The sequence below is a fragment of the Pseudomonas fluvialis genome, assembly GCF_002835605.1.
In the GTDB taxonomy this organism is placed as follows: domain Bacteria; phylum Pseudomonadota; class Gammaproteobacteria; order Pseudomonadales; family Pseudomonadaceae; genus Aquipseudomonas; species Aquipseudomonas fluvialis.
This window is the reverse complement of record NZ_PIYS01000001.1, coordinates 4,478-59,028: the sequence shown is the minus strand read 5'-3', so window position 1 is coordinate 59,028 and position 54,551 is coordinate 4,478. Positions and strand designations below refer to the sequence as shown.

Genomic DNA, 54,551 nt, shown 5'->3' with positions numbered 1-54,551 from the left:
CGCCTCAGGAGAGCAGGGTGCTGCAAGACATCGAGCTCACCCTGCGGGGTGGTGAGTTGTGCGCGCTGATCGGCCCGTCCGGCTCTGGCAAGAGTACCTTGCTGAACCAGATCGGCCTGCTCGATCAGCCGAGCAGTGGTGAGCTGTACCTGCTGGGCCAGGCCACCTCGCGGCTGGATGACGCACAGCGCACGCGACTGCGTAACCAGGCCCTGGGTTTCGTGTTCCAGTTTCACCACCTGATCAGTGCCTTCAGTGTGCTGGACAACGTGTTGATGCCCTTGATGATCCGTAGCGGCCGGCCCAGCGCCGAGCAGCGCCAGCTGGCGCACGAGCTGCTGGGTGAAGTCGGTCTTGGTGCGTTTGCCGACAAGCCGGCGGGGCAACTGTCGGGCGGTCAGCAGCAACGGGTAGCCATCGCCCGTGCCCTGGTCACCCGACCGCCGCTGCTGCTGGCCGACGAGCCGACCGGCAATCTGGACAGCCGCAGCGCAGAGGGAGTGTTCAGTCTTTTCGAGCGAATCAACCAGCAGTTTGACTGTGCCATCCTGCTGGTCACCCATGACCCGCGCCTGGCAGCGCGCTGCGCGCGGCAGGTGGTCCTGGTGGATGGGCGCATCCAGCCCTGAATGTCGAGTTCAGGCAGCCTGGCGTAGCAAGGCCTGGGCCTGCTCTGCGCTGAGCGGGTTGCCCAGATGCAAGCGCACCTGATGGGCACCGGCTGACAACCCCAGCTCGCGCAGCAGGCGCTCTTCCACCTCGCTCAGCCCGCCCTCGCACAGGGCCATGGGATGCAGCAGTAGCCGTGGGCTGCGCTTTACCCAGCCCTTGCCGGGCAACTGACCCAGCGCTTCACGCAGGCAGCGGCTGGCCTGGCTGAACTGGCCGACCAGCAGGCGCGAGCTGGTGAAGCCCGGGTTGGCTTGTACCTGCAGCTGTGGATAGGGCGGCTCCAGCAGTGTCAGCTGAAAAGCGTCGGGCATGATTTGTACATAAAAGTCGCAGGCAAACAGTTGGCGCAACACGGTGCAGGTCCTTTTGCGAAATGGGCAGGTGCTATTGCAACACAGGGCAGGCCCGGACAGCGGGTAAAATCTGCGACAATCGCCACCCTTTGTTCAGCCGATCCACGCCATGACCCACGCCACGCCCGACTTCGAGACCCTGCAGCACAACCTTGGCCAGGCCTTGCTGGTGGATCGGCATCGTTTGCGCCGCCAGCTGCATGAGCTGCGCAAGGGACCGCTCGATGAGGCCCGGCTGGCGCAGTGGCTGGAGCGTTTGCAGGCGTCCTGCGCGCGGGTCGAGGCGCGCCGGCAGAGCATTCCGGCGATCCGCTACGACGATGCCCTGCCGATCGCCGCCAAGCGCGACGAGATCAAGGCTGCGCTGGAGAAACATCAGGTGCTGGTGATTGCCGGCGAGACCGGCTCGGGCAAGACCACCCAGTTGCCGAAGATCTGCCTGGAGCTGGGCCGTGGCGTGCATGGCCTGATCGGCCACACCCAGCCCCGCCGTCTGGCCGCGCGCAGCGTGGCCACCCGCGTGGCCGAGGAGATCGGCAGCCCGCTGGGCGAGCTGGTCGGTTACCAGGTACGCTTCGAGGACCATTCCGGCGACGCCAGCCTGGTCAAACTGATGACCGACGGCATCCTGCTGGCGGAGACCCAGCACGATCGCTACCTGGAGAAGTACGACACGATCATTGTCGATGAGGCGCATGAGCGCAGCCTCAACATCGACTTCCTGCTCGGCTACCTGAAGACCCTGCTGCCGCGCCGTCCGGACCTCAAGCTGATCATCACCTCGGCGACCATCGATCTGCAGCGCTTCAGCAAGCACTTCAACGATGCGCCGATCATCGAGGTGTCCGGCCGCACCTACCCGGTGGAGACCTGGTATCGCCCGCTGGCCGCCGAGGTGGACGAGGAGGGCGAGCGCCTGCTCGACGATCTGACCGTCGACCAGGGCATCCTCGCCGCGCTGGACGAGATTGCTGCCCATGAGCGCGCCGAGGGCAAGCGTCCTGGCGACGTGCTGGTGTTCCTGCCCGGCGAGCGCGAGATTCGCGAGGCCGCCGAGGTGCTGCGCAAGGCCAACCTGCGCCTGACCGAGGTGCTGCCGTTGTACGCGCGGCTGACCCCGGCCGAGCAGCAGAAGATCTTCGCGCCGATGGGCGCGCGCAAGATCGTACTGGCCACCAACGTCGCGGAAACCTCGCTGACCGTGCCGGGCATCCGCTATGTAATCGACTCTGGCACCGCGCGCATCAGCCGCTACAGCTACCGCGCCAAGGTGCAGCGCCTGCCCATCGAGGCCATTTCCCAGGCCAGTGCCAACCAGCGCAAGGGCCGTTGCGGCCGGGTCGAGCCGGGCATCTGCATCCGCCTGTACAGCGAGGAGGACTTCCTCGCCCGCCCCGAATTCACTGATCCGGAAATCCTCCGTACCAACCTGGCGGCGGTGATCCTGCAGATGCTCCATCTGCGCCTGGGCAGCATCGAAGACTTCCCCTTTATCGAGTCGCCGGATGGCAAGGCCATCAGCGACGGCTTCAACCTGCTGCAGGAACTCTCGGCGGTGAATCGCGAGGGCCAGCTCACGCCGTTGGGGCGCCAACTGGCGCGCCTGCCCATCGACCCGCGGCTGGGGCGCATGGTGCTGGAGGCGGCCAAGCTCGGCAGCCTGGAGGAGATTCTCATCGTCGCTTCGGCGCTGTCGGTGCAGGACCCGCGCGAGCGGCCGATGGACCGCCAGCAGGCCGCCGACCAGGCGCATGCGCAGTGGAAGGATGTGGACTCGGACTTCGCCGCGCTGATCAACCTGTGGCGCGGCTTCGAGGAGAAGCGCCAGGAGCTGGGCAGCAACCCGCTGCGCAACTGGTGCAAGAAGAACTTCCTCAATTACCTGCGTCTGCGCGAATGGCGCGACGCCCATCGCCAACTGGTGCTGATCGCCCGCGAGCTGCAGTTGTCGGCGAGCAAAGTGGAAGGCAAGCGCGAGCGCCAGGCTCAGAGCGAGGCGAAGGCCAAGCCGACTACCGACAGCAAGGTCAACGCCATCACCCGCGAGCAGGCCGAGGCCAGCGAGGCGGCGCAACGCGCCAAGAGCTACGCCGCGGTGCACAAGGCGATCCTCTCCGGTCTGCTCAGCCAGATTGGCCAGAAGAGCGAGGATGGCGACTACCTCGGCGCGCGCCAGCGGCGCTTCTGGATTCACCCCTCGTCGGTGATCGGGCGCAAGAAGCCGGCCTGGGTGATGACCGCCGAGCTGGTGGAAACCACCAAGCTGTTCGCGCGCATGGTGGCGAGGATCGAGCCGGACTGGATCGAGCCGCTGGCCGGCCACCTGATCAAGAAGAACCACTTCGAGCCGCACTGGGAGAAGCGCCGTGGCCAGGTGGTGGCCTTTGAACAGGTCACCCTGTACGGCCTGATCGTGGTCGGCCGCCGTCCGGTGCATTTCGGCCCGGTTGACCCGGTCGCCTCGCGCGAGCTGTTTATCCGCGAGGGTTTGGTGCGCGGCGAGATCAACAGCCGCGCCAGGTGCCTGACGGCCAATCGCGCGCTGCTCGAGCGCCTCGACGAGCTGGAGGCCAAGGCGCGCCGCCGCGACATCCTCGCCGATGAGGAAACCCTCTACGCCTATTATGAGGCGCGTATCCCGGCGGAGATCCACCAGGCCGCGACCTTCGAGCACTGGTACAAGAGCGAAGGCGCGAAGAACCCGCAGCTGCTGATCATGCGCGAGGAAGACGTGCTGGCGCGCGACGCCAAGGAAGTGACCGCCGCGCAGTACCCGGACATTCTCCCCCTGGGCGAGCTGCAACTGCCGCTCGCCTACCACTTCGAGCCCAACCACCCGCGCGACGGGGTGACCCTGCGCGTACCGGCGCCGCTGTTGCCGCAATTACCCGCAGAGCGGCTGGAGTGGCTGGTGCCGGGCCTGATCGAGGCCAAGGCCATCGCCCTGGTGCGCGGCCTGCCCAAGGCGCTGCGCAAGAACTTCGTGCCGGTGCCGGACTTCGTCGGCGCGGCACTCTCCAAGATGGTCTTCGGCCAGGGCAGCCTGGCCGAGTCGCTGGGTCGCGAACTGACCCGCATGACTGGTGCCCGCGTGCCCGAAGAGGCGTGGGTCGAGGCGGCAGCGCAGCTGGAAAATCATCTGAAGATGAACATCGAGGTGGTCGATGCGCGCGGCAAGTTCCTTGGCGAAGGTCGCGATCTGGCCGAGCTTTGCGCACGTTTCGCCGAGGCCAGCCAGGCCGCACTGGCCATGCCGCAGCAGAAGCAGGAACAGAAGCCGGTCGAGGCCAAGGCCTTTGCCCAGGTCGCCGAGAAGACCCAGCAGAAGATCGCCGGCCTGTCCATGACGGTGTTCCCGGCGCTAGTGGAAGAGGGCGGTGTGGTCAAGGAAGGGCGCTTCCCGACCCAGGCCGAGGCCGACTACCAGCACCGCCGCGCGCTGCAGAAACTGCTGCTGCAACAGCTGGCCGAGCCGGCCAAGTACCTGCGCGGCAAGCTGCCGGGGCTCACCGAGCTGGGCCTGCTGTACCGCGAAATGGGCCGCCCCGAGGCGCTGGTCGAGGACATCCTGCTGGCCAGCCTCGATGCCTGCATCCTCGACGGCGAGGCGACATTGCCGCGCGACGGCGCCGCTCTGGCGCAGCTGGCCGAGCGCAAGCGTGGCGACTGGACCAGTCACGCCGAGCGCATCGCCAGGCTCACCCTGGACATCCTCAAGCTTGCCCACGGCCTGCAGAAGCGCTTCAAAGGCAAGATCGACCTGGCCCAGGCCATGGCGCTCAACGACATCAAGCAGCAACTGGCCAATCTGGTCTACCCCGGCTTCGTGCGCGAGACACCGGGTGAGTGGCTGAAGGAGATTCCGCGCTACCTCAAGGCCGTCGAGCAGCGTCTGGACAAGGTGGGGGGGCAGGTGCAGCGCGACCGGGTGTGGACCGGCGAGCTGAGTACTGCCTGGGAGCAATACCAGGCGCGCGTCGCCAAGCATGCCCAGGAAGGCAAGCGCGACCCGCAGCTGACCCTGTATCGCTGGATGCTCGAGGAGTATCGCGTGTCGCTGTTCGCCCAGCAGCTGGGCACCAGGATGGCCGTGTCGGACAAACGCCTGGCCAAGCAGTGGTCTGTGGTGGAGAGCTAAGGCCAGGCTGCCGCTCTGGTTATTTATTCATGCAGCCCATTGCGCCGCCAGGCTTGGCCCTAGGAATAGGGGGCACCTTTTCGCTACGGTTAGTCTGCTACTGCCAGGTACGTCAATCCGAGCACAGGTGTATTGCTCGTCTTGCCGGCTGTTTGTGGCGCGCAGTATAACCAGCAGGCAGCGCGGGCCAGCCTGCTGTCATTGATTGTTCAGACCTTGCAGGAAAACCATGTTCGAAATCCAACCGATGAACCCCGAGCATTATCGCCAGCAAACCCGGCGTAGCACGCTGCTGGTCGTGCTGATTTTTGTGGTATTGGGCATGCTCTGTGCGACAGCGAGTAACCGGCTGTTCGGCACTCCGGGAGGGGACAACTTTCAGTGGAATTTGCTGGGTGTGCTGGCAGGTCTGGTGCTGACCATCGCCTTGGTGCGCCAGCAACTCTGGTCGCGTCCGGTGATGGCCGCCGCTGTCTATGGTTGGCAGCTCAAGCGCCACCTGATGCAGGTGACCAACCGCATGCACCGGGTGCAGGCAGGTGTCGCCGCCGGCGATGCAACCGCCATGAAGGTGCTGCGTTTCTACCATCTGGGCGTTACCCAGATGCACCAACTGGACGGGAACAGCAGTGAGTTGAGCCAGATGGTGCGGGAAATCGACAGCCACTGTGAGGCCATGCAGCAACGCGGCTTGGACACCGAGCAGCGTTGCCTCGATCCGCGTTGGCTGGAGTCGCTTTAGTAGCCTGTTGGACGCGCTCAGTGAGGAATCGCTGTGCGCGCCTCCCGCCGAGGGTCACTTGTGCGCCAGGTCTTTTATATACAAGGCTTCGACCTTCTCCCGCGCCCAGGGGGTTTTACGCAGGAATTTCAGGCTGGAAGCCAGGCTGGGTTCATGCTGGAAGCAGCGAATGGCGATCAGCTGGCCGAGGCGCTCCCAGCCATGTCGCTCGACCAGTGCTTGCAGGATGGTCTTCAGGGGCAGGCCGTGCAGTGGATCATTGCTCATCGTGCGTTTCTCATGTCCGGGCGGGCACTTTAGCGCCCGCCTAAAGGTTGCGCGAGTGCGGCACGCTCAGCCGGGCACCTGCAGGCCGCGCTGTACCGCCGGGCGCGCGAGAAAAGCGTCGAGTACGCGGCGTACGTTGGCGAAGCGGGCGAAGTCGACCAGTTCGCCAGCGCCATAAAAGCCCAGCAGGGTATTCACCCAGGGCAGTACGGCAATATCGGCAATGCTGTAGGTGTCGCCCATCAGCCATCGGCGTTGCTGCAGGCGTTGCTCCAGTACGCCGAGCAGGCGCACCACCTCGGCAACGTAGCGGTCGCGCGGACGTTTGTCGGGATATTGGCTGCCGGCAAACTTATGGAAGAAACCCAGCTGGCCAAACATTGGCCCGACGCCGCCGACTTGCCACATCAGCCACTGGATGCATTCGTAGCGTTGCTGGGCCTGGCTGGGTAACAGTTGTCCGCTTTTCTCGGCCAGGTAGAGCAGGATTGCGCCGGACTCGAAGAGTGCCAGTGGTTGTCCCTCAGGCCCGTTGGGGTCGAGGATGGCTGGAATCTTGTTGTTGGGGTTGAGTGACAGGAACTCGCTGCTGAACTGAGCGTTGTCCTCGAAGCTGACCCGGTGCGCTTCGTAAGGCAGGGCGATTTCTTCCAGCATGATCGATACCTTGACCCCGTTGGGGGTGGGTAGCGAATACAGCTGCAGGTACTGTGGTTGGCTCGGTGGCCATTTGCAGGTGACGGGGAACGCGTCGAGCGGATTCATGGGATCTCCTGGCTGGGGCGTGAGCTGGCTGTTCGGCGGGCTGGCGAGCCGGTATGGTGCACCTCTCACAACCTGTGCCGAGGGAGAGCACCATGAGCCTGCATGGCCAATACGACCCACAGAATGTCTTTGCCAAGATCATCCGTGGCGAACTGCCCTGTTACAAGATCTACGAGGATGAGCAGGTACTGGCCTTCCTCGACCTGTTCCCGCAATCCTACGGGCATACCCTGGTGATTCCCAAACAGGTCGCGGCACGCAACCTGCTGGAGGTCGATGGTGCTACCTTGGCTCAGCTGATGGTCGTGGTGCAGCGCCTGAGCAAACTGCTGGTGGAGGAGCTGCAGCCCGACGGCGTGCAGATCGCACAGTTCAACGGTGCCCCGGCCGGGCAGACGGTCTTCCACCTGCACCTGCACATCATCCCGCGCTTTGCCGGCGACTCGCTGGGTATCCATGCCAGCCAGCAGGCCGATGCCGAGCAACTCAAGGCATTGCAGGCGCGCTTGCAGAAACGCCTCGGGCAATAAGCCTGCTGTGGCCAAGGCGGCGTTTTGCTTGCTTTGGCTCAAGTTTTCACCAGGGGGCTGCTGGCACTATGCCGCTGTGCAGCCTGTGTCAGGCCCCCCTAGCCATTCAAGTGGCCAGCAGGCTGGCCGATAGTGCGTCTATCGCCTGGCGATGTTCAGGATGCACCGTCTCCACCTGCGGACTACTGGCATGAAGCTGAAGATCACTCCTACACGCAACGAAATTCGTCTTGGCGATGATGAGTTCATCGTCAGCAAAACCGATACCAAGGGACGCATTACCTACGCCAATCGCACCTTCATGAAGATCTCCGGCTTTGCCGAGCCTGAGCTGCTGGGCGTACAGCACAATATCGTGCGTCATCCGGATATGCCGCGTGGGGTTTTCCAGTTGCTGTGGAGCACCCTGCAGGGCGGCCAGGAGTTCTTCGGTTATGTGAAGAATCTGTGCAAGGACGGCAGTTTCTACTGGGTGCTGGCCAATATCACCCCGGATCTGGACAGCGCTGGCCAGTTGCGTGGCTACTATTCGGTGCGTCGCAAGCCTAAGGCCAGTGCGCTGGCGGTCCTCGAACCCATCTATCGGCGCATGCTGGAGCTGGAGCGCGAGGCTGGCCCGCGTGAAGCGATTGCCCGCTCACAAGCCTACCTGCAGGAGTTGTTGCAGCAACAAGGCACGGACTACACCGGGTTTGTCCTGGCGCTCACCCAGGAGGTGCGCTCATGAGTTTCTCGTCACCGCAAACCTACGGCGTCAGCGCGGGTTCACCGTTCCTCTGCGCGCGCATCAAGCTGCTGGCCGGCAGCCTGGTGGCTATTTCCCTGGCGGGTCCCTTGTGGTCCATCCTGTTTGCCGAAGGCAGCCTGTGGTGGTTGCTGCAGCCCGTGCTGACCCTGTTGCCGGTTGTAGTCATGCTGCGTGCCGGGGGGCGTGTGCTGCGCACCCTGCAGACGGTCTACGACACGATGAGCCAGGCCAATGCGGGCGCCTTTCATTTGCGCGTGACCAATACCCAGCACCTGGGCGAGGTTGGTAAGGTGGCCTGGGAGGTCAACGACTTCCTCGACAAGGTCGAGTCTTACTTCAAGGAGGTCGACTCCTGTTTCAGTCATGTGGCGCGAGGCAACTTCCAGCGCCAGGCGCTGACTGACGGCATGCCCGGTCAGTTGCGTGTGTCGCTGGAAAACATCAACTACTCGATCGGCGAGATGAGCAAGAACTCGCGGCTGGTCGCCGACAACCAGCTGCATTCGGCGTTGCACTCACTCAATGTGCAGAACCTGATTCGTAACCTGCGAGATGCCCAGGAGGATTTGCTGCACATTGGCGAGCGCATGGGCCAGGTCGAGCAGATTGCCAATGACAATGGCAGCGCGGCTCTGCACAGTCAGCAGGGCGTGCAGCAAATGGTGGAGGCGCTGGACAATATTTCACGCACCATCAACCAGGTTGCGGAGGTGGTCAACCAGCTGGGCAACGACAGCCAGCAGGTGCAGGCGTCGTTGTCGATCATTACCGAGATCGCTGACCAGACCAACCTGCTGGCACTCAATGCAGCCATCGAGGCGGCGCGTGCCGGCGACCAGGGACGGGGCTTCGCGGTCGTTGCCGATGAGGTCAAGGCCCTGTCGCGGCGTACCAAGGATGCGGCGGTGGAGGTCACCAGCACCATTGGCAATTTCAGCCGGCGCGTCAGCGACATGGTGGTGCAAGCCGCCGATTCCAACAGCTTGGCGCAGGAAGTCAGTCGCATGGCGGTGGGCTTCCGCGATCAGTTCGATACCTTTGCCAGTGGTTCGCGGCAAACCATGGCGGCAGTGAGCATGGCCAAGGACCAGGCGCTCAACACCCTGGTCAAGGTCGACCACATCATCTACAAGCAGAACGGCTATATCGCTTTGGACAGCTCGGCGCAGTTCACCGGTGCGCTGGAGGCGGTGGCCATGGATCACCAGCACTGTCGCCTTGGTCAGTGGTACTACCAGGGCGAAGGGCAGGCCAGTTGCAGCCATACCCGCGGCTTCCGTGCCCTTGAAGCACCACATGTCCAGGTACACCGTGCGGTACAGGCCGCCGTGGCATTGCGTGATGCCGACTGGATCCACCAGCCGGCGATCAAGCAACGCATCATCGATGCAATGCGTGAAGCCGAGGAACAGAGCTACGCGATGATCCAGCATATGGATGCCATGTTGCAGGAGAAGCATGCCTCGCTCGGCTAACCCTCAGCGCATGCGGAAGGCTTCCTGGTGAAACTGTGCCAGCGGCATGCCGGCCTGACGCAGGCCTCGCCGCAGGTGTTCGGCCAGCCCCTGCGGGCCGCAGAACCACAGGTGTGGCCAGCCTTGCGGGTGCTCGCTGAGCAGGGTAGAGCCATCTAGCGGTCCCTGGAGGTCACTGTAATGGACCTGCAGGCGGATGCTTGGCAAGCCGCTGCACAACTGCGCCAAACGCTGACCGAACAGGTCTTCCGCTGGGTTGCGTACGCAGTAATGCAGCGTGGCCTGGGGCGCACGTTCGGGCTGCCCCTGAAGCGCTTCCAGCCAGGCCAGGAAGGGTGTTACGCCAATTCCGGCGGCAATCCAGTGCTGGTTGGGCAACTGTGCCGATGGCAGCGTGAAGGCACCGTAGGGGCCCTCGACCTGCACGGCCTGGCCTACCTGCAGGGTGTGTTGCAGGTGTCGGGTGTGGTCACCCAGGGCCTTGATGGCAACGCGCACACAGGCATTTCCCGTATCAGCAGCACTGAGGGTGAAGGGGTGTGCGCCCTCGGCGCCACCGAAGTCAATGAAAGCGAACTGTCCGGGCTGGTGCCGCCAGTGGCCTTGCAACTGGCAGGTGATCTCCAGCACATCATCAGCCAGGGCGCGCATGGCGACGATCTGCCCGGTATGGCGTCGTGACTGGCCGATGCGTCGAGTCAGCGAATACAGCGCGCAGATACTGCCGAGCAGTGCACTGGCGGCGATCAGCAGGCCCAGCGGCTGGCGCCAGTAGTTATCCGGTGCCAGTACCACGCCATGGAAGGCGAACAGCAGGAACAGCGGTGCCAGCAGGCGATGTGCGTAACGCCACAGGTGGTAGGGGAAGCGCTGCCAGAGGGTTAGCACCAACAGCAGGCCGAGCAGCCAGATCGACCATTCGCCCAGGTCCTTGGCCGAGTCGCGCCAGGCTTCGAAGAGTCGTTCGACCTTGGGGCCCTTGCCTGGGTGGGGAACCAGCATGTCCAGTAGTGGGCCGGCCAGCTCCAGTAGATAGTGCGCAAAGCCCAGGCCGATGGCCCAGTAGCCGGCCAGGCGATGCATGCGATACAGCCGATCCAGACCGCCCATGCGTTGCTCCAGCCAGGCCGGGCGCATGGCTAGCAGCATCAGCCAGGCCATCAGGGTAAACGACAGCACGCCGCTGAACAGAATGGCTTCGCGACGCCACCACCAGACATCCAGCCAGGCAGCGCCAGGCCCCATGCCCAGGCTATACAGCCAGGCGGCCAGTAGCAGACTGGCGATCACGCTAATCGAGCGCATGGATGAGCTCCTTGGTATTTATCAGGCTAATAAGTAGCTTGCTTATTAAAAGCCTGGTTAGCATGCGCCGGCAAACTGAAGCGAAGCTGAATGTACCTTTACCTTGCCTATACTCACTGCAGTTTTGCCTGTTCCCCCGCAAGGAGCCTGTCGTGTCCCGAGTGTTGTTGATCTGCTGCAGCCTGCTGCTGGCTACCGCACAGGCCGAGGACAGCGCAGCGCTGCGCTTTTGCTATGAAGACAGTGACTCCTACCCCTGGGTAATGCGGGGAGGCGAGGGGTTGAATATCGAATTGCTGCGCGAGGTAGGCGAGCATCTGCAACGGCCTATCGAGTTTATTGCCGTGCCTTGGCGGCGTTGCCTGGCGGGCCTGCAGCAGGGGCGCTACGACGGTGCCTTTGCGGCCAGCTACCAGGCCGAGCGTGCCTTGCTGGGGCGCTATCCGCTGGATGCCCAAGGCAGTGTGGATAGCAGTCGGCGCCTGCATACCGGCGATTATGCGCTCTACCACCGTGTCGAGCAGATCCCTCACTGGGATGGCCAGCGTTTGCAGGTGAATGGCCCGGTGGGGTCGCTCAGTGGCTTCTCCATCGTGCCTTTCCTGCATCAGTTGGGCGCACGCGTGGACGAAAGTAGTCGCGACCCCCAGGCCCTGTTGCGCATGCTGGCCAGCCGGCGTGTCTCGGCAGTGGCGTTACAGAGTGCCCGTGCCGATTTTATTCTGCAGGGGGATGCCCAGTTAGCAGCGAGCATCCGCAAGGCGCCGCTGCCGCTGCAGGTCAAACCTTACTTCCTGATGCTCAGTGCGCCGCTCTGCGACCGTGATGGCGAATTGGCCGAGCGCATCTGGGACAGCGTGCGCAGGGTGCGCGAGTCGCCAGGCTATCAAGCCCGTGAACGTGCCCTGCAAGGCCTGCCAGATTCCTGACTGACTGGTTAGTCGTTATCTTGACTGCAATCAGGGACGTGGCGAACTGTCCGAGTGATTCTGTCAGGTATGAAGGCTGGCCGGTGTGCTACGGCGGGCCTTGCCCACCTGATCCGCCTCGGGATGTCTGTCATGAAAACCCTCTTTGTACCCGCCACCGCGTTGATGAACCGGCTCAACTATCCCAGCAAGTTTGGCCTGATCGGTGCTCTGGTACTGCTGGCCTTCGCCAGCCTGATGTGGGCCCTGGCCAGTGAGTTGCAGGAAACCATCGAGCGCTCGCGCAACGAACTGGTGGCGACCGCGCTGACCCGCCCGCTGGCCCGGATGGTTGAGTTGACCCAGCAGCATCGCGGCTTGTCCTCGATGGTGCTGGGCGGCAATGCAGACATGCGGGATACGCGTGCGCAGCGCGCCGAAGAGGTGTCGCGTGCGCTGGCCAGCCTGCGTGCCAGCCTGGCCGAGGACAAGCGCCAGCTGCCCGCCTGGCAGCAGATCGAGCGGGATTGGCAGGTGTTGCAAGCGCAGGGGCTACAACTGGAGCGCGCCGCCAATTTCCACGCGCACACCGAGCTGGTGGCGCAGTTACTGCGCTTGCAGATTCAGCTGGCCGATGCCTATGGCCTGAGTTTCGATCCGGACGAAGCGAGCTTCTACCTGATGACGGCGGCAATCAATCGTCTGCCATTTCTGCTCGAACGCTTTGGCCGCTTGCGTGCCCAGGGCTCCGGTGCGCTGGCCCAGGGGCATGCCGATAGTGCCCAGCGCATTGCCTTGAGCGTACTCAACGAGGAAATCCGCAGTGCCATGCTGGATGTGGAGGCTGGCCTGGCCAAGGTGGCCGAGCAACGCCCGGAGCTGCGTTTGTCGCTTGAACAGGCGGTGGCAGCGCTCTATCAGAAAATCCAGCGGGTTGAGCAGGTCGTCCAGGGCATGCTGCTGCATGAGGATTTTCAGTCGACCAGTGCTGCGCAGTTTTTCGAGCTGACCACCGAGGGGATCACGATCGGTTATCAACAGATGAACCAGGTACTCTTGCCGACCCTCGACCAGTTGCTCGAACAGCGCATGGCTGAGGCCCAGCAGGTGCTGTACTTCAACCTATTACTGGCCGTGCTGGTACTGGCGGTGATCGGCTACCTGTCGATGGGTGCCTACCTGTCGGTGATGAACAGCATTCGCTGCCTGCGCGAGGGCAGCGAGCGCCTGGCGCGTGGTGAGCTGAGTAGTCATATCCAGCTGGCGGCGCGCGATGAATTGCGCTTTGTCGCAGCGGGCTTCAATGCCATGGCTGAGGCCATGCGTGGCCTGATTGCAGGCATCAAGGGCAATGCCGGCGAAGTAGCCGATGCCGCGCGTGACCTGGTGACGGCTTCCGGGCAGATTCATGTGGCATCACAGAAACAGAGCGACGCGGCTTCCAACATGGCGGCGGCGGTGGAGCAGATGACCGTGGGAATCGAGCATATCGCCCGCGGTGCCGGTGCGGCGGATGAGCTGGCGGTCCGCTCTGGCGAGCTGTCGCGCGATGGGGGGGCGATTGTCGCATCGGTGGTGCAGGAGATCAGTGAAATTGCCGTATCGGTTGCCGAGTCGGCGCGTACTGTCGAGGAACTTGGTGAGCGCTCCGGGCAGATTTCCGCCATCGTCGGGGTGATTGGTGACATTGCCGCGCAGACCAACCTGCTGGCGCTCAATGCGGCCATCGAGGCGGCGCGGGCGGGTGAGCAGGGGCGCGGTTTTGCCGTGGTCGCCGATGAGGTGCGTAACCTGGCGGCGCGCACGGCCAACTCCACGCGGGAAATCTCCGAGATGGTCAAGAGCATCCAGCAGGGTACGGCAGGTGCCGTGGAGGGCATGGAGCGGGGTGTCGAGCGGGTCAACGCCGGGGTGGCGCGTGCCGAGAAAGCGGGCGAAGCCATGGCGCGCATTCGCCAGGCGGCCGAACAGGTGCAGGCCACGGTGGCGGAGATTTCTCATGCGCTGCGTGAGCAGAGCAGTGCATCCACGGAAATCGCCCAGCAGGTGGAGATGATCGCGCGCATGGCCGAAGAGAACGGCCTGGCGGTGGCCAGTAATCACCAGACGGCGGCCAGCCTGGGGACGTTGGCGGATACGCTGCTGGGCAATGTCGGTCGTTTTCGTACCTGAAACTGTGTCTTGCACGCTGCGGCGCGCATCAAGACAGCAATGCGGTGAACTGCGCGTTATGTCTACTGCCCGCCATCGGTGCGCCTGTGGCACACTCTGTTCTTTCGCAGGGCATAATGTGTTTCCTGCTGTTTCAGCTGCTGCGGGCCTGTACCGCCAGCCCTTGCATGATGGCCGCTGCGTGCGACCGAAGAACAAAGAGGAAAGACTGTGCACAACGTCGTGATCAGTGGCACCGGCCTGTTTACTCCTGCCAACAGTATCTCCAACGAGGAACTGGTGCTGGCCTTCAATACCTATGTTCAGCAGTTCAATGCTGAACATGCCGCCGCCATCGAGCGCGGTGAAGTCGAGGCGCTGAGTGAGTCCAGCGTGGCCTTCATCGAGAAGGCGTCCGGCATCAAGAGTCGTTTCGTTATCGACAAGGCCGGCATCCTCGATCCGCAGCGTATGACCCCGCGCATCCCCGAGCGGAGCAATGACGAGCTGGGCATTCTGGCCGAAATGGCCGTGGCTGCAGCCCGCGAAGCCCTGCAGCGCGCCGGACGCAGCGCCGCGGATATCGACGGTGTCATTGTTGCCTGCTCGAACCTGCAGCGTGCCTATCCCGCCGTGGCTATCGAAGTTCAGGCGGCCCTGGGTATTCAGGGCTGGGGCTACGACATGAACGTGGCCTGCTCTTCGGCCACCTTTGGTATCCAGGCGGCGACCAACGCCGTACAGACCGGGCAAGCCCGTGCCATCCTGATGGTCAATCCGGAAATCTGCACCGGCCACCTCAATTTCCGTGACCGTGACAGCCACTTCATCTTTGGCGATGCGGCTACTGCCGTGATCATCGAACGTGCTGATCAGGCCAGCTCGGCGCAGCAGTTCGAAATCGTCGGCACCAAGCTGATCACGCAGTTCTCCAACAACATCCGCAATAATTTCGGCTTCCTCAATCGCTGTGCCGAGGAAGGTATCGGTGCCCGCGACAAGCTGTTTGTCCAGGAAGGGCGCAAGGTGTTCCGCGATGTCTGTCCGATGGTGGCCGAGCTGATTGCCGCGCACCTGGCCGAGCATCAGCTGGAGGTGTCCGCTGTACGGCGCTTCTGGTTGCACCAGGCTAACCTGAACATGAACCTGCTGATCACCCGCAAGCTGCTTGGCCGCGATGCCGAGCCGCATGAAGCGCCGGTGATTCTCGACAGCTATGCCAACACCAGTTCGGCCGGTTCGGTCATTGCCCTGCACAAGTACCAGGACGACCTGCCGGCGGGCAGCGTGGGGGTGCTCAGCTCCTTCGGTGCCGGTTACTCGATTGGTAGCGTGATCCTGCGCAAGCGATGAGTATGGCGGACCAGGCCCTGTTACGCCGCCTGCGTGCTGGCGAGCAGCGGGCCTTTGCAGAGCTGGTTGCCGACTACCAGGGGGCCATGCGTGCGGTGGCGCTGGCCATCGCCGGCAGCCGTCAGGCTGATGAGGCTGTGCAGGACGCCTGGCTGGCGGTGGTGCACAACCTGGATGCTTTTGAAGAGCGTGCCAGCTTGAAGACCTGGCTGCTGACCATCACGGCCAACAGTGCCAAGCAGCGTCTGCGTCAGCAGCGTCGCGAACCGTTGCTGGATGACCTCCCGGCGCCGCATGGCAGTGTGGATGATGAGCGTTTTAGCGAGTCTGGACACTGGCTGCTGGCGCCGCACGCTTGGCATCACGACTCGCCGGATGCGTTGCTCACCGAGGCAGAGTTGCGTGACTGTCTGGAAAAGACCCTGGACAGTCTCTCCGAGTTGCAAGGCAGTGTGTTGCATCTGCGCGAGCGCGAGGGGTTGGATCTGCAAGCCATCTGTAATCTTTTGCAGTTGTCGGCCTCCAATGTACGTGTGCTGCTGCATCGCGCACGGCTCAAGGTGTATGCCACCGTCGAGCATTTCGAGGAGACCGGGCAATGTTGACCTGCAAGCAGTTGGTAGCACTGTCCAGTGACTTGCTGGATGCGCAGTTGTCCGGGCGTCAACGCCTGGCGGTGCAGGTGCATCTGATGATGTGTGGGCGCTGCCGACGCTTCGTACGGCAGATGCGTTTGAGCCAGCAGCTATTGCGTGTCTGGCCGGAGCCTGTGAATCCTGACACACAGGCTCTTGCTGAACGCCTGGCGGCCATGCGTCGCGAACGACGCTAAAAAATCCATAGCCGGCCTGTAACGTTGGCCGGGCGAGTCACTCTATAGCAGCGAGAACGCCAATCTCGGCGTTCCCTGACCGCTATGGAGATGCACCATGAAACCTTTCAATACCAGCGCGTTGACCCTGGGTGCCGTACTGCTGAGTGCTGCCAGCTTGACTGTCCAGGCAGGCAGTAATCCGTTTGCCGCCGTCGAGTTGAACAGTGGCTACAACCTGGCCCAGGCAGATAAAACTGCCGAGGGCCGTTGTGGCGAGGGTAAATGCGCTGCTCAGGAGAAAAGCGACAGCGAAGGCAAGTGTGGTGAAGGCAAGTGTGGCGCCGACGGTAAAACCGACAGCGAGGGCAAGTGCGGCGAAGGCAAGTGCGGCTCGGCGAGCTGAGTTAGCCAGGGAGCAGGCCATGCAGAGTTCTTTTGTCCGCGGCGCGGGTCTTGGCCTGCGTCGCCCCTTGCTTGGCGCCTTGCAGCAGTGCACGGCGGTCGAGGTGGACTTTCTGGAGTTGGCACCGGAAAACTGGATAGGCGTGGGAGGTCGCCAGGGCAGACAGTTGCGGGCGCTGACCGAGCGCCTGCCGTTCCTTTGTCATGGTCTGTCGCTCAACCTGGGCGGTTTTGCGCCGCTTGACCATGCACTGCTCAGGGCTATCAAGGTATTTCTTGATAGCCATGGCGTACTCGGCTACAGCGAGCACCTGTCGGCCTGCGCCGACCACGGCCAGCTCTATGACCTGATGCCGCTGCCTTTCTGTGAAGAGCAGGTGCAGCGGGTTGCCGAGCGTATCCGCATCGTGCAGGACGTGCTCGAGCGCCCCTTGATCGTGGAGAACGTATCAGCCTATGTGCGTTTGCCCGGAGGCATGGATGAGGCTGGCTTTGTGCGGGCAGTGCTGGAGGAGGCGAACTGCCAGTTGCTGCTCGACGTGAATAACGTCTACGTCAACAGCGTCAATTTCGCCTTCGATGCGCAAGCCTACATCGCCAGCCTGCCCAGCGAGCGAATTGCCTACCTGCATGTGGCCGGGCATTACGATGCACAAGCGCAACTGAAAATCGACAGTCACGGTGCGCCGGTCATCGATCCGGTCTGGCGATTGCTTGAGTTCACCTACGCGCGGCATGGCCTGCGGGCTACCTTGCTTGAGCGAGACTTCAACTTCCCGCCGCTGGGCGAGCTATTTGACGAGCTGGCGTACATCCGTCGCTTGCAGGCCCGTGCCGGCCTGGTGGAGGCACTATGAACAGTCAGCAGTGGCAGCGTGAATTTGCGGCGCGCATTCGCCAACCAGAAGCCGTGGCTCTCTTGCCAGGCATCGATGCGGCGCGCATGGCGATCTATGAACAGCTGTTCTTCGACAACCTGTCAAGCCTGCTGGGTAGTGCATTCCCGGTGAGCCGGCGAATACTCGGCCAGGCGTGCTGGCAGGCGCTGTTGCGTGCTTTTCTGGCTGAACATGTGGCGCGCAGCCCGTACTTTCTGGAAGTCAGCGAAGAGTTCCTGGCTTGGTTGCAGCAGCGCTCGGCGCCCTCGCCTGAGGTGCCAGCGTTTTTGCTCGAACTGGCCCACTACGAGTGGGTCGAGCTGGCGCTGTCAGTCAGTCCGGAACAGTTGCCATCGTCTGGCTGGTCAGCGCTGGCCTGGCCTCTGGCGTATCGCTGGCCGGTAGCGCAACTGGGCCCGGACTACCAGCCTGAGGAGATGCCGACCAGCCCAACCTGCCTGCTGGTCTGGCGCGATGGCGAAGAACAGGTGCGGTTCATGCAACTGGCTCCCTTTGCCTATCACCTGGCCTTGGCCTTGCAAGCAGGCCAGTCCGTTGAGCAGGCCTTGCGACAGCTGGCTGCAGAGCATGACTTGAATGTGGATGAGCAGCTGACTCGGCAGGTGCTCATGTTGCTGGATGACTGGCGGAGCAAACAGATCTTTTTGCCTGAACCTGAATGGATGGCCGAGCGCCTGGGAGTCTGCTCATGCTGAACCTCCTCAATCGCCTGCAAGATGCCCTGGATGCCACGCGCCGCCTGGATATGCTCGGTCCTCTGCTGCTGCGTCTCTATCTGGTGCCGGTGTTCTGGATGGCGGGTACCCACAAGCTGAGTGACATGCCTGCCACCATCGCCTGGTTCGGCAATCCAGAGTGGGGGTTGGGTTTGCCATTCCCTACACTACTGGCCTGGCTGGCGGCGCTGACGGAAAGCGCGGGCGCCATCCTGTTGCTGGTGGGGCTGGCTGTGCGCTGGATCAGTATTGGCCTGATGGTCACCATGCTGGTGGCGATCGTTACCGTGCACTGGCCTTATGGTTGGCAAGCGATTGCCGATGCCAGTGCGCCTTTTGCCAATGAGCGGGTGTTGGCTGCTGCGGAAAAACTGCAGCGTGCGCAGGCGCTGCTGCGCGAGCACGGCAACTATGCCTGGCTGACCAGTAGCGGTCGACTGGTGGTGCTGAACAACGGCATTGAGTTTGCGGCGACCTACTTGGTCATGTTGTTGGCCCTGTTTTTCAGCGGGGCAGGGCGCTGGTTGAGCCTGGACTTCTGGTTGGCACGGCGTTGGCGGCGGACTGCTTTATAGATATATGGACTTAAAAGTTCCGCTGTCACTGAATTTTCATCTAACGGCCACCGAGCTGAAATAACCCCCCGCCAAGATTCCCCCAACACCACGGGTTGTACCCGCGTGTTTACCAACGCTAAAGACCAATTAGGGGAATCTTCGATGATCCGTAAGCACTTCGCCGGTTTCGCAGCCAGCGCCCTGGCTCTGGCCGTATCCGCCCAGGCTTTCGCCGGCACCGTCACCACGGACGGCGCCGATATCGTGATCAATACCAAGAGCGGCCTGGAAGTCGCGACTGTAGACAAGCAGTTCAGTTTCAAGCTGGGTGGCAAGCTGCAGTGGGATGCCAACCAGTTCGATGGCCTGCGTGCTGCCGCCGAGGACAGCCCGTTCGATAGCACATTCAACACTTACATTCGTCGTGCCGAACTGTCCATCGAAGGCACGGCCTATAAGAACTGGGGTTATGGTTTCACCCTGGAGCACGATGGTTCGGATGACAACGCTACCGAGTTCACCGACGCCTATTTCAGCTACGAAGGCTTCGACCTGGCGAGCGTGACCATCGGTCGCTTCGGTGTCGACTACGGCCTGGAGAACACCACCAGCTCGTCCTGGATCACCGGTATCGAGCGTCCGTTCATGTACGACTACCTCAACGGTGACGAAGACACCAACTTTGGCGTAGCGGTCAAGCACAGTGGCGACAACTACGGCTTGCTGGCTCAGGTCGCTACCTACAAGAGCGAGTACAACGACGGCGACGAGGAAAACGACGAGTCGTTTGGTTATAGCCTGCGTGCCAACTGGGCTCCCTACCTGAACGGCACCGATGTCATCCACCTGGGTGCCAACTACCACAGCAACAATCCGGACGATGACCGCGCCCGCGTACGCACCCGCCTGGGGCTGCGCAGCGATGGTGACGATCGTCTGACCTTCACCGATACCCGCGTAACCGACAAGGACACCGAATGGTTGCTGGAGGCCGGTGCCCAGTTTGGTGGCCTGCGTGCCCAGGCTGAGTACTTCAGCCGTAGCATCAGTGGAGAAAGCGCGGGTGGTGCGGCGCAGGACGTCGATGTCGATGGCTACTACGCGCAGGTTGGCTACATGTTTGGTGGCGTGCGTGGCTTCAAGGCAGCTGATGGCAAGTGGGACAAGCCGACTGAAGCTGGCGCTATCGAAGTCTTCGCCCGTTATGAGAACAGCACCATCGACGGCGACGCGGCAGCGGTGAGCGGCAACATCATTGCCGGCGTGGCACCGATGAATGTCAATGACGAGTTCGAAACCAGCGCCATGGTCGTCGGCGTCAACTACTTCCCGACCAAGGCGGTACGCATGAGCCTGAACTACGTCGACTATCAGGTCGACAACGTCAACACCAATGCCAACCTGGTGAAGAACGGCAAGACCTACAAGGTGGAAGACGACGGTCAGGCTATCGTCGGTCGCCTGCAGTACGTGTTCTAAATCCCCGGTTGTACTCGATGCTCCTACTTTGCCCCGCCTCGTGCGGGGCTTTTCTTTGTGCCGAAGGAGGCGATGAGATGCTGAAAATACTGGGTTTGCTGGGCGGATTGTCGCTGGCCGGCCTGCTCCAGGCAGCCGATTACGCGGCGTTGCCGGCGGGTGCGTTACAGCAGGTGCGTCTGGACGAGTTGCATCCCACCCAGGCTGTGGTCGGCCATGGGCAGATCCACTACAAGTTGGGACGCCTGGCCAAGGAGCCGGGCAAGCTATTCGATGAGTATTGCGAGGCCAATGGCCAGGGCGAGAGCAGTCGGGTTCCGGCGGGTGCCAGTGTGCATCGGCCGGATAGCTTCACCTGTCAGGGGGCGGTTGGCTCGCGCAGCAGCGAGATGAAAACCGTGGTAGTGGGCCCGGGCGGCCGGTTATTTTTGACGGACGGTCACCACACCTTTACCACCTTGTGGGAGCAGCCGCAGGCGGGGGCTGCGTTGCGGGTATGGGTCAAGGTTACCGACAACTTCAGCGACAGCCCCGACCTGGCCAGTTTCTGGCAGCGCATGCAGCAGGCGCGCAAGGTCTGGCTGCGTGACGGGCAAGGTCGGCCGATTAGTGCGCAACAGATTCCTGCACAACTGGGCCTGGATAGCCTGGCCGATGATCCCTATCGTGCGCTGGTCTACTTCACGCGCGAGGTGGCGTATGACAAGCCACGCTCTGGTGATGTGGCTCCGGAGTTCCTGGAATTCTATTGGGGGAGTTGGTTGCGCGAGAGGTTGCCGCTGGCTGACTACGATCTCAATGAACCGCGTGGCTATCGTGCGGCATTGGCTGCAGCGGCCGAACTGATGGTAGCCCAGCCGGCTGATGCGCCGCTGGGGGCGTCGGGCTTTACCGCGCGCCAGCTCGGCGGTTATACGCAGGTTGACCGCCGTGAGTTGGGCAAGGTGGCCACTCGCAAGCTCGGCTACCTGTTCCAGTATCGCCAGGCGCACTAGGCCAGCAACGACAAACCCCGCCGTGGCGGGGTTTGTGGAGGAACGGTGGCTCTCAGTGTTTTTTCTGGTAGTTATCCATTGCCTGCTGAATCATCTTGCGGGCTTCTTCGGCGTTGCCGAAACCGTTCAGCTCAACCTTCTTACGGCCTTCCGGAAGCTGCTTGTACACGCGGAAGAAGGCTTCGATACGCTGGCGTTCGATGGCCGGCAGGTCGTCGATGTCCTGGATGGTGTCGTACGTGGGATCGATGTCGCTGCTGGGCACACCGATGATTTTCTCATCGGCTTCACCGCCATCGATCATCTTCAGGTAGCCGATGGGCCGGAACTTGATCAGCACGCCTGGGTGCAGTGCCTCGCGGGTCAGTACCAGGGCATCCAGCGGATCGTTGTCACCCCCCAGGGTGCGCGGCAGCGAGCCGTAGTTGGCAGGGTAGACGACTGGCATGGACTGGAAGCGATCGACGAAGACCAAGCCTTCTTCATTGATTTCGTACTTAGTGAAGCTGCCAGCGGGGATTTCCACGGCCAGGTGCACGTCAGCCGGTGCATTATCGGCCTGTGCGGCATGGAACGGATGGCTGATCGATTGGCTGGCCAGCAGGCTAGTGCTACCCAGGCATAGGGCAATACCGATGGCGAGCAGGGACTTTTGCATGGTGACTCCTCAAGGAACAGGGGGATTGCCCGGTCATCATGCGTGGTAACTGTGAGTGTTTTTTTACAAGCGGGTTGCCGTTGGGTGACAGTCACAAAAAAGCCGGGCGCTGGCCCGGCTGTTTGAGTGTGTGGCGTATTACTGACGGCCGCTGACGGTCTTGCCGTCGACCGTGCCGCTCTTGAGCATGATCAGGTATTCCTTGCCGTCCTTCTCCACCTGGTGCAGTCGCACCAGTAGGTAATCCCAGTCCTTGGCGAACCACAGGGTGGTCTTGCGCTGGCTTTGCGTCGGGTCGCGCACCCGCTCAACCTTGATGGCATCCAACAGGCCGGCCTTGGTGCGTACCCGCTCCTCACCGAGGATACGGAAATCATAAGTCTCGATTTCATCACCATCGACAACCTGATAGCTGAGGGCCTTCTTGCCGGCGGCTACGTCGTATTGCAGTTGCAGCTGATAGGTGGACTTGTCGAGCAGGCCACGGTTGAGTGGCAGGCGTACCGCATCGCCGCGGTCCGAGCCAACCACCTGCTTGGCCTCCCAGTCGAAACGATGCTCGATCTGCTTGGCTTTGCCCAGGCCGTGCCGGGAGAACTGATAGTCCAGGGGTTGCAGCTGCTCGCCCTGAACGCGCAGGCGGCTACGTTCGGTCAGACCGGCGAGCAACATGCTGGCTTCGAAGCTGAGTTGCCAGCTGCCGTCAGCGTGTGCCTGCAGGCTGCGCTCGGCGCTGCCGCTGACCGGCAGTTGCTTCCAGTCGGCGGTGTAGCTGGCGGTGTAGGGTTTCAGCTCGAGTGCCGCCACGGGCAGGGCGAGCAGGCTGAGTAGCAATACAGCAGCACGACGCATCGACATTCTCCAGGTCAGGGGCGAATCTGCCAGCCTTGCGCAGGCAAGGCTTGTCCATCCAGCAGGCAACCTTGCGGGCCGAGGCGCAAGCGCCCTTCGGCGAACCAGCGTACGGCCAGCGGGTAAATCTGGTGCTCGGCCTGGTGCACGCGTTGTGCCAGGCTGTCTGGCGTATCGTCGGCGAGGACGGGCAATACAGCCTGTACGACCAGAGGGCCGCCGTCGAGTTCCTCGGTGACGAAATGCACGCTGCAACCATGTTCGCTGTCGCCAGCCTCCAGGGCCCGCTGATGCGTGTGCAGGCCCTTGTGCTTGGGCAGCAGCGAGGGGTGGATATTCAGCAGGCGACCGCTGTAGTGCGTGACGAAGGCCGGGGTGAGGATGCGCATGAAGCCCGCCAGCACCACCAGGTCGGGCTGGTGGCGATCGATAGCCTCGACCAGCGCCGCATCGAAGGCTTCGCGGTCGGCGAACTGCTTGTGATCCAGCACGGCGGTGGCGATCCCGGCCTGCTGCGCACGCACCAGGCCGTAGGCATCGGCGCGGTTGGAAATCACCGCGGCGATGCGGGCCGGATTGCCGTCATGGGCAATGCTGTCGATCAGCGCCTGCAGGTTGCTGCCGGAGCCAGAGATCAGGACGACGACATTGCAGGTCATCAGTGGGCTTTCAGGTTGTTCAGCTGAACCTGGGCGGCACCTTCGGTGGCCTGGGCGATCTGGCCGATGACCCACGGCTGCTCGCCCGAGGCGCGCAGGCTGGCCAGCGCAGCTTCGACCTGGTCCTGAGCGACACAGATGACCATGCCCACGCCGCAGTTCAGGACGCGGTGCATTTCATGCTCGTCGACGTTGCCTTTTTCCTGCAGCCAATCGAATACCGCCGGACGGGTCCAGCTGGCCACGTCGACCACCGCCTGGGCGCCTTGCGGCAGCACGCGCGGGATGTTGTCGAGCAGGCCGCCGCCGGTGATGTGGGCCATGGCCTTGACCGCGCCGGTGTCCTTGATCAGCTTGAGCAGCGGCTTGACGTAGATGCGCGTCGGCGCCATCAGCAGGTCGGCCAGCTTCTTGCCGTCCAGTTCGGTGGTTTCGATGTCGGCACCGGATACTTCGAGGATCTTGCGGATCAGCGAATAGCCGTTGGAGTGCGGGCCGGAGGAGGGCAGAGCGATCAGCGCGTCGCCGGTGGCGACTTTCGAGCCGTCGATGATCTCGCTCTTCTCCACCACGCCGACGCAGAAGCCGGCCAGGTCGTAGTCTTCGCCTTCGTACATGCCGGGCATTTCGGCAGTCTCGCCGCCGACCAGGGAGCAGCCGGCCAGTTCGCAGCCGGCGCCGATGCCGGTGACCACGGTGGCGGCTACGTCGACGTTGAGCTTGCCGGTGGCGTAGTAGTCGAGGAAGAACAGCGGCTCGGCGCCGCACACCACCAGGTCGTTGACGCACATGGCGACCAGGTCCTGGCCGATGCTGTCGTGCTTGTTCAGGTTCAGTGCCAGGCGCAGCTTGGTACCGACGCCATCGGTGCCGGAGACCAGCACCGGCTGCTTGTAGCCGGCCGGGATCTCGCACAGCGCGCCGAAGCCGCCCAGGCCACCCATGACCTCCGGCCGCGCGGTGCGCTTGGCCACGCCCTTGATGCGCTCGACCAGGGCTTCGCCCGCATCGATATCGACACCGGCGTCCTTGTAGCTGATGGAGGGTTGCTTGCTCATGAATGCGTGCCTTTGCCTGGATAGCGGTTGGAACAGTCGTGCGCGGCCGGCGCCGACCCGGAAAGGCGGCGATTTTATCAGGCTTGCCGGGGGGCGGCCATGGCCTGTCGGCGAAGGCTGCGGCAGAATCGTCGTGCGCGGCACGCCAGGGGGCTCTGGCTCGGGGTACACTGCGGCCGTTTTTTGTCGCCAATCTGTCAACGGGTGAATTCCCCATGCGTGTTTTTCTTCGTCTGCTGGTGCTCTGCCTGCCTTTCTGGGCGCCCCCCCTGTGGGCTGCCAGCCCCGAGGCGCTTTATCAGGTGCGCGAAAGCCTCGCCGGACAGAGCCCTGAACAACGTAGCGAGGCGTTGCAGCGGGCGCTGGATACCCTGGTGCTGCGCCTGACCGGCGATCCCCAGGCGCTGCTCAACCCGCAGGTGCAGGCGCTGCGTGCCGACCCGCAGCAACTGGCACGCCAGTTCGGCTACGCCGATGACCATGTGCTGGTGGAGTTCGACCCGCTGACCAGTGAATCGCGCTTGCGCGAGGCGGGCTTGGCGCTGTGGGGCGTCAGCCGCCCGGCCTTGCTGGTCTGGTGGCTGAATCAGGGTGTGGACGGTAGCCAGTTGGTCGGCGATGCCCAGGACGGCGCCAGTCTGTTACAGCAGGCCGCGCAGCATCGCGGGCTGCCGATACGCCTGCCCCTGGCCGATCTCAGCGAGCAGTTGCTGATTAGTGATGAACTCTTGCAGGGTGATGCCGAGGCGGTGTTGCAGGAGCCCGCGGTACGTTATGAGGCTGACATGCAGTTGCTGGTACTGGCTCGCCAGCGCGGCTCGGCCTGGCAGGCCGACTGGCGCCTGTTGCTGGGCGATGGCGAGGAGCGTGGCCAGCTTGAGGCCAGTGACCAGGCCAGCCTGGCCGACGCCCTCCTGCTGACGCTCAGCCAGCGCCTGGCGCCGCGTTTTGTGGTGCGCCCGGAGGCCGCCAGCCAGCTGGTGTTGGAAGTACAGGGGGCCGACCTGGCCCGCTTTGCCCAGCTGGAGCGTGCCTTGGAACCCTTTGCCGCGCGCCTGTTGCGCGTCGAGGGTGATCGTTTGCGTTATCGCCTGCAGGCCAGTGCCCAGCAGTTGCATGCACAACTGAGCTTGCTGCAACTGCAGGTCGTGCCTGCCGAGGTGCCTGCCGTCCAGCCGGTAACCGCTGAACCGAGCGGCGAGGCGCCGCTGGCCGCAGCCGCGCAGGTGCCGGCCGCCTCGGCCGCACTGTTGCAATACCGCTGGCCCTGATTTGCCGCCATGCGCCATCTGCCCAACCTGCTGACCCTGCTGCGCCTGCTGTTGACCTTGCCGATCGCCTGGTTGCTGCTCAGCGAACGCTTTGCTGCAGCGCTCTGGCTGTTCGCCGTGGCCGGTGCTTCGGATGCGCTGGATGGCTTTCTGGCGCGGCGCTTTGGCTGGGTGAGTCGCGTGGGTAGCGTACTGGACCCGCTGGCCGACAAGCTGCTGCTGGTCACCAGCTATGTCTGTCTGGGGCTAAGCCAGGTATTGCCCTGGTGGTTGACCCTGCTGGTGTTGCTGCGGGATGCACTGATCGTAGGAGGGGCGCTGTTGTACCGTGTGCTGGTCGGTGCCTTGCAGATGCGCCCGAGTCTGCTCGGCAAAGCCTCGACACTGGCGCAGATCATCCTGGTACTGGCCGTGCTGCTGGAACTGAGCTGGCTGCAGGGCTTTGCCGAGGTGCGCCCGCTGCTGATCGTTACGGTGCTGCTGCTGACCCTGTGCAGCGGCCTGCATTATGTATGGGCCTGGACGCGGCTGTATCGCCGCCAACGCAAGGGAGTGACCTTATGACCGATTCGCGACGCTGGCTGTGGCTGGTAGCCCTGTTGGGCGGTGGCTGGCTGCTCTACCTGCTGACGCCGATTTTGCCGCCCTTCCTGGTGGCCATGCTGCTCGCCTATCTGGGTGACCCGCTGGTCGATCGCCTGGAGCGTCGTGGGCTGTCGCGGACCTGGGGGGTGACCCTGGTGTTCGTGCTGTTTGCCCTGGCGGTCCTGCTGCTGCTACTGATTCTCCTGCCCATGCTGGGGCGTCAGTTGGTACGTTTGTACGAGCTGATCCCGCACATGCTGGAATGGTTGCAGGTCACGGGCTTGCCCTGGGTGCAGATGCAGTTGGGGGTAGACGGTGATTTCTGGCGCTTCGAGCGGATTCGCACCGCGTTGTCGAGCAACCCCGAGCGAACCGGTGATCTGCTCGGCCTGCTGGCCAGCCAGGTCACCCACTCCAGCCTGGCTTTGCTGGGCTTTGTCGGCAATCTGCTGTTGGTGCCGGTGGTGGGTTTCTACCTGATGCGTGACTGGGACTTGCTGATGCTGCGCCTGCGCAACCTCCTGCCGCGTCGCCAGGAAGGCCTGGTGCTGCGCCTGGCCGGCGAGTGTCACGAGGTGCTGGGCGCTTTCATGCGTGGCCAGCTGTTGGTCATGCTGGCGCTGGGTGCGGTCTATGCCAGCGGCCTGATGCTGATTGGCCTGGAGTTGGGGCTGTTGATCGGCCTGCTCGCCGGCCTGGCCAGCATCGTGCCCTACATGGGCTTCATTGTGGGTATCGGTGCGGCCCTGATTGCCGTGGTCTTCCAGTTCGGCGGTGACGCCCTGTACCCGCTGGTCGGCGTGGTGGTGGTGTTCAGCATCGGTCAGATGCTCGAAGGCATGTTGCTGACCCCGCTGCTGGTGGGCGATCGCATCGGCCTGCATCCGGTGGCGGTCATCTTCGCGGTGCTGGCCGGTGCCCAGCTGTTCGGCTTCGTAGGTATCCTGCTGGCCTTGCCGGTGGCCGCGGTGATCATGGTTTTGCTGCGTCATGTGCATGATTTATATAAACTTTCCGATCTTTATGGGGAGAACGGAAACGGCTCGGGTGAGCCGCCGAAGCAGGCATGAAACCAATCCAGCTGCCTCTCGGTGTGCGTTTGCGCGACGACGCCACCTTTGCCAACTACTATCCTGGCGCCAACGCGGCAGCGCTCGGCTATGTCGAGCGCCTGTGCCAGCCTGATGCAGGCTGGGGCGACAGCCTGATTTACCTGTGGGGCAGTGCGGGAGTCGGGCGTAGCCACTTGCTGCAGGCTGCCTGCCTGCGCGCCGAGCAACAGGGCGAGCAGGCGGTCTATCTGCCCTTGGCTGAGTTGGTCGAATACGGTCCCGAGCTGCTCGATGACCTGGAGCAGTGCGCGCTGGTCTGCCTGGACGATCTGGAAGCCGTGCTGGGTCGGAGCGCTTGGGAAGAAGCGCTGTTCCACCTGTTCAATCGTCTGCGCGATGCCGGCAAGCGTCTGCTGCTGGCCGCTTGCGCGGCCCCTCGCGAATTGCCGGTGGCCTTGCCTGACTTGCAGTCGCGGCTCAGCCTGGCGCTGGTGTTTCAGTTGCGCGAACTGGCCGAGGAAGACAAGTTGCGCGCCCTGCAACTACGTGCTTCGCGGCGTGGCTTGCAGCTGTCCGACGAGGTCGGGCGGTTTATCCTGACCCGCGGTGCGCGCAGCATGAGTGCGCTGTTCGAGTTGCTTGAGCAGCTTGACCAGGCCTCCTTGCAGGCCCAGCGCAAGCTGACCATTCCGTTTCTCAAACAGACCCTGGGCTGGTAGGCCGGCTATTCGCCGGCCAGCTTGCGCTGGTACTGGAAACGCCAGCGGGTGTACAGCAGGGCACAGCAGAACAGCAGCACGCTGATGGTGGTTGCCAGCGCGCCATACAGGGCGCGTGCCGGATCGAAGGCGGCCAGTACCCCCTGGATGAAGTAGAGGTTGACCACAAAGCACAGCCAGGCATGCGCGCGCGCGTTACCCAGCAGGATGCCGGGGGCCAGCAGTAACAGCGGTAGCAGCTGAATGCTCAGCACCACCCACGGCCGTGCGCCATGCAGGTCGGCGAACCATAGGTTCCACACCAGCAGCAAGAGCAGCAGGGCCACGAAGTTGAACAGGCTCAGCGCACGGCTGAGCTTCATGCGCGGAATAAGCCAGTCGAGTTCCGGCAAGGCTTTGGGGGTTTTAGCCACGGCTAGGCTCCAGGCGTTGGGCGATATGCGCCAGGCGTTTGCCCAGGGCGCGACACAGGCTGATTTCATGTTCGTCGAGTGGCCGCTTGCCGTCGGCGCCGGCCAGGTGGCTGGCCCCGTAGGGCGTGCCGCCCCCCTGGGTGTGCAGCAGCGCGGGTTCGCTGTAGGGCAGTCCGCTGATCAGCATGCCGTGGTGCAGCAGGGGCAGCATCATCGACAGCAGGGTGCTTTCCTGGCCGCCATGCAGGCTGGCCGTGGAGGTAAACAGTGCGGCCGGCTTGCCCACCAGTTCGCCGGTCAGCCACAGGCCGCTGGTGCCATCCAGGAAGTACTTGAGCGGTGCGGCCATGTTGCCGAAGCGTGTCGGGCTGCCCAAGGCCAGACCGGCGCACTGGCGCAGGTCATCCAGGCTGGCATACAGCGCACCCTCTTCGGGAATCTCCGGGGCGACCGCCGCGCATTCACTGGAAACGCCGGGCACGGTGCGCAGGCGTGCCGTCATGCCACCCTGTTCCACGCCACGGGCAATTTGCCGGGCCATCTGCGCAGTGGCGCCGTGGCGGCTGTAGTAGAGCACCAGGATATAGGCGTCGCTCACGGGAGGATCTCCAGGATGCGCTCGGGCGGGCGGCCGACCATGGCGCGCGGGCCGTTGATCAGGATGGGCCGCTCGATCAGGCGCGGGTGCTCGGCCATGGCGTCGATCAGTTGCGCTTCACTGAGCTGCGGATCGTCGAGGTGCAGGCTCTGGTAGAGTTCCTCGCCGCTGCGCAGCAGCTGCCGGGCCGACAGGCCCAGTTTGCCCAGCAGTTCACGCAGTTGCGCGGCGTTGAGAGGGTTGTCCAGGTAGCGCAGTACCTCGACCTGGAGGCCGCGGGCTTCGAGCAGCTCAAGGGCTGCGCGGGATTTCGAACAGCGCGGGTTGTGCAGCAGGCACAGTTCGCTCATCACAGGGTCGCTCGTGCAGGGAAGTGGCGGGTATTCTAACCGCCTGTGGCGCCTGCCCTGAACTGCCGGATACCTGAAAGGAGTCGGAATGCTGGATTTCATGCATCGCCTGGGCTTGTTCCTGCGCTTCCTGCTGGACCGCTTTCTCGCCGACGACTGCCCGCAAAGCGCGGCAGCCCTGACCTACACCAGCCTGTTTGCGGTGGTGCCGGTGATGACCGTGACCTTTGCCATGCTGTCTGCGGTGCCGGCATTCCAGGGGCTTGGCGAGCAGATCCAAGCCTTTGTGTTCAGTCATTTCGTGCCGGCCAGCGGCGCGAACATCCAGGCCTACCTGCTCGACTTCAGCAGCCAGGCGCGCCAGCTGACCTGGCTAGGTGTGCTGCTGCTGGCGGTCACCGCCTGGCTGATGCTGGCGAGCATCGAACGCACCTTCAATGGCATCTGGCGAGGTAGTCGAAGGCGTCGTGGCCTGGCCAGTTTCCTGTTGTATTGGGCGATCCTCAGCCTGGGCCCCCTGTTGCTGGGGGCGGCCTTTGCCATCAGTACCTACCTGGCTTCGTTGCGCTGGCTGACGGGGAGCGAGGCGCTGCTGGATATTCGCCCTGTGCTGGGTGTTCTGCCGCTGGCCCTCAGCGTAGCGGCCTTTACCCTGCTGTATGCGGCAGTGCCGAATCGCCCGGTGCCGTTGCGCCATGCACTGTATGGCGGGCTGTGCGCCGCCGTGCTGCTGGAGTTGAGCAAGCAGGGGTTTGCCCTGTATGTCAGCCTGTTTCCCAGTTACCAACTGATCTACGGTGCCTTTGCCACGGTGCCGCTGTTCCTGCTGTGGGTGTATTTGTGCTGGCTGATCATCCTCTTTGGTGCGCAGCTGGCCTGCCACTGGCAGCAGGTGACACAGCGTCCGGGGCAGCCGAGCGTGCCGGAGGTGCTGCTGACCCTGGAGTTACTGCGCCTGTTCTACCAGCGTCAGCAGCAGGGCCTGGGCCTTGGACTGGCTGAGGCGCGCCAGCAGTTGCCGGCGCTGAGCGAGGAGGCCTGGTTGCAGCAATTGGCGCAGTTGCAACGTTTGCAGCTGGTGTGTGCGGCAGGCAACCAGCGTTGGGTGCTGTGTCGCGACCTGGCGCATTACTCCCTGGCGCAGCTGCTTGAACAGCTGGCCTGGCCGCAACTGCAGCTGGCGCAGTGGCCGACAAGTTATCCAGCGCCCTATTACCCACGCCTGCTGGCGGCGTTACAGGGGCTGCAGGCGAGCCAGGCGCTATGGCTGGAAGGCAGCCTGGCCGACTGGCTGGCACTGCCGTCCGACTGACAAAAAATGTCAGGCTGTGCCCGTGCTGCGTTCTGCCGATCATGCCGGGCGCCGGGTTGGCTTGCCGCGAGGGCGTTGCCAGGGCGTTTGTCGTGGATTGGCACGTTTCTGGCTTTTCAGCCGGTTCCGCTGCAATGGCTGATGGCAGAACGATATGAGCGAGCAAGACAACCTGGTGAAACTGCATGAAAAAGCCCCGCAACGGGCGTTGCAGGGCTTGCGCCGGGTGACCGGAGTGGCCTTTAGCCGCTGGCCGCTATCGCTGCGTGAGTGGTGGCGCAGCCAGGAGCAGGAAAAGACCGAGCTGCCTGATGCGGACGAGCGCAGTCAGGTCAGCTGACTGAATTGAGGCTACGGCTTTCCTGCAGTACCGGTTCGATGAAGCATTCCTCGACGATCGGTGCCCGCAGCGGCAAGGCGCTGCGCAGGTACAGACGTACCTCGCTGGGGGTGTTCCGATAAGGCAGATGCGCCACGCCGGACAGCAGGATGCGTCCCTGGGCGTTCAGTCGGCCGTGGTCGACCTGGGCTTCGCGGGGGTGTTCACCATCCAGGTAGCGCACCACCAGGGATACCGGTAGTTCGGCGAGCCCCGGCAGATGCAGCCAGACCGCCAAATTGAATTCGGCGTGGCTGCCTGGCCCGCGCCGACTGGCGGCCTTGCTGGCCAGTTGGGAAGGGACGGGGCCGATCAGTTGTTCATGAGCTTGGTTCATGGGGCGTATGGCCTGACAAGAAATCACCCGGCCATTCTAGTGCGCGCCGCCCTGGCAATCCGGGCGTGGGTCTGCCTGCGGTCGTGAACCTCTGCGCAAAAATTCATCAAGCGCCGCCCGCCCGGCGGTTATCAGGCCAGCTTGAGCGGATGACGCGCTACCTGGCCACTGTCCAGATTGGCTGGCGGCAACTGCACGATGGCCTGGTGATGGTTGCCCTGCAGTTGCAGCCAGAGATTCTCTTCGCTGGCAAAGTCGCCCTGGGCCAGCCACAGGCCGTGATGCCAGCCGCCGTTGGCCGGGGTGCTTTGCAAAATACCCGGGTGCGTCTTGGCGCTCGGCGCACGGCGCAGCCATACCGGCCGCGGTAGCCCCTTGAGATAGCGCAGGCCCAGGTGCAAGCCGCTGCCGCTCTGGTGACGCCAGCGCAGCAGGGCCAGGGTCTGGCTGTTGTTGTGTTGCAACAGGAGAAGCTGGCCGATGGGCAACTGCGCCGCGTGGTCGGCATGGCAGAGCAGGCGCGCGCCCCCTGCACTGGCATCGAGTAATTGCGCTGTCAGGTGCAGGGGACGCTGTTCAAGCAGTTGGGCATGGATGGCGGCTATTCCGCAGAACAGATTGCACGGGCTGCTTTGCTCGCTGCGCGGATGGCGTCGGGCTTGCTGGCCTTGCCAGTGCGGCCTGGCTTGCTCCAGCAGTTGCCGCTGGCTGGCGCTTTGCAGGGGCGTGGGCTCGTCGAGGGCAACCAGTAACGCACCCAGTTCCAGGCGGCGCAGGGTGGCCGGTTCAGCCGCTGCGTCAGACTCGCCAAGCAGTTGCGGCTGTTCGGCACCGAGGTCGATCAACAGTCCCTCGCTGTCGTCGTCTGCTTCCCAGGGTTGCAGGCGGGCCAGTTCGGCCAGCGGGGCGAGGGCGGCGAACAGTTGCAGGCACTGGCCATTTTCCAGCTGGAAGGGATTGCTCAGGGCCAGCAGCAGGCTTTGCTGATACAGCCCGCGCAGATTGCCGGCGGCGGCAGGCTGGAAGGCGGCGGCTACCGGTTCGTCGAGGCAATGTTGGCGCTCGCCCAGCCAATACAGCAGGTGGCAGTCGTGCCACAGGCTACCCGGAGGTTCCTGGTAGAGCTGGTAATGGCGCAACAGGCTCTGTGCGACAAAATACTCGGCCATGTACAAGCACCAGGCCAGGTGTGGTCGCGAAGGCTGGCGGCCCTGAAGAATCTGCAGCAGCAGGCGCTTGAAGCCTGCGGCGAGCTCCAGGCACAGACGGATGAACAGCGGGCAGGGGGGCTGCTCGGCAAAAGCCTGGGCCTGCAGGCGATAATGCTCGGTGAAACTTTGCAGGATGCGCTGCCTTTCCAGTAAGGTCAGCTCCCTACGGTTGAGCTGGAACAGGCGGCCCAGCAGTGTTTCCAGGGTTTCACTGGATGCCTGGCGAGGCAGGTCGGCGAGCTGCTCGAGCAGATTGTGCAGGTCTAGCGATTCATGCTCATGGATTTCCGGCACCTCCAGGCGCATGGCGTCCAATGTCATCTATTCACCACTCCTACGAGGTACCCAGGCATGTCTGTGCGGCTCAGGCTTATTCTGGCCATCATCATCGGCCTCTTGGTTTCCGGCTGCAGTGACGACTGGGGTGTCGATCAGCATGCTCGCAAGGTAACGGCTGGCGAGCTCGAAGGCCAGTGGCTGTTGATCAATTACTGGGCGGAATGGTGCGGCCCCTGTCGCAAGGAAATTCCCGAGCTCAATCGCCTCGCGCAGCATCCCCAGGCGGCCGTACAGGTGCTCGGTGTCAATTACGATGGTGTGCAGGGCGAGGCGCTGGCCCGGCAGACTCAGGCACTGGGTATCGAATTTCGCGTACTGGCCGAGGACCCGGCCGAGCGCCTGCAGTTACCGCGTAGCCAGGCGCTGCCGGTGACCTTCATCGTCGATCCGCAAGGGCGATTGCGCAAGCAGCTGGTCGGCGAACAGACCGAGCAGGGGCTGCTCGGTGTGCTGGCCGAGTTGCGCGAACAACCCTGAGACTACGGAGCACCGCCATGACTGCCCCCCTTGTTCTAGAACCGAGCCAGACAGCCGATGCCTGCGTGATCTGGCTGCACGGCCTGGGTGCCGATCAGCACGACTTCGAGCCGGTTGCCCAGCTGCTGCAGCGGCACCTGACGCGCTGCCGCTTTGTCCTGCCCCAGGCACCGACCCGCCCGGTGACCATCAATGGTGGCTGGGCCATGCCCAGCTGGTACGACATCCTGGCCATGAGCCCGGCGCGGGCCATCGATCGTTCGCAACTGGAAGGCTCTGCGGAAAGTGTCATGCGCCTGGTCGAGGCGCAGCGCGATCAGGGCATCGATCCAGGGCGCATCATCCTCGCCGGTTTTTCCCAGGGCGGCGCGGTGGTTCTGCATGCCGCCTTCCTGCGCTGGCCCGGCCCGTTGGGCGGGGTGTTGGCACTGTCCACCTATGCCCCGACCTTTCCGGCGGAGCTGTCGCTAACGGATACACAAAGACAACTGCCGGTTCTTTGCCTGCATGGCACAGTCGACGACGTGGTTCTGCCCAGCATGGGGCAGGCTGCTTTCGACTGCCTGCAGCGGGCTGGTGTGCCGGCTGTCTGGCGCGAGTACCGCATGGCGCACGAAGTGTGCCCGCAACAGATCGATGACATTGGCCAGTGGCTGCAGCAGCGTTTGCAGTCCTGAGTCGCTGAGTGACGAGAACAACAAGATGACCACGACTCCCGTAATCCGTACCCTGCAGGACATCCGCCAGATCGAGCAAACGCCGCTGGCGGCACGTGGCCTGCCGGCCAGTACCTATGAGCTGATCCAGCGCACCGCAGCAGCCCATCCGCAGGCGCCGGCGCTTTCCTTCATTCTGCAGGGCAGCGCGGATGAGCCGGCCTACCGGCTGAACTATATGGAGCTGCTGGGCAAGATCACCCAGACCGCCAATGCCTTCCACCGCCTTGGCCTGCGCCCGGGCAAGGCGGTGTCCTTCCTGCTGCCCAACCTGCCGCAAACCCATTTCACTATCTGGGGAGGCGAGGCAGCCGGCATCGTCAATGCGATCAATCCGTTGCTGGATGCGGAACACATTGCCGAGCTGATCAGTGCGTCCGACTCCGAACTGCTGGTGACCCTGGCACCTTTCCCCGGTACCGACCTGTGGGACAAGGTGGCGGCCCTGCGCGGGCACTTGCCGCAGCTCAAGGCCGTGCTTTGCGTGGACATGGCCAATTTTCTCCCCGAGCCGCAACGCAGTGCCCTCAAGGCCCAGCGCGGCGCGTTGCCGGAAGGCGTGCTCGACTTCGACGAGGTCATCGCTGCCTGTCCGGCCGATCATCTGGAAAGTGGCCGGGTGATCCAGGCCGACGAAATTGCCAGCTACTTTCATACCGGCGGCACCACCGGTACGCCCAAGCTGGCTCCGCACAGTCATGGCAACGAAGTGGCCATGGCCTACTGCATGAACCTGGTCACCGGTTTTGCCCCGGGCGACGTAACGCTGTGCGGCTTGCCGCTGTTCCATGTCAATGGCGTGATCGTGACCGGGTTGACGGCCTTCATCGGCGCGGCCGAAGTCTTGCTGGCCACGCCGCAGGGCTATCGCAACGGCAACCTGATCAGCAACTTCTGGAAAATCATCGAACGTCACCGGGTCAGCTTCTTCAGTGGCGTGCCGACCATCTATGCCGGGCTGTTGCAGGTGCCCAGCGAAGGGCATGACCTCAGCTCGCTGAAATATGCCCTGTGCGGCGCTGCGCCCATGCCTGTGGAGCTGATCCGCCAGTTCGAAGCCAAGACCGGCTTGACCCTGATCGAGGGCTACGGCCTCACCGAAGGTACCTGCGGCAGTTGTGCCAACCCACCGGCCGGCGAGCGTCGTCCAGGTTCCATTGGCCTGCCCATGCCGTATTGCGAGGTGAGCATCAAGGTGCTCGACGAGCAGGGCAACTACCTACGCGACGCGGCGGTCAACGAGATCGGTACCCTGTGTATCCGGGGTGCCACGGTATTCAAAGGCTATCTGCAGGGCAGCAAGAACGCCGGTATCTGGGTTGATGGCGGTTGGTTCAATACTGGCGACCTGGGGCGGGTGGATGGTGATGGCTACATCTGGCTGACCGGGCGTAGCAAGGACCTGATCATCCGCGGCGGCCACAACATTGACCCGCAGATGATCGAGGAGGCTTTGCACAAACATCCGGCCGTGGCCCTGGCTGCTGCAGTGGGCAAGCCTGATCTGAAGGTGGGCGAGCTGCCGGTGGTTTATGTACAGCTCAAACCCGGCCAGCAAGCCAGCGAAGATGAACTGCTGGCGCATGCCGCCGCGCATATTCACGAGCGGGCTGCGGTGCCGAAGGATGCCTGGATCATCGAGGCCATTCCGCTGACCGCAGTGGGCAAGACCTTCAAGCCGGCCTTGCGTTTCGACGCCATCGCCCGGGTATACCGTGAACAACTGGCCGACCTGCCGGCAGTGCAGCAGGTTGAGGTACGCAGTGACGAGCGTTGTGGGCAACTGGCCTACATTCGCCTGGCTGCGGCGGATGCGGCACTCGAGCAGTTGATTGGTGAGCGTCTGGCTGGTTTTGCCGTGGGCTATCGTCTGGAGTATGCGCACTGAGAGTGCCAGGCAAACGACAGTAGCTCGCTCGCCTGATGGTTTTTCTGACGCATTGGTCACTTTTGCGACCGTTTGTCGCATGTCCCGGGCTACAGGATTGTAAGCCCGGGGTGATCGTCATAAGTTCAAGATGCTGTTCGTCCTAACGACAGGAAGCGTTTGTGATGTTTCAAGCCCCCTTGCGCACGCCCTCCAGGGCAGGGCCGCCGCCATGAAAACCGTGCACTGGCAGCCCGATCTGGAGCAGATAAAACACACGCGACTGTTCAACAATGTCGCGCTGGGCAGCTTGCACAAGCTGCTGGAGACCGCCTGCGCTCTGCAATTGCACAATGGCGAGATCCTGCTCTCGCCGTTCAATCGCAACGAATACCTCTACCTGGTGATCAGTGGTCAGCTCAAGGTCTACCTGGGCTCGCCGGATTCGGCCCCCGTGTCAGTGCTGAATGTCGGTGACTGCGCCGGGGAAATCAGTTTCATCGACAACGAACGACCATCAGCCTATGTGCTGGCCGGCGAACCCAGCCGGGTGTTGCGCCTGCACCGCCAGGCGCTGATCGACCTGTTCAGCCAGTCGCCCCAGTTGATGCAGAACATGCTGCAACTGCTCTGTGAACGGGTGCGTCAGGGCAACAAGGTGCTGCAGAACGCCGAGCAGAACGCCAATGTCGACACCCTCACCGGGCTGTTCAACCGGCGCTGGCTGGAACATATCTGGGAGCGGGAAAGTACCCGCTGCGCGTTCAACGACAAGCCGCTGTGCATGCTCATGCTGGATGTCGACTACTTCAAGGCCTACAACGACCGCCATGGCCACCTGGCCGGTGACTATGCGCTATGCTTGGTGGCGCATACCCTGCGCCAGCAGTTGCGGCCCAAGGACAGCATGGTGCGCTTTGGCGGCGAAGAGTTCGTTATCCTGCTGCCCGACCTGGCCCAGGAGGAGGCGCGGGCGATTGCCGAGCGTTTGCGCAGCAGCCTGGAGCGCATCGAGCACTTCTATGCGCCGATTGGCGAGTTGCCCGGGGTGACGGTTTCCATCGGCCTGGCGCAGATGCAGCCGCGCGATAGCCTGCAGGCGCTTATCGCGCGTGCCGATGCGGCGTTGTACGAGGCCAAGCAGCACGGTCGCAACTGCCTCTGCGGCTAATTGCCCGGGGCGGGTGGGAGGCTTCGCCCCCCGCCAATCTTGCTTTACACTGGCGCGGTTCATTCCCTGACCTGTGACGAGAAGACCGTGCTCAAAGCACTCAAGAATCTGTTCGGCAAGGGCGCTGACGCCGCGCCAAGCGCCCCGCCCGTAACCCCGCAAGCCTCGCCGGCCGCCGCTCAGGCTACGTCGCAGGCCTCCCCCCGTTCAGCTGAGCCGGCCGTTGCGCCGGTTGCTGCAAGCCAGCCCGGCAAACCACGTCGTGAACGCAAGCCGCGTGCCGCCAAGCCGGTGGACACCTGGAAACTCAGCGACTTCGTGGTCGAGCCGCAGGACGGCAAGACCCGCTTTCACGACTTCAATCTCGATGCGCGGCTGATGCACGCCATCCATGATCTGGGTTTCCCCTACTGCACGCCGATCCAGGCGCAGGTACTGGGCTACACCCTCAAGGGGCGTGATGCCATCGGACGGGCGCAGACCGGCACCGGCAAGACGGCTGCGTTCCTCATCTCGACCATCACCCAGCTGCTGCAGACCCCGCCGCCTAAAGAGCGCTACATGGGCGAGCCGCGCGCGCTGATCATTGCGCCGACCCGCGAACTGGTGGTGCAGATCGCCAAGGACGCCGCTGAACTGACCAAGTACACCGGCCTCAACGTCATGCAGTTCGTCGGTGGCATGGATTTCGACAAACAGCTCAAACAGCTCGAATCGCGCTTCTGCGACATTCTGGTCGCCACACCGGGGCGCCTGCTGGATTTCAACCAGCGCGGCGAGGTGCACCTGGACATGGTCGAGGTGATGGTCCTGGATGAGGCCGACCGCATGCTCGACATGGGCTTCATCCCGCAGGTGCGGCAGATCATCCGGCAAACGCCGATGAAGGGTGAGCGCCAGACGCTGCTGTTCTCTGCCACCTTCACCGACGACGTGATGAACCTGGCCAAGCAGTGGACAGTCGATCCGGCGATCGTCGAGATCGAGCCGGAGAACGTCGCCAGCGATACCGTCGAGCAACACGTCTATGCGGTGGCCAGCAGCGACAAGTACAAGCTGCTCTACAACCTGGTCACGCAGAACGACTGGAGCCGGGTGATGGTGTTTGCCAACCGCAAGGACGAGGTGCGGCGCATCGAGGAGCGCCTCACGCGCGACGGCGTGAGCGCCGCGCAGATGTCCGGCGATGTACCGCAGGCCAAGCGCATCAAGGTGCTGGAAGGCTTCCGCGAGGGCAAGATCCGTGTGCTGGTGGCCACCGACGTAGCTGGGCGCGGTATCCATGTGGACGGCATCAGCCATGTCATCAACTTCACCCTGCCGGAAACCCCCGACGACTACGTACACCGTATTGGGCGTACCGGGCGCGCCGGCAGCAGCGGCACCTCGATCAGCTTTGCCGGCGAGGACGATGCCTTTGCCCTGCCGCCGATCGAAGCGCTGATCGGTCGCAAGATCCACTGTGAAATGCCGCCGGACAGTCTGCTCAAGCCTGTACCGCGCAAGCATTGATCGTCCGCTGGTCGGGCAGGTCCATAGGCCTGCCGCGTCCAGTTCAGGCGCTGCACGCACTGGCTTGGGGGTGGCGTGCATGCGTCCCCGCTCGTTCCTGCTACAGCCTGTCTCGCCATGCTCGATTGTGATTTCCTGATCATCGGTGCCGGTATTGCCGGCGCTTCCTGCGGTTATTTCCTCAGTGCCGAGGGCGCGCGCTGCCTGGTGCTGGAGCGCGAAAGCCAACCGGGCTACCACGCCTCTGGGCGTTCTGCCGCACTGTTCACCCAGGCCTACGGCAGCGGCCAGGTGCGCGCCCTGAGCGCGGCCAGCCGGGCCTTTTTCGAGGCGCCGCCAGACGGCTTCGCTGAGCAGCCGTTGCTGCGTCCACGCGGCGAACTGATCGTCGATTTCCATGGCGATCCCGCCGAGCTGCAGCGTCAATGGCAGGCGGCGCGGGTCAGTGTGCCGCAGATGCGCCTGCTCGATGCCGCGCAAGCCTGTGCGCTGTGCCCGGCACTCGATCCGGCTCAGGTGCACGGCGCGCTGTACGACCCGACGGCCGCGGATATCGACACCCATGCGTTGCTACAGGGTTACCTGCGCGGCCTGCGTGAGCGGGGCGGGGTACTGCATTGCCAGCGCGAGGTGCGCGCCATCCAGCGCCAGGCCGGCTACTGGCAGGTCGAGTGCGCCGGGCAGCGTTACCGGGCGGCCTGCCTGGTCAACGCCGCGGGGGCCTGGGGCGAGGAGATCGCCGCGCTGGCCGGGATACCCGGACTGGGCCTGCAACCGATGCGGCGCAGTGCCTTTACCTTTGCTGCCGAGGGCTATGCGTTGCACGACTGGCCCTGCCTGGTGAGCCTCGACGAGTCTTTCTACATCAAACCCGATGCCGGGCTACTGCTCGGGTCGCCGGCCAATGCCGACCCGCAGGCGGCCCAGGATGCCCAGCCCGAGGAGCTGGATATCGCCCTGGGCATTGCCCGTATCGAGCAGTACACCCGTCTGCGCATCAAGCGACCGCTGCACCGCTGGGCGGGTTTGCGCAGTTTCGTCGCCGATCAGGGGCTGGTGGCCGGCTTTGCCGAAGGCCGGGAGGATTTCTTCTGGCTGGTCGGCCAGGGCGGTTACGGTATGCAGACCAGCCCGGCCATGGGCCTGGCCAGCGCCGCCTTGCTGAGCGGCCAGCCCTGGCCGCAGGCCCTGCAGGCGCACGGCTTGTGTGCCGCACAGCTGGCGCCTGGACGCTTGCGCGCATGAGCAGTGCGTGCAGTTGGTGGGTCTACCTGGTGCGCGCGGCCAATGGTGCGCTGTACTGCGGCATGAGTAATGACCCGCAGCGGCGCTTCGCCCAGCATTGCCGGGGCCAGGGTGCACGCTTTTTCCATGCCAGCCCGGCGCAGGCACTGGTCTATGTGGAAGCCTGTGCCGACAAGTCGGCCGCCCTGCGCCGCGAACGCGCCATCAAGGCGCTCAGCAAGGCGGCCAAGGAACGTCTGGTCAGGGACTTCACGGCACGGCCTGCACAGGACTACTCTGAGTCTCTATCCCCGCCTGCGGAGCACACCATGCACGAGCTGATCCTGCATCACTACGATGCCTCGCCCTTTGCCGAGAAAACCCGCCTGCTGCTCGGCTACAAGCAGCTGTCCTGGCGCTCGGTGGAGATTCCACGGATCATGCCCAAGCCCGACCTGCTGGCACTGACCGGCGGTTACCGCAAGACCCCGGTGTTGCAGGTGGGCGCCGATATCTACTGCGACAGCGCGCTGATCGCCCGACGCCTGGAAGCCGAGAAGGCCACCCCGGCGCTGTTTCCCGAGGGCCAGGAGTTCGTGGTGGCCAGTCTGGCGCAATGGGCCGACAGCACACTGTTCCTCCTGGCCGTCAGCCTGGCCTTTCAGCCCGAGCTGCTGGCCAGTCGCTTGCAGGGCCTGCCGGCGGCGGCCCAGGCATTCATCGACGATCGCCGGGCGCTGTTTGCCGGTGGTGCGGCGCGCCTGCCGGCCGCCGAGCACAGCCTGCAGCACTGGCCAACGCTGATGCAGCGTCTGGAGCTGCAGTTGCAGCGCGAGGACGGCGAGTTCCTGTGTGGCCGGCCGTCGCTGGCTGACTTTGCCGTGGCCCATCCGCTGTGGTTCCTGGCCGGCGCGCCGCAGACCGCGCCGCTGCTGGCCGCCTATCCGGCCGTCAACGCCTGGCTGGCGCGGGTGCTGGCCTTCGGGCATGGCTCGCCGCGGGCGATGAGCAGCGCGGACGCGCTGGCGGTGGCCCGAGAAGCCACGCCGGCACCCTTGCCGGAGCGCGCCGGGCAGTGGCCGGCCGGTTTTCAGGCCGGGCAGTCGGTGCACGTGGCGGCCTGCGACTACGGTGTCGACCCGGTGCAGGGCGAACTGCTGCATGTCGACGACGAATGCCTGATTCTTGCCCGCGAGGACGACCGGGCTGGGCGCGTGCATGTGCATTTGCCGCGCCTGGGCTTTGTCCTGCGCGCTCAGTAGGCGGCGCGTATCGCCTCGGGGTTGTAGCCGCGGACGATCTGCCCGCGCACGTCGAGCAGCGGCACGCCACGCCCGCCCAGTGCCTGGTAGGCCTGGCGACCGGCGCTGTCCTTTTCGATATCGATCTCGCGGTAGCTGATGCCGTCGGCGGCCAGCAGTTCGCGCGCCTTGGCGCAGTAGCCACACCACTCGGTGGCGTAGAGGATCACTTCGCCGCTTTGCGCGCCGGCGCTGGGCGGGCTGAGCAGGGCTTGCACACGGTCCCAGTGCTGGTACACGGCGAGCGCCAGGAGCAGGGCGATCAGGGTTTTCATCAGGGGTCATCCTTGGCAGGGTGGAGGGGTTGGCGCAGCCGTGGCAGTTGCGCGGCCAGCTGGCGCAGGTGCACCAGGCGTTCATAGCAGAGCGTCAGCTCGCCGCTCTGCTGGTTGTACCAGGCATCCGGTTCGCCGCAACTGGTCAGGCGCAGCAACAGCGGGCGTGGCAGCACGAAGGCCTCGCCGGCCTTGGCGGCGACCGCCTCCAGCTCACCGGAGCCGCGTACCTTGGCGAGCAGTTCGGCACCGTCGGCCAGTGCCGGCGAAGGTTCGTCGTAGACCACGCTGATCTGTGCCCCGGCGGGTTGTCCGGGCTGGCGCTGGTAGTGGCGCTTCAGCCAGCTCACCGCATGCAGCACCTGCTGATATTCCTGGTCGCAGTAGAAGGCGCGCTGCTCCGGCAGGCCGGTGGCCTGGATGATCCACTCCAGCTGGCGCGGATCGCTGCCATAGGCCAGGCAGGCCAGGTTGTAGAAGCGCTGGGCATCCAGTGCATGACTGTCCCATTCGCGGACTTCCTCGTGCGGCGGCTTGGCGCGTTGCCATTCCAGGCGCCAATAGTCGGCGATATCCAGCAGGCGTGCGGCGAAGTCCGGTTCGTGCTGGCGCCGGTAGAGGAGGAACAGGCCCATGAAACCCAACTGGTCGGCGGCATCTTCCTCGCGGCCGAGTACCGGTAGGCCCAGTTCATGAATCAGCAGGTGGCCCATCTCATGCAGCAGGGTGAACTCGGCATTGGCCTGCACGAAACGCACGGTGTCGGCATCCAGCGCCGCCGCCGGGATTTCTTCGACCCAGGGCTGCTCGGCGCTGGCCAGGGCCGTCGCGCAGCCCAGCAGCAGGGCGGCGATTAGCCGGCGCATGCCTGCAACTCGGCCAGGCTGAACGGTGCCGGCTGTGCCGGCCAGTCCAGCTGCAAACGCTCCAGGGTGCGGGCCAGCAGGCTGGCCACCAGCAGGTCGCGCTGCCAGCGGTGGTCGGCGGGAATCACATACCAGGGGGCCGCGCTGCTGTGGCTGGCCGCCAGCTCACTGGCCCAGCGCGCCTGCAGGCTGTCGAACTGGCGGTGTGCTTCGAGGTCGGCGCGTGACAGCTTCCAGCGCTTGCTGGGCAGCTCCAGGCGGCGCTCCAGGCGCAGGCGCTGTTCGCCTCTGGACAGCTGCAGGTAGCACTTGAGCAGGTGGATGCGCCGCTGGCCGAGCTGCGTTTCCAGGGTGGCCACTTCGGCGCGCCGGCTGGCCAGCGCCGCGTCCGGGCACAGGCCGTCCTGCAGGTCGCTGACCAGGCCTTCGTAGTAGCTGCGATTGAATACGCCGAGCAGGCCCGGCGCCGGCAGACGTTGCCGGTAGCGCTGCAGCCAGTGCTCGGCGCGCTCGGCCGGGCTGGGCGCCTGGAAGCTGTGCAGTGCCAGTCCCTGGGGATTGCAGGCGCTGAGCACGTGGCGGATCACCCCGTCCTTGCCGCTACAGTCGGGGCCTTGCAGGACCAGCAGCACGGCATCCCGGCGATTGGCCCAGAGCAGGGTCTGCTGCTGGTTGAGCCAGGGCTTGAGGTCGCTCAGCTGCTGCTTGGCGGTGCTTTTGTCGCTGACCAGCAGGCGGCGTGGATCACCGCCCAGCGGAGCATCCGGCTGGCACAGGCAGCTGTCGAGCAGGGCATCCTCCAGGCGCATGGCGGGCTAGTCCTTGCGCCGCTTGAGCTGGTCTTTCAACTGGGTGGGCAGCTGGCGAATGATCAGCATGTCGCGTGCCTCGTCATACTCGATGGCCGAGCCCAGCAGGTGCGCCTCGAAGCTGATCGACAGGCCTTCGGCGCGCCCGGTGAAGCGGCGGAACTGGCTGAGCGTGCGCTTGTCCGCCGGAAATTCCGCGGCCATGCCGTAGTCCTTGTTGCGGATATGTTCGTAGAAGGCGCGCGGGCGCTCTTCGTCGATCAGCCCGGAGAGTTCTTCCAGGGTGATTGGCTCGCCCAGCTTGGCCTGGCTGGTGGCGTAGTCGACCAGCGTGTCGGTTTTCTCGCGCGCCTGTTCTTCGGCGAGGTCCTCGCTTTCCACGAAGTCACTGAATGCCTTGAGCAGCGTGCGCGTCTCGCTCGGCGCGTCGACGCCCTCCTGGCAGCCGATGAAATCGCGGAAATACTCCGAGACCTTCTTGCCGTTCTTGCCCTTGATAAAGGAGATGTACTGCTTGGACTGCTGGTTGTTCTGCCACTCGCTGAGGTTGATGCGCGCGGCCAGGTGCAGTTGGCCCAGATCGAGGTGCTTGGCCGGGGTCACGTCCAGCGCCTCGGTCACCGCCACGCCTTCGCTGTGGTGCAACAGGGCGATCGCCAGGTAGTCGGTCATGCCCTGCTGGTAGTGGGCGAACAGCACATGGCCGCCGGTGGACAGGTTAGATTCCTCCATCAGCTTCTGCAGTTGTGCGACAGCCTGGCGACTGAAGGTGGTGAAGTCCTGCTCGCCTTCCAAGTAAGCCTTCAGCCAGCCACTGAACGGATAAGCGCCGGACTCCTCGTGAAACAGGCCCCAGGCCTTGCCCTGCTTGGCGTTGTAGCTGTCGTTGAGGTCGGCCAGGAGGTTTTCCAGGGCGCTGCTGGCGGCCAGCTCGCTGTCCCGGGCATGCAGTACGGCCGGGCTGCCGTCGGGCTTCTTGTCGATCAGGTGGACGATGCAATGGCGGATCGGCATGGGCTTCTCGTGCGGTGCGAAGTATGGGGCGGCAGTTTACCCGATGCTGCGCTGGCGCTGCTGCAAGGCGCGCAGTCGCTCGATTTCGTAGCGCAGGTGGAGGTGCAGTTCATACAGCTCGTTGGAGTAGGAGAGCGGTACCTGCACGGCGGCCAGTTCGGTTTCCAGGCGTTCCAGGCGGCTGATTTCCTCATCCAGCTGCGCGGGCAGCGAGCCACTGTGCAGTTGTCGGTCGATCTCGCGCAGGTGCTTGTACCAGCGGTAGATGCGCGCACGGATGCGCCACTGGTAGATCGGCCCGATGGCCTTGAACAGCGGCAGGAGGATCAGCAGCAGGGGAATCAGCAGAATGATGTAGCGGTCGGCCAGCGAGGCGATGCGAAACGGCAGGTAGCGTTGCAGTAGCGGCAGGCCCTTGCTGTAGAAATAGCCGGCATCGTCGCTGAGCGCGAAGGGCGCCGGTGACGGGCTGGGAAATTGCCCGGCGGGGTCGAGCAGGTTGCCCTCGGCCAATACCTGGCGGCTGGCCTGGAGGATCAGCGGGGTGAGGGCCGGGTGGAAGCTGTCGTTGACCACCAGGCTGGCCACCGGCGACAGGGTGGTGAGCTCCTGGCGGGGGATGCCGACCTGCAGGTTGAGCAGGCCTTCGCTGACCTGCAGGGGTTGCACGAAGGGCAGGCGGGCGGCGTAGGCGCGTGCGCGGCGGAAGTGGTGCAGGCGCAGCGCCGGGTCGCTGGCCAGTTGTTGCAGTAGCGGGTTTTCCGCCGGGGCCACCAGGAACAGTCCGTCCAGCTCGCCGGCTTGCAGGGCGCGCACTGCCGGGCCGCCGCCAAGCGCCTGCCAGTGTGGCGGATAGTCCTCGGTGGCGATGCCGCTGGCCTGCAGCAAGGCCTGGCTGAGCAGCGCGGTGCCGCTGCCCTGTGTGCCCAGGCCCAGGCGCAGCGGGCGCAGGTCATGCAGGGTGGCCAACTCCAGATCGGCGCGATAGAACAGCCACAGCGGCTCGTGATACAGCGCGCCCAGGCTGCTCAGGCGTTCACGCTGGGCGGCGGACAGGGTGCGCTCCAGGCCGCTCTGCACGATGCCCAGTTGCACCTCGGGTTCGTCGGCGAGCAGTTGTGCCAGGCTGTCGCTGGCGCCACGACTGGGCTGCAGCTCCAGGGTAAAGCCTTCCTTGGCCAGCTCGGCCTGCAGGCGTTCGGCGAACTGTGCATAGGCGCCGCCTTGCGGGCCGGTGACCATGCGCGCGCTCATCGGCGGTGGCGGGGCCACCAGGTAGAACACGGCGCCGACCAGCGCAGCGAGTACCGGTACCAGCCACAGGTTGGCCAGCAGCATGATTTTCAGATCGTTGAGGATTCGCCGCATCGTTTCTTCCCTGGATGCCTGCCCGCCAGGCACAGGTCTTCAGCATAGGCGCAGTGGCCCCGCTCAGTCACCCGCTGGCAGCACCCGGCGACCTTGCTGCCAGGCGTCCAGGGCCAGCAGGCCGAGCAGCAGCCCCAGCACATAGGCGGCATCCTGGCCAAGCATCAGCAGCACAGCGGCGCACAACAGGCAGGCCACGGCCGCCAGCAGGCGCCAGGGGCCGCGCAGCAGGCAGACTCCGGCAGCCATGCTGAGCAGGTAGATCAGTACGAAATTGCCATTGGCGTAGCGGATCAGGTCGTCCACGCCCAGCCCGGCCAGGCTGGCCACTACGGCGCTCGCCGCGCAAGCCAGGATGACCAGATGCAGCGCCCGTGCCGGCTGGCCATGCCGGTTGCGCGCCGCCAGGCGAGCCGGCAGCTTGCCTTCGTCGGCCAGGCTCCAGATCAGCCGGGCGAAGCCCTGGATGTACAGGTTCATCGAGGCAAAGCAGGCCAGATAGCCAACCAGCGCCACCAGCCAGCGGGCCTGTTCACCGAGCAGCAACTGATAGAGGCGGGGCAGCGCGCCGGCATCGCTGTGCACATCGCCGTAGGTGTGGAAACTCAGCACCGCCACCGAGCAGGCCCAGTACACCAGGCCAGCCAGCAGCACGCCGCCGAGCAGCGCCAGCGGGAAGTCGCGCGCCGGGCGGCGGAACTCCTCGCCCAGGTGGGTAAACGCCTCGATGCCGACGAAACACCAGAACATCACCGCTAGAGCGGCCGGTAGCAGCTGCCACTGTCCGGCCAGCGGCGGCAGCAAGGGCAGCTCGGCCTGCGGCAGGTCGCCGAGCCACCAGGCCAGTGCCACGCTGGCGATGATGGCCAGGGCGATCAGTGCCTGCAGGGTGCCGGAGGCGCGAGCCGGCCGCTGGCCGAGCAGCCAGAGCCCAGCAAGCGTGGCCAACTGTACGAGCAGCTCGCCGCCGCTGTGCAGCGGCCACACGGCCTTGGCGAAGCCACTGGCGATCTCCAGGGCCGCCGGCAGGCCGACCGGCAGCACGGCAAGGAACAGCAGGGCGCTGAGGCGCTCCATGCGTGCACCGAAGGCCTTGCCGATCAGGTGCGGCGCCCCGCCGGCGTGCGGGTAGGCACGGCCCAGCTGGGCGAAGGTGAAGGCCATCGGCAGGATCAGCGCGATGAGGATCAGCCAGGCCCATAGCGAGACCGGCCCGGCGGCGGTGGCGGCCAGCGCCGGCACCACGAAAATGCCGGTGCCCAGCAGGGAGGTACTGAGCAGGGCGATGCCCTGGATCAGACCGAGTTCTTGGTTGAGGCGACTCATGGGGTATGCTCTGCAACAGTGCGCAAGACGGCCATGGTAAGGCCCGGGCGCCGCCCTGGCAGCTGTCAGGCTGCGGTTTTTGCCCGGCAAATGGTCGGATTGCCCCCGCAGATTGCCGGAGCCCCCGTGGACAGAGTCGACCAGCAGATAGTCAGCCTGCTGCGCGCCGAAGCGCGCACCCCGATCAGCCAGATAGCCCGCCAGGTCAACCTGTCGCGCTCGGCGGTCAGTGAACGTATCCAGCAGCTGGAGCAGCGCGGAGTGATCCGCGGCTACCACGCCCAGGTGCAGTTGCCCGGCCGTGCGCCAGTGCAGGCCTACCTGGAACTGTTCTACAAGGACAGCCGTTGCCAGGAGTATGTCGGACGGCTGCGCGGCTTCGCCGAGGTGCGGCGCATCAGCAGCATCAGCGGGGAAACCGACATGCTGCTTTATGTGGAGGCCGAACACATGGCACGGCTGGGTGAGCTGCGCGAGGAAATCGGCACCTGGCCGGGCATCCAGCGGGTCAAGACGCACGTCATCGTGCAGGAGTGGCCGGTCTGATGGCTGCCCTGCGCCTGCTGCACACCTCGGACTGGCACCTCGGCCAGCATTTCATGGGCAAGAGCCGCCAGGCCGAGCACCAGGCGCTCTGCCAGTGGCTGCTCGAACAGGTGCAGGCCCTGCAGGTCGACGTGGTGCTGATTGCCGGCGACCTGTTCGATACCGGCACGCCGCCCAGCTACGCCCGCGAGCAATACAACCAGCTGGTGCTGGCGCTGCGCCGCGTCGGTTGTGGCCTGGTGCTGCTGGGCGGCAACCATGACTCCCCGGCCATGCTCGGCGAGTCGCGGCAACTGCTGGCCGAACTGGGCGCGCAGGTGCTGCCCTGCCTGGCCAGCGACCCGGACGAACAACTGCTGACCCTGCGCAACCGCCAGGGCGAGGTGGCCGGCCTGCTGTGTGCCATTCCCTTCCTGCGCGCCCGCGATCTGCTGCGCAGCGAAGCCGGACACAGCGCCACCAGCAAGCAGCAAGACCTGCAGCAGGCGATTGCCGCGCACTACCAGCAGTTGTTCGCCCTGGCCGAAGCACGTCGCGCCGAGCTGGGTCTGGCCTTGCCGATCATCGCCAGCGGTCACCTGACCACCGTGGGCGCGAGCAGCAGCGAGTCGGTACGGGAAATCTACGTCGGCAGCCTGGAAGCCTTTCCCAGCAACGCCTTCCCGCCGGCCGACTACATCGCCCTGGGGCATATCCACCGTCCCCAGCAGGTAGGCGGCCAGGCGCATATCCGCTACAGCGGCTCGCCGCTACCGTTGTCCTTCGACGAAGCCGGACAGACCAAACAGATGCTGCTGGTGGACTTTGCCGAGGGCCGCCTGCAGGCCATCGAGGAACTGCCGGTGCCACGCTGGCAGGGCCTGGCCAGTGTGCGCGGCAGCCTCGCCGAACTGCCGGCACGCCTGGCCGAGCTGGCTGCCACGGCGAGTGCCAGCCAGCCGTTGTGGCTGGAAGTGCAGGTGCAGGACGATGCCGCACTGAGCGACCTGCACGGGCGCGTCGCCAGCCTTTGCGCAGACCTGCCGCTGGAGGTGCTGCGCATCCGCCGCGAACGCAGCCAGCCCAGTCTGGCCCTGCACAGCGCCGCCGGGGAAAGCCTTGATGAGCTGAGTGCCGAGGAGGTGTTCGCCCGCCGCCTGCAGGAGGAATCCTTCGACCCGCCAACCCGCGAGAGCCTGCTGCAGCTCTATCGCCAGGTGCTGGCCGAAGTCCGCGACAACCCCGAGGCCGACAGCGCTGTGCGCTGACCTCCGCGATGGCATGACCCCATGAAAATCCTCAGCCTGCGCCTGAAAAACCTCAACTCGCTGAAGGGCGAGTGGAAGATCGACTTTACCCGCGAGCCGTTTGCCAGCAGCGGCCTGTTCGCCATCACCGGGCCGACCGGCGCCGGCAAGACCACCCTGCTCGATGCCCTGTGTCTGGCGCTTTACCACCGCACCCCACGCATGAGCAGCCTGTCGGCCAGTGGCAATGAGCTGATGACCCGGCACACCGCTGACTGCCTGGCCGAAGTGGAATTCGCCGTGCGCGGCACCGCCTACCGTGCCTTCTGGAGCCAGCGGCGTGCCCGCGACCGTGCCGAGGGCGCGCTGCAGCAGCCGCGTGTCGAGCTGGCCCGGCTGGATGGGCAGATCATCACCGACCGCATCAATGACAAGCTGCGCGAAACCGAGCGGCTCACCGGGCTGGACTTCGAGCGCTTCACCAAATCCATGCTGCTTGCCCAGGGCGGCTTTGCCGCCTTCCTCGAAGCCAGCGCCAACCAGCGTGCCGAGCTGCTGGAAGAGCTGACCGGCAGCGAAATCTACGGCCGCCTCTCGCAGCGCGTCTTCGAGCAGGCCCGCGAGGCCCGTCAGCAGCTGGAGCAATGGCAGGCGCGCGCCGATGGCGTCGAGTTGCTCAGCAGCGAACAGCGTGAACACTGGCAGGCCCAGGCCGCCCAGCTGGCCCGCGAGGAACAGCACTGGCAAGCCACCCAGGCCAGCCTGCAGGAACACTGGCAGACCCGCCAGGCCGTGCAGGCCGCGCATCAGCAGCAGGCGCAGACGGCCGCCCGCTTGCAGCAGGCCGAACAGGCTTGGCAGCAGGCCGCCGCGCAACGCGCCCAGCTCGCCGCGGCCGCCCCGGCCTGGCGCCTGCAACCCGTGCAGCTGCGCGCGCAGCAGGCCGCTCAGGCCCTGGACGCAACCGCCCAGGCGCTGGCCGGCAACCAGCAGCGCCTGCAGGAACTGGCCCGGCAGATTGCCCGGCACACCCGCCAGGCCTGGCAGCTCAGTCAGGACTGGGCTGCACAGTGTGCCCAGCAACTGGAACAGCGGCGCAGCGAGCAGCAGGCCCTGCAAGAGCAGCTACAGGCCCATCCCGAACGCGCGCGGCTCGGTGAGCAACTGGGCCGCTGGGCCGAGCAACTGCAGCAGCGTCAGCACCTGCGCGAGGCCTGCGCGGGCAGCCAGCAGGCCTTGCAGGAGAGCGCCGAGCGGCTTGCCGGGCAGGCGCAGGACAGCCAGCGTCTGGAACAGCAGTTGGCCAGCCTGCACGGGCAACTGGCGACCCACCAGCAACAGCTGGACCGCTGTCAGACGCAGTGGCAAACGCTGCTGGCCGGCGCGCCGGAGCAGCAGCTGCGTGAGCAGTGGCAGCAGTTGCATAGCGAAGGCGAAAGCCTGCAGCGCCTTGCCGAGCTACAGCAACAGCAAGAACAACTGGCCAGCGAGCAACACAGCCTGCACGCCGAGTGGCTGGCCGCGCAGGCCAGCCAGCACACCTGTGCCGCCCAGGTGGCGCAGCGCCGCGAGGCCTACCGGGACTTGCAGCAGCAGGTGCGTGACCAGGAAAAGCTGCTTGAGCAGGAGCAGCGCATCCAGGCCCTGGAAGCCCACCGCGCACACCTGCAGCCCGGCAGCGCCTGCCCACTGTGCGGCGCCACCGAACACCCGGCCATCGAGCAGTACCAGGCGCTGGATGTCGGCACCACCCAGCGCACCCTGCAACTTAAACGCGATGCATTGGAACAGCTGGGCGAAGAAGGGCGGCAACTGGCCGGCGAACTAGAGCGCCTCAACGAACGCCTGGCACAGCTGTCTGCCCAGCAGCAACGCCAGGCGCAGGCCGCCGTGCAGTTGCAAGAGCAGGTCCGTCAACTCAGCCAGGGATTAACCCGGCCGCTGGCCGCTGGCGAGTCGCTGCCGGCACGCCGCCAGCAGCACAGCCAGGCCTTGCAGCAGCTGCAGGAGCGCCTGCAACAACTGGACGCGTGCAAGCAAGCCCTCGACCAGGCCCGTCAGGCCACCCAGCAGCTACACGGGCAAAGCCAGCTGCAAGCCAACGCCCTGGCGCTCAGCCAGCAGCAGCAGGCTCAGCAACAGGCCCTTCAGCAACAACTGGAGGCGCAACTGCACCAGCAGCAGGGCGACCTGCAGCGCCTGCAGGATGCGCTGGCCCGTCAGTTGGCCGAGTTTGGCTACCCGCTGCCCGAGCAGGCCCAGCCCTGGCTGGAAACCTGCCAGGGCCACTGGCAGACCTGGCAGCAGGCCCAGCAGCGCCTGCACCAGCTACACGGCGAACTGCTCGAACAACAGCAAATCAGCCAGCAGGCGGCCAGCCAACAGGCCCACTGGCAGGCGTGCTGGCAGGCCCTGGCCACTGCGGAGCAACAGGCCGCGCTGGATGAGCCGGGCGTCACGGCAGAGGGCCTCAGCCTGGCCGAACATGAACAGGCCCTGCAGCGCCTGCAGGCCGAGCAACAGCAACAGCTGGGCCGCCAGCACACCCTGCACAGCCAGCAGCGTGCCCAGCAGGAGACCGCGCAACAGGCTGAACAGGCCTGGCAGGACGCCCTGGCCGCCAGCGAATTTGCCGACCTGGCGGCCTACCAGGCCGCCCTGCTGGATGCCGAGCAACACGCCCGCCTGCAGCGCGAGCTGGCCGCCCTGCAACAGGCCCTGGCCGAAGCCCAGGCCTTGCAACAGGCTGCCAGCACACAGCTGCACGCCTTGCAGCAACAGGCGGCCGGGCTGCCGGAACTGGCCGACCTGGAACAGCAGCGCCTGGCTGCCGACAGCCAGCTCAAGAGCCTGCGCCTGCAACAGGGAGAAATCAGCGCGCGCCTGGCCGACGACCAGCGCCGCCGTGCGCAACAGCAGGCATTGCTGGAGGAAATCCTGCGTCTGCAACAGCTCAGCGAGCGCTGGCAGCTGCTCAACGGGCTGATCGGCTCGGCCGATGGCGCGCGCTTCCGGCGCTTTGCCCAGGGCCTGACGCTCGACCAGCTGATCCTCCTCGCCAATCGCCAGCTAGAGCGCCTGCACGGCCGTTACCAACTGGTGCGCCGCCTGGATGCCGAACTGGAACTGGCGGTGATCGACACCTGGCAAGGCGACGTGCAGCGCGACAGCCGCACCCTGTCCGGCGGAGAAAGCTTCCTGGTCAGCCTGGCCCTGGCCCTGGCGCTGTCCGACCTGGTCAGCCACAAGACCCGCATCGACTCGCTGTTCCTCGACGAAGGCTTCGGCACCCTGGACGGCGCCACCCTCGACATCGCCCTCGATGCCCTGGACAGCCTGCACGCCAGCGGCAAGATGATCGGCATCATCAGCCACGTCGAAGCACTCAAGGAACGCATGCCCGTACAGATCCGCGTACACAAGGGCAGCGGCCTGGGCTACAGCCGGCTGGACAACGACTACGCCTGTGGCCCGGGGTAATTCAGCGGGCCAGGCTGCGCCATAACGTGCCGCATGCCCCTGCCTGGCGCAGTCATGGACGGCGCCGGCCCGGCAGAGCAATGCGTTAGTCATGCTGGCCGAGCCCAGGGCTATCGACGCGCATCGAGTGGGCTGATCACGCCCGCAAAGCCCTGGCCAAGCACGTGGGTGTAAATCTGCGTGGTGCGGACATCGGCATGCCCAAGGAGTGTCTGCACCGTACGAATATCGCTGCCGTGACGCAGCAGTTCAGTGGCAAAGCTATGCCGGAAACTGTGGCAGGTGGCCGGTTTATGCAGCCCGCTGCGGCGCACCTGCACGCGCAGCGCCTTCTGTACAGAGCTGACATGCAGGTGATGGCGGACAACCGTGCCATCGTCATCGCTGCACAACCCGCTGGAGGGGAACAGCCATTGCCAGGCAAACGCCCTGGCCGCCTGGGGATACTTGCGGCGCAAAGCGAATGGCAGGCTCACGGGGGCCTGATAGAACGGGTCCTGCTGTTGCCAGGCGTGGAACATACGTTGCTTGCGCGCCTGCAGCTGGGCAAGCAAAGAGGCCGGTAGCAAGGTCGTACGGTCTTTGCCGCCCTTGCCGTCGCGCACGGTAATCACCTGGCGATCAAAATCCACATCCTTGATGCGCAAACGCACCGCCTCGGTGACGCGCAGGCCGGCACCGTACATCAGTGCCGCCAGCAGTTGATAAGGCGGCGCAAGCTGGCTGATCAGCGCCGTTGCTTCATCATGGGTGAGTACACAGGGCAGGCGTGCCGGACGTCCGCAACGGGCGAGCTTGCCGACGCTGCCCAATGGTCGTTGCAACACCTTGGCGTACAGAAAAACCAGTGCGTTGAGTGCCAGGCTTTGAGTCGCCGCCGCCACCTTGCGCTCCACCGCCAGCCAGGTAAGAAAAGCATTCACCTCGGCTTCGCCCATTTCCAACGGATGCCTCAGTTGATGAAAGCGGATGAAGTAGCGAATCCAGTACCAATAGCTTTGCTCGGTACGAATGCTGTAGTGATGCACGCGCATCACTGCACTGACCTGCTCGCGCAGGCGCATTTTTCCAGTTGAGCCATCCATGCAGTCACCTCCGGGCGAGTCAAAGCAAACACTGTTTTTTTGTACAGTGGTAATGCTAGCGCAAAAATAGGAAGTCGCACGAATACGGTAGGCAAGGCGGTGTGCGAGGTAATTCTTTGATTATTTTGGACTTTTCCCTTTTGCGGGCATGAGGCGTGCGGAGTTATGAGGAAGTCGCTACTATCGCGTTAGTAAGGAACACCATCTAATCACTGTTAGACATCATGAGGGTAGCGGTGACCATCGAAATTTCGAACCAACTATCAGAGGTGCTAAGCGTCATTGAGCGCCATCTGGAATCAACGTTGCTGGCCGTGCATTTGTACGGCTCCGCAGTGGATGGCGGCCTGAAGCCATACAGCGATATTGATTTGTTGGTTACTGTGGCCGTAAAGCTTGATGAAACGACGCGGCGAGCATTGCTCAATGACCTTATGGAGGCTTCGGCTTTCCCTGGCGAGAGCGAGACGCTCCGCGCTATAGAAGTCACCCTTGTCGTGCATGACGACATCATCCCGTGGCGTTATCCGGCTAAGCGCGAGCTGCAATTTGGAGAATGGCAGCGCAATGACATTCTTGCGGGTATCTTCGAGCCAGCCATGATCGACATTGATCTAGCTATCCTGCTTACAAAAGCAAGAGAACATAGCGTTGCCTTGGTAGGTCCGGCAGCGGAGGAATTCTTTGACCCGGTTCCTGAACAGGATCTATTCGAGGCGCTGAGGGAAACCTTGAAGCTATGGAACTCGCAGCCCGACTGGGCCGGCGATGAGCGAAATGTAGTGCTTACGTTGTCCCGCATTTGGTACAGCGCAATAACCGGCAAAATCGCGCCGAAGGATGTCGCTGCCGACTGGGCAATAAAACGCCTACCTGCCCAGTATCAGCCCGTCTTACTTGAAGCTAAGCAAGCTTATCTGGGACAAAAAGAAGATCACTTGGCCTCACGCGCAGATCACTTGGAAGAATTTATTCGCTTTGTGAAAGGCGAGATCATCAAGTCAGTTGGTAAATGATGTCTAACAATTCGTATATGGACTCTCCCCACAAGTAGTGAGCAAAGCATTGCTTTTGCACCTGTCGTCAGCGCGGTTGCATTCGTATATCCGGCCTGTTGTGGGCTTTCTTGCCCTGGCCAATCTGTAGTTCGCGCAGCGGGGGCTAAGCGTTCAATCGATCACGCGGATCATGATTGTTATCGGCCTTATTCCGCTGCAGGACTCGCC

The 54,551-nt window shown here is 64.2% G+C and carries 54 protein-coding genes and 2 pseudogenes (1 of these 56 cut by a window edge); 36 read left to right on the top strand and 20 right to left on the bottom strand.

The features are described 5' to 3' along the window. Positions 1–629 carry the 3' portion of an ABC transporter ATP-binding protein gene (locus CW360_RS00290; protein ID WP_101192346.1) on the top strand. Its footprint begins 61 nt before the window's first position, so 629 of the gene's 690 nt are visible here — the last part of the coding sequence; its start codon lies off the left edge, out of view; its stop codon occupies positions 627–629. Positions 630–638: 9 nt separating this feature from the next. On the opposite strand, the gene CW360_RS00285 is transcribed toward CW360_RS00290, so the two are convergent. Continuing rightward, positions 639–1,025: a hypothetical protein gene (locus tag CW360_RS00285; RefSeq protein WP_101192345.1), complete on the bottom strand. Its 387-nt coding sequence runs from the start codon at positions 1,023–1,025 to the stop codon at positions 639–641. Between the two features lie 109 nt (positions 1,026–1,134). Between CW360_RS00285 and hrpA the strand changes: the two genes are divergently transcribed. Together hrpA and CW360_RS00275 are read left to right on the top strand one after the other, a co-directional pair. Further along, complete coding sequence (gene hrpA, locus CW360_RS00280) at positions 1,135–5,163, top strand: ATP-dependent RNA helicase HrpA (RefSeq protein ID WP_101192344.1); 4,029 nt, start codon at positions 1,135–1,137, stop codon at positions 5,161–5,163. Positions 5,164–5,392: 229 nt separating this feature from the next. Then, complete coding sequence (locus CW360_RS00275) at positions 5,393–5,905, top strand: DUF3087 family protein (protein WP_101192343.1); 513 nt, start codon at positions 5,393–5,395, stop codon at positions 5,903–5,905. A gap of 54 nt (positions 5,906–5,959) precedes the next feature. Here CW360_RS00275 and CW360_RS00270 read toward each other — a convergent pair whose 3' ends face one another. Together CW360_RS00270 and CW360_RS00265 are read right to left on the bottom strand one after the other, a co-directional pair. Further along, positions 5,960–6,172 carry a VF530 family protein gene (locus CW360_RS00270; protein ID WP_093986739.1) on the bottom strand — a complete coding sequence of 71 codons (213 nt, stop codon included), beginning with the start codon at positions 6,170–6,172 and terminating at the stop codon, positions 5,960–5,962. 66 nt (positions 6,173–6,238) lie between these two features. Continuing rightward, positions 6,239–6,937: a glutathione binding-like protein gene (locus CW360_RS00265; RefSeq protein ID WP_101192342.1), complete on the bottom strand. Its 699-nt coding sequence runs from the start codon at positions 6,935–6,937 to the stop codon at positions 6,239–6,241. 92 nt (positions 6,938–7,029) lie between these two features. Here CW360_RS00265 and CW360_RS00260 point away from each other — a divergent pair, with 92 nt between their 5' ends. The 4 genes and pseudogenes from CW360_RS00260 (at position 7,030) to CW360_RS17215 (ending at position 9,690) form a co-directional block, all read left to right on the top strand. Beyond that, positions 7,030–7,467, top strand: a complete 438-nt coding sequence (locus CW360_RS00260; protein WP_101192341.1) for an HIT family protein — start codon at positions 7,030–7,032, stop codon at positions 7,465–7,467. 190 nt (positions 7,468–7,657) lie between these two features. After that, positions 7,658–8,194, top strand: coding sequence for a PAS domain-containing protein (locus tag CW360_RS00255; RefSeq protein WP_093986742.1), 537 nt, complete (start codon positions 7,658–7,660; stop codon positions 8,192–8,194). After that, positions 8,191–9,213 (top strand): annotated as a pseudogene (locus CW360_RS00250) (methyl-accepting chemotaxis protein); the annotation flags it as partial. The gene CW360_RS00255 and the pseudogene CW360_RS00250, both read left to right, overlap by 4 nt. Positions 9,214–9,219: 6 nt before the next feature. After that, entirely contained in the window at positions 9,220–9,690 is a 471-nt protein-coding gene (locus CW360_RS17215; RefSeq protein WP_371870495.1) for a CZB domain-containing protein, read from the top strand. Positions 9,691–9,693: 3 nt separating this feature from the next. Here the strand turns inward: CW360_RS17215 and CW360_RS00245 are convergent, their stop codons facing one another. Further along, positions 9,694–10,995, bottom strand: coding sequence for a ferredoxin reductase family protein (locus CW360_RS00245; protein ID WP_101192339.1), 1,302 nt, complete (start codon positions 10,993–10,995; stop codon positions 9,694–9,696). A 152-nt stretch (positions 10,996–11,147) separates the two neighbouring features. Here CW360_RS00245 and CW360_RS00240 point away from each other — a divergent pair, with 152 nt between their 5' ends. From CW360_RS00240 to CW360_RS00190, 11 genes are all read left to right on the top strand, one after another. Then, a complete protein-coding gene (locus CW360_RS00240) occupies positions 11,148–11,924 on the top strand; it encodes a substrate-binding periplasmic protein (RefSeq protein WP_157825240.1) in 777 nt (258 codons plus the stop codon). A gap of 132 nt (positions 11,925–12,056) precedes the next feature. Beyond that, positions 12,057–14,075: a methyl-accepting chemotaxis protein gene (locus CW360_RS00235; protein ID WP_101192337.1), complete on the top strand. Its 2,019-nt coding sequence runs from the start codon at positions 12,057–12,059 to the stop codon at positions 14,073–14,075. Between the two features lie 210 nt (positions 14,076–14,285). Beyond that, complete coding sequence (locus tag CW360_RS00230) at positions 14,286–15,407, top strand: beta-ketoacyl-ACP synthase III (protein WP_093986747.1); 1,122 nt, start codon at positions 14,286–14,288, stop codon at positions 15,405–15,407. After that, entirely contained in the window at positions 15,404–16,012 is a 609-nt protein-coding gene (locus tag CW360_RS00225) for an RNA polymerase sigma factor (RefSeq protein ID WP_101192336.1), read from the top strand. Before CW360_RS00230 ends, CW360_RS00225 begins: the two co-directional genes overlap by 4 nt. Beyond that, complete coding sequence (locus tag CW360_RS00220; RefSeq protein WP_101192335.1) at positions 16,006–16,239, top strand: anti-sigma factor family protein; 234 nt, start codon at positions 16,006–16,008, stop codon at positions 16,237–16,239. The genes CW360_RS00225 and CW360_RS00220 overlap by 7 nt, the downstream gene beginning before the upstream one ends. A gap of 97 nt (positions 16,240–16,336) precedes the next feature. After that, positions 16,337–16,624: an HvfA family oxazolone/thioamide-modified RiPP metallophore gene (locus CW360_RS00215; protein WP_101192334.1), complete on the top strand. Its 288-nt coding sequence runs from the start codon at positions 16,337–16,339 to the stop codon at positions 16,622–16,624. A 19-nt stretch (positions 16,625–16,643) separates the two neighbouring features. Continuing rightward, a complete protein-coding gene (locus tag CW360_RS00210; protein WP_101192333.1) occupies positions 16,644–17,480 on the top strand; it encodes an HvfB family MNIO-type RiPP peptide maturase in 837 nt (278 codons plus the stop codon). Further along, complete coding sequence (locus CW360_RS00205; protein WP_101192332.1) at positions 17,477–18,217, top strand: HvfC family RiPP maturation protein; 741 nt, start codon at positions 17,477–17,479, stop codon at positions 18,215–18,217. The genes CW360_RS00210 and CW360_RS00205 overlap by 4 nt, the downstream gene beginning before the upstream one ends. Further along, entirely contained in the window at positions 18,211–18,813 is a 603-nt protein-coding gene (locus CW360_RS00200; protein ID WP_101192331.1) for an HvfX family Cu-binding RiPP maturation protein, read from the top strand. The genes CW360_RS00205 and CW360_RS00200 overlap by 7 nt, the downstream gene beginning before the upstream one ends. Positions 18,814–18,957: 144 nt before the next feature. Then, positions 18,958–20,274: an OprO/OprP family phosphate-selective porin gene (locus tag CW360_RS00195; protein ID WP_101192330.1), complete on the top strand. Its 1,317-nt coding sequence runs from the start codon at positions 18,958–18,960 to the stop codon at positions 20,272–20,274. A gap of 77 nt (positions 20,275–20,351) precedes the next feature. Next, the gene (locus CW360_RS00190; RefSeq protein ID WP_101192329.1) at positions 20,352–21,269 is read left to right on the top strand and encodes a ParB/Srx family N-terminal domain-containing protein; all 918 of its coding nucleotides are present in this window, start codon (positions 20,352–20,354) and stop codon (positions 21,267–21,269) included. A gap of 52 nt (positions 21,270–21,321) precedes the next feature. Here CW360_RS00190 and CW360_RS00185 read toward each other — a convergent pair whose 3' ends face one another. From CW360_RS00185 to purM, 4 genes are all read right to left on the bottom strand, one after another. After that, on the bottom strand, positions 21,322–21,927 hold the full coding sequence (locus tag CW360_RS00185; RefSeq protein WP_093986750.1) for an inorganic diphosphatase: 606 nt from the start codon (positions 21,925–21,927) through the stop codon (positions 21,322–21,324). A gap of 138 nt (positions 21,928–22,065) precedes the next feature. Further along, complete coding sequence (locus CW360_RS00180; protein ID WP_101192328.1) at positions 22,066–22,779, bottom strand: DUF3108 domain-containing protein; 714 nt, start codon at positions 22,777–22,779, stop codon at positions 22,066–22,068. 14 nt (positions 22,780–22,793) lie between these two features. Then, positions 22,794–23,438, bottom strand: a complete 645-nt coding sequence (purN, locus tag CW360_RS00175; protein ID WP_101192327.1) for a phosphoribosylglycinamide formyltransferase — start codon at positions 23,436–23,438, stop codon at positions 22,794–22,796. After that, entirely contained in the window at positions 23,438–24,496 is a 1,059-nt protein-coding gene (gene purM, locus CW360_RS00170) for a phosphoribosylformylglycinamidine cyclo-ligase (RefSeq protein ID WP_101192326.1), read from the bottom strand. The genes purN and purM overlap by 1 nt, the downstream gene beginning before the upstream one ends. A 215-nt stretch (positions 24,497–24,711) precedes the next feature. Between purM and CW360_RS00165 the strand changes: the two genes are divergently transcribed. The 4 genes from CW360_RS00165 to hda are packed head-to-tail and all read left to right on the top strand — an operon-like array spanning position 24,712 to position 28,123. Beyond that, on the top strand, positions 24,712–25,767 hold the full coding sequence (locus CW360_RS00165; RefSeq protein WP_101192325.1) for a DUF2066 domain-containing protein: 1,056 nt from the start codon (positions 24,712–24,714) through the stop codon (positions 25,765–25,767). A gap of 9 nt (positions 25,768–25,776) precedes the next feature. Then, positions 25,777–26,331 (top strand): CDP-alcohol phosphatidyltransferase family protein, encoded by a 555-nt coding sequence (locus CW360_RS00160; RefSeq protein WP_101192324.1) that lies wholly within the window; start codon positions 25,777–25,779, stop codon positions 26,329–26,331. Beyond that, positions 26,328–27,422: an AI-2E family transporter gene (locus tag CW360_RS00155; RefSeq protein WP_101192323.1), complete on the top strand. Its 1,095-nt coding sequence runs from the start codon at positions 26,328–26,330 to the stop codon at positions 27,420–27,422. Before CW360_RS00160 ends, CW360_RS00155 begins: the two co-directional genes overlap by 4 nt. Then, entirely contained in the window at positions 27,419–28,123 is a 705-nt protein-coding gene (hda, locus tag CW360_RS00150) for a DnaA regulatory inactivator Hda (protein ID WP_093986757.1), read from the top strand. Before CW360_RS00155 ends, hda begins: the two co-directional genes overlap by 4 nt. 5 nt (positions 28,124–28,128) lie before the next feature. On the opposite strand, the gene CW360_RS00145 is transcribed toward hda, so the two are convergent. Genes CW360_RS00145 through arsC form a run of 3 tightly spaced genes read right to left on the bottom strand, consistent with a single transcriptional unit; the run spans position 28,129 to position 29,484 of the window. Then, positions 28,129–28,536: a DUF2069 domain-containing protein gene (locus CW360_RS00145; RefSeq protein WP_093986758.1), complete on the bottom strand. Its 408-nt coding sequence runs from the start codon at positions 28,534–28,536 to the stop codon at positions 28,129–28,131. Next, complete coding sequence (gene wrbA, locus CW360_RS00140; protein WP_101192322.1) at positions 28,529–29,134, bottom strand: NAD(P)H:quinone oxidoreductase; 606 nt, start codon at positions 29,132–29,134, stop codon at positions 28,529–28,531. Before wrbA ends, CW360_RS00145 begins: the two co-directional genes overlap by 8 nt. Beyond that, positions 29,131–29,484, bottom strand: coding sequence for an arsenate reductase (glutaredoxin) (arsC, locus tag CW360_RS00135; RefSeq protein ID WP_101192321.1), 354 nt, complete (start codon positions 29,482–29,484; stop codon positions 29,131–29,133). The genes wrbA and arsC overlap by 4 nt, the downstream gene beginning before the upstream one ends. 88 nt (positions 29,485–29,572) lie before the next feature. Here arsC and CW360_RS00130 point away from each other — a divergent pair, with 88 nt between their 5' ends. Next, positions 29,573–30,796 carry a YihY family inner membrane protein gene (locus CW360_RS00130; protein ID WP_245874638.1) on the top strand — a complete coding sequence of 408 codons (1,224 nt, stop codon included), beginning with the start codon at positions 29,573–29,575 and terminating at the stop codon, positions 30,794–30,796. Positions 30,797–30,950: 154 nt separating this feature from the next. Further along, entirely contained in the window at positions 30,951–31,136 is a 186-nt protein-coding gene (locus CW360_RS00125) for a hypothetical protein (RefSeq protein ID WP_101192320.1), read from the top strand. Here CW360_RS00125 and CW360_RS00120 read toward each other — a convergent pair. Both CW360_RS00120 and CW360_RS00115 read right to left on the bottom strand, forming a co-directional pair. Next, complete coding sequence (locus CW360_RS00120; protein ID WP_101192319.1) at positions 31,129–31,512, bottom strand: hypothetical protein; 384 nt, start codon at positions 31,510–31,512, stop codon at positions 31,129–31,131. The two genes, CW360_RS00125 and CW360_RS00120, sit on opposite strands and share 8 nt — an antisense overlap. 131 nt (positions 31,513–31,643) lie before the next feature. Beyond that, positions 31,644–33,044: a pilus assembly protein PilZ gene (locus CW360_RS00115; RefSeq protein WP_101192318.1), complete on the bottom strand. Its 1,401-nt coding sequence runs from the start codon at positions 33,042–33,044 to the stop codon at positions 31,644–31,646. A 30-nt stretch (positions 33,045–33,074) separates the two neighbouring features. Here CW360_RS00115 and CW360_RS00110 point away from each other — a divergent pair, with 30 nt between their 5' ends. From CW360_RS00110 to CW360_RS00080, 8 genes and pseudogenes are all read left to right on the top strand, one after another. Then, positions 33,075–33,539, top strand: coding sequence for a TlpA disulfide reductase family protein (locus CW360_RS00110; RefSeq protein ID WP_101192317.1), 465 nt, complete (start codon positions 33,075–33,077; stop codon positions 33,537–33,539). 17 nt (positions 33,540–33,556) lie between these two features. Continuing rightward, positions 33,557–34,216 carry an alpha/beta hydrolase gene (locus CW360_RS00105; RefSeq protein ID WP_101192316.1) on the top strand — a complete coding sequence of 220 codons (660 nt, stop codon included), beginning with the start codon at positions 33,557–33,559 and terminating at the stop codon, positions 34,214–34,216. Positions 34,217–34,241: 25 nt separating this feature from the next. After that, positions 34,242–36,143: an acyl-CoA synthetase gene (locus CW360_RS00100; RefSeq protein WP_101192315.1), complete on the top strand. Its 1,902-nt coding sequence runs from the start codon at positions 34,242–34,244 to the stop codon at positions 36,141–36,143. A 211-nt stretch (positions 36,144–36,354) separates the two neighbouring features. Then, positions 36,355–37,293: a GGDEF domain-containing protein gene (locus CW360_RS00095; protein WP_093987045.1), complete on the top strand. Its 939-nt coding sequence runs from the start codon at positions 36,355–36,357 to the stop codon at positions 37,291–37,293. 87 nt (positions 37,294–37,380) lie between these two features. Then, positions 37,381–38,805 (top strand): ATP-dependent RNA helicase RhlB, encoded by a 1,425-nt coding sequence (rhlB, locus tag CW360_RS00090; protein ID WP_170307332.1) that lies wholly within the window; start codon positions 37,381–37,383, stop codon positions 38,803–38,805. 117 nt (positions 38,806–38,922) lie between these two features. Beyond that, positions 38,923–40,050 carry an NAD(P)/FAD-dependent oxidoreductase gene (locus CW360_RS00085; protein ID WP_101192313.1) on the top strand — a complete coding sequence of 376 codons (1,128 nt, stop codon included), beginning with the start codon at positions 38,923–38,925 and terminating at the stop codon, positions 40,048–40,050. Continuing rightward, positions 40,047–40,268 (top strand): annotated as a pseudogene (locus CW360_RS17160) (GIY-YIG nuclease family protein); the annotation flags it as partial. The gene CW360_RS00085 and the pseudogene CW360_RS17160, both read left to right, overlap by 4 nt. 90 nt (positions 40,269–40,358) lie before the next feature. Continuing rightward, a complete protein-coding gene (locus CW360_RS00080; RefSeq protein ID WP_170307334.1) occupies positions 40,359–41,291 on the top strand; it encodes a glutathione S-transferase family protein in 933 nt (310 codons plus the stop codon). Here CW360_RS00080 and CW360_RS00075 read toward each other — a convergent pair. From CW360_RS00075 to yjeH, 6 genes are all read right to left on the bottom strand, one after another. After that, positions 41,285–41,605: a glutaredoxin family protein gene (locus CW360_RS00075; RefSeq protein ID WP_093987051.1), complete on the bottom strand. Its 321-nt coding sequence runs from the start codon at positions 41,603–41,605 to the stop codon at positions 41,285–41,287. The genes CW360_RS00080 and CW360_RS00075 overlap by 7 nt on opposite strands. Then, positions 41,605–42,471 carry a DUF4344 domain-containing metallopeptidase gene (locus tag CW360_RS00070; protein WP_101192311.1) on the bottom strand — a complete coding sequence of 289 codons (867 nt, stop codon included), beginning with the start codon at positions 42,469–42,471 and terminating at the stop codon, positions 41,605–41,607. Before CW360_RS00070 ends, CW360_RS00075 begins: the two co-directional genes overlap by 1 nt. Beyond that, a complete protein-coding gene (locus tag CW360_RS00065) occupies positions 42,459–43,280 on the bottom strand; it encodes a polyphosphate kinase 2 family protein (RefSeq protein ID WP_101192310.1) in 822 nt (273 codons plus the stop codon). The genes CW360_RS00070 and CW360_RS00065 overlap by 13 nt, the downstream gene beginning before the upstream one ends. 6 nt (positions 43,281–43,286) lie before the next feature. Then, positions 43,287–44,294 carry a nucleoid-associated protein YejK gene (yejK, locus tag CW360_RS00060; protein ID WP_101192309.1) on the bottom strand — a complete coding sequence of 336 codons (1,008 nt, stop codon included), beginning with the start codon at positions 44,292–44,294 and terminating at the stop codon, positions 43,287–43,289. 36 nt (positions 44,295–44,330) lie between these two features. Further along, positions 44,331–45,662: a TAXI family TRAP transporter solute-binding subunit gene (locus CW360_RS00055; RefSeq protein WP_101192308.1), complete on the bottom strand. Its 1,332-nt coding sequence runs from the start codon at positions 45,660–45,662 to the stop codon at positions 44,331–44,333. A gap of 63 nt (positions 45,663–45,725) precedes the next feature. Beyond that, positions 45,726–46,988 (bottom strand): L-methionine/branched-chain amino acid transporter, encoded by a 1,263-nt coding sequence (gene yjeH, locus CW360_RS00050; protein WP_093987024.1) that lies wholly within the window; start codon positions 46,986–46,988, stop codon positions 45,726–45,728. A 126-nt stretch (positions 46,989–47,114) separates the two neighbouring features. Between yjeH and CW360_RS00045 the strand changes: the two genes are divergently transcribed. Genes CW360_RS00045 through CW360_RS00035 form a run of 3 tightly spaced genes read left to right on the top strand, consistent with a single transcriptional unit; the run spans position 47,115 to position 52,240 of the window. Then, positions 47,115–47,534 carry an Lrp/AsnC family transcriptional regulator gene (locus tag CW360_RS00045; protein WP_101192307.1) on the top strand — a complete coding sequence of 140 codons (420 nt, stop codon included), beginning with the start codon at positions 47,115–47,117 and terminating at the stop codon, positions 47,532–47,534. An 8-nt stretch (positions 47,535–47,542) separates the two neighbouring features. Further along, positions 47,543–48,781, top strand: a complete 1,239-nt coding sequence (sbcD, locus tag CW360_RS00040; protein ID WP_101192398.1) for an exonuclease subunit SbcD — start codon at positions 47,543–47,545, stop codon at positions 48,779–48,781. A 21-nt stretch (positions 48,782–48,802) separates the two neighbouring features. Then, positions 48,803–52,240, top strand: a complete 3,438-nt coding sequence (locus tag CW360_RS00035; protein ID WP_101192306.1) for an AAA family ATPase — start codon at positions 48,803–48,805, stop codon at positions 52,238–52,240. Between the two features lie 110 nt (positions 52,241–52,350). On the opposite strand, the gene CW360_RS00030 is transcribed toward CW360_RS00035, so the two are convergent. Continuing rightward, entirely contained in the window at positions 52,351–53,325 is a 975-nt protein-coding gene (locus CW360_RS00030) for an integron integrase (RefSeq protein WP_101192305.1), read from the bottom strand. A 224-nt stretch (positions 53,326–53,549) separates the two neighbouring features. Here CW360_RS00030 and CW360_RS00025 point away from each other — a divergent pair, with 224 nt between their 5' ends. Then, complete coding sequence (locus CW360_RS00025) at positions 53,550–54,341, top strand: ANT(3'')-Ia family aminoglycoside nucleotidyltransferase AadA2 (protein ID WP_001261740.1); 792 nt, start codon at positions 53,550–53,552, stop codon at positions 54,339–54,341. The last annotated feature ends 210 nt before the right edge of the window (positions 54,342–54,551 follow it).

What these genes read in the sequence shown, in the direction of transcription:
- hrpA (WP_101192344.1), top strand. Translation starts at nt 1,135, where the DNA reads ATGACCCACGCCACGCCCGACTTCGAGACCCTGCAGCACAACCTTGGC.
- CW360_RS00275 (WP_101192343.1), top strand. Translation starts at nt 5,393, where the DNA reads ATGTTCGAAATCCAACCGATGAACCCCGAGCATTATCGCCAGCAAACC.
- CW360_RS00270 (WP_093986739.1), bottom strand. Translation starts at nt 6,172, where the DNA reads ATGAGCAATGATCCACTGCACGGCCTGCCCCTGAAGACCATCCTGCAA.
- CW360_RS00265 (WP_101192342.1), bottom strand. Translation starts at nt 6,937, where the DNA reads ATGAATCCGCTCGACGCGTTCCCCGTCACCTGCAAATGGCCACCGAGC.
- CW360_RS00260 (WP_101192341.1), top strand. Translation starts at nt 7,030, where the DNA reads ATGAGCCTGCATGGCCAATACGACCCACAGAATGTCTTTGCCAAGATC.
- CW360_RS00255 (WP_093986742.1), top strand. Translation starts at nt 7,658, where the DNA reads ATGAAGCTGAAGATCACTCCTACACGCAACGAAATTCGTCTTGGCGAT.
- CW360_RS17215 (WP_371870495.1), top strand. Translation starts at nt 9,220, where the DNA reads ATGGCGGTGGGCTTCCGCGATCAGTTCGATACCTTTGCCAGTGGTTCG.
- CW360_RS00245 (WP_101192339.1), bottom strand. Translation starts at nt 10,995, where the DNA reads ATGCGCTCGATTAGCGTGATCGCCAGTCTGCTACTGGCCGCCTGGCTG.
- CW360_RS00235 (WP_101192337.1), top strand. Translation starts at nt 12,057, where the DNA reads ATGAAAACCCTCTTTGTACCCGCCACCGCGTTGATGAACCGGCTCAAC.
- CW360_RS00225 (WP_101192336.1), top strand. Translation starts at nt 15,404, where the DNA reads ATGAGTATGGCGGACCAGGCCCTGTTACGCCGCCTGCGTGCTGGCGAG.
- CW360_RS00220 (WP_101192335.1), top strand. Translation starts at nt 16,006, where the DNA reads ATGTTGACCTGCAAGCAGTTGGTAGCACTGTCCAGTGACTTGCTGGAT.
- CW360_RS00215 (WP_101192334.1), top strand. Translation starts at nt 16,337, where the DNA reads ATGAAACCTTTCAATACCAGCGCGTTGACCCTGGGTGCCGTACTGCTG.
- CW360_RS00210 (WP_101192333.1), top strand. Translation starts at nt 16,644, where the DNA reads ATGCAGAGTTCTTTTGTCCGCGGCGCGGGTCTTGGCCTGCGTCGCCCC.
- CW360_RS00205 (WP_101192332.1), top strand. Translation starts at nt 17,477, where the DNA reads ATGAACAGTCAGCAGTGGCAGCGTGAATTTGCGGCGCGCATTCGCCAA.
- CW360_RS00200 (WP_101192331.1), top strand. Translation starts at nt 18,211, where the DNA reads ATGCTGAACCTCCTCAATCGCCTGCAAGATGCCCTGGATGCCACGCGC.
- CW360_RS00195 (WP_101192330.1), top strand. Translation starts at nt 18,958, where the DNA reads ATGATCCGTAAGCACTTCGCCGGTTTCGCAGCCAGCGCCCTGGCTCTG.
- CW360_RS00190 (WP_101192329.1), top strand. Translation starts at nt 20,352, where the DNA reads ATGCTGAAAATACTGGGTTTGCTGGGCGGATTGTCGCTGGCCGGCCTG.
- CW360_RS00185 (WP_093986750.1), bottom strand. Translation starts at nt 21,927, where the DNA reads ATGCAAAAGTCCCTGCTCGCCATCGGTATTGCCCTATGCCTGGGTAGC.
- CW360_RS00180 (WP_101192328.1), bottom strand. Translation starts at nt 22,779, where the DNA reads ATGCGTCGTGCTGCTGTATTGCTACTCAGCCTGCTCGCCCTGCCCGTG.
- purN (WP_101192327.1), bottom strand. Translation starts at nt 23,438, where the DNA reads ATGACCTGCAATGTCGTCGTCCTGATCTCTGGCTCCGGCAGCAACCTG.
- purM (WP_101192326.1), bottom strand. Translation starts at nt 24,496, where the DNA reads ATGAGCAAGCAACCCTCCATCAGCTACAAGGACGCCGGTGTCGATATC.
- CW360_RS00165 (WP_101192325.1), top strand. Translation starts at nt 24,712, where the DNA reads ATGCGTGTTTTTCTTCGTCTGCTGGTGCTCTGCCTGCCTTTCTGGGCG.
- CW360_RS00160 (WP_101192324.1), top strand. Translation starts at nt 25,777, where the DNA reads ATGCGCCATCTGCCCAACCTGCTGACCCTGCTGCGCCTGCTGTTGACC.
- CW360_RS00155 (WP_101192323.1), top strand. Translation starts at nt 26,328, where the DNA reads ATGACCGATTCGCGACGCTGGCTGTGGCTGGTAGCCCTGTTGGGCGGT.
- hda (WP_093986757.1), top strand. Translation starts at nt 27,419, where the DNA reads ATGAAACCAATCCAGCTGCCTCTCGGTGTGCGTTTGCGCGACGACGCC.
- arsC (WP_101192321.1), bottom strand. Translation starts at nt 29,484, where the DNA reads ATGAGCGAACTGTGCCTGCTGCACAACCCGCGCTGTTCGAAATCCCGC.
- CW360_RS00130 (WP_245874638.1), top strand. Translation starts at nt 29,573, where the DNA reads ATGCTGGATTTCATGCATCGCCTGGGCTTGTTCCTGCGCTTCCTGCTG.
- CW360_RS00125 (WP_101192320.1), top strand. Translation starts at nt 30,951, where the DNA reads ATGAGCGAGCAAGACAACCTGGTGAAACTGCATGAAAAAGCCCCGCAA.
- CW360_RS00120 (WP_101192319.1), bottom strand. Translation starts at nt 31,512, where the DNA reads ATGAACCAAGCTCATGAACAACTGATCGGCCCCGTCCCTTCCCAACTG.
- CW360_RS00115 (WP_101192318.1), bottom strand. Translation starts at nt 33,044, where the DNA reads ATGACATTGGACGCCATGCGCCTGGAGGTGCCGGAAATCCATGAGCAT.
- CW360_RS00110 (WP_101192317.1), top strand. Translation starts at nt 33,075, where the DNA reads ATGTCTGTGCGGCTCAGGCTTATTCTGGCCATCATCATCGGCCTCTTG.
- CW360_RS00105 (WP_101192316.1), top strand. Translation starts at nt 33,557, where the DNA reads ATGACTGCCCCCCTTGTTCTAGAACCGAGCCAGACAGCCGATGCCTGC.
- CW360_RS00100 (WP_101192315.1), top strand. Translation starts at nt 34,242, where the DNA reads ATGACCACGACTCCCGTAATCCGTACCCTGCAGGACATCCGCCAGATC.
- CW360_RS00095 (WP_093987045.1), top strand. Translation starts at nt 36,355, where the DNA reads ATGAAAACCGTGCACTGGCAGCCCGATCTGGAGCAGATAAAACACACG.
- CW360_RS00085 (WP_101192313.1), top strand. Translation starts at nt 38,923, where the DNA reads ATGCTCGATTGTGATTTCCTGATCATCGGTGCCGGTATTGCCGGCGCT.
- CW360_RS00080 (WP_170307334.1), top strand. Translation starts at nt 40,359, where the DNA reads ATGCACGAGCTGATCCTGCATCACTACGATGCCTCGCCCTTTGCCGAG.
- CW360_RS00075 (WP_093987051.1), bottom strand. Translation starts at nt 41,605, where the DNA reads ATGAAAACCCTGATCGCCCTGCTCCTGGCGCTCGCCGTGTACCAGCAC.
- CW360_RS00070 (WP_101192311.1), bottom strand. Translation starts at nt 42,471, where the DNA reads ATGCGCCGGCTAATCGCCGCCCTGCTGCTGGGCTGCGCGACGGCCCTG.
- CW360_RS00065 (WP_101192310.1), bottom strand. Translation starts at nt 43,280, where the DNA reads ATGCGCCTGGAGGATGCCCTGCTCGACAGCTGCCTGTGCCAGCCGGAT.
- yejK (WP_101192309.1), bottom strand. Translation starts at nt 44,294, where the DNA reads ATGCCGATCCGCCATTGCATCGTCCACCTGATCGACAAGAAGCCCGAC.
- CW360_RS00055 (WP_101192308.1), bottom strand. Translation starts at nt 45,662, where the DNA reads ATGCGGCGAATCCTCAACGATCTGAAAATCATGCTGCTGGCCAACCTG.
- yjeH (WP_093987024.1), bottom strand. Translation starts at nt 46,988, where the DNA reads ATGAGTCGCCTCAACCAAGAACTCGGTCTGATCCAGGGCATCGCCCTG.
- CW360_RS00035 (WP_101192306.1), top strand. Translation starts at nt 48,803, where the DNA reads ATGAAAATCCTCAGCCTGCGCCTGAAAAACCTCAACTCGCTGAAGGGC.
- CW360_RS00030 (WP_101192305.1), bottom strand. Translation starts at nt 53,325, where the DNA reads ATGGATGGCTCAACTGGAAAAATGCGCCTGCGCGAGCAGGTCAGTGCA.
- CW360_RS00025 (WP_001261740.1), top strand. Translation starts at nt 53,550, where the DNA reads ATGAGGGTAGCGGTGACCATCGAAATTTCGAACCAACTATCAGAGGTG.